Source organism: Xanthomonas sp. DAR33341 (assembly GCF_003992815.1).
Classification (GTDB): Bacteria; Pseudomonadota; Gammaproteobacteria; order Xanthomonadales; family Xanthomonadaceae; genus Xanthomonas; species Xanthomonas cissicola.
Genome location: NZ_QEYV01000048.1, coordinates 1 through 57,671, shown reverse-complemented (window position 1 = coordinate 57,671; position 57,671 = coordinate 1). Strand labels below are relative to the sequence as shown.

Here is a 57,671-nt window from a genome sequence, read left to right as displayed (position 1 = left end):
GCAGAAATACACCGTGCCCAGCAGCCACACCGCCGGGTTACGCAGCACCGCGCCCAGCGAAGTGGACGCACCGGCCGGCTTGCCGGCTTCGTCCTCGGCCAGCACGCGTGCCAAGGCCTGTTTTTCCTGCGGGTTGAGCCAGCTGGCCTGTTGCACGCCGTCGCTGAGCAGGAACCACACCCCGATGCCCAGCACCACGGTCGGCAGGCCCTGCAGCAGGAACATCCATTGCCAGCCGGCCAGGCCGCCCTGCCCGGCCGAGAAGTGACCCAGGATCCAGCCGGACAACGGCCCGCCCAGTACCCCGGAGATCGGGATCGCCGACATGAAGACGGTCATGACCCGGCCATGCCGGGCACGCGGGAACCAGCGCGTCAGGTACAGCACGATGCCGGGGAAGAAGCCCGCCTCGGCCGCACCGGTGAGCAGGCGCAGGGTGTAGAAGCCGGCCGGGGTGCGCACGAACAGCAGGCAGGTGGAGAGCAGGCCCCAGCTGACCATCATGATCGCCACCCAGCGCCGGGCACCGATGCGCTGCAGGATCAGATTGCTCGGCACCCCGCAGGCCAGGTAACCGATGAAGAAGATGCCCGCGCCCAGCCCGTACACGGTCTCGCTCATGCCCAGGTCGCCCAGCATCTGCAGTTTGGCGAAGCCGACGTTGACCCGGTCCAGGTAATTGAACAGGTAGCAGACGAACAGGAACGGGATCAGCCGCCACAGGATCTTGCGGTAGGTCGGGCCCATGCCATCGGAGGGCGGCAGGGGCCGGGTGGCTTGGGTCATCGCACGCTCCAGCAGTCGGTAGGCCCACCGGCACGCAGTGCCCTGGCATCGGCACCACACGGGGGTCGGCGCATTCTAGTTGGAGCTTTTTCCCGGAAGTATCGTCAGCCTGCTACCTGTCTGCGGGCAGGAAGACGCCGGTTTTTGTGCAACTGCCCAAATCAGCCACAATCGCTCCAGGCGTGTGCCGGACTCGTAACGCAACAGCAACCATGCTGTTGGTGCAGGGCCGGCCGCCCCGGTGCAGCGACGGCGACCGGTCGGCCACTTGGCTGACAACTAGCGCCGGCGCGCTCCGCGTGCGCCCTAACCATCCAATCCGGCGAAGAAGCCAGTCGCGGCGACGCGCCTTACCCCAGCCCTGCACCCACAACCAAGCCGGCGCCCCGCCGCCAGGCCCATGCAGAACCAGCCCCGCACGACAGACCGCCTCGGCTTTGCGAATCCCGAGTCCCAAATCCCGCGCTCTACCGATTCCCCACTCCCGATTCCCCATTCCCCGCCGCGTACGCCTGCGCCTGGTCCATCACGCGCAAGAGGTTGCCGCCCCAGATGCCGGCGATCTGCTGCTCGGTGTAGCCCTTGCGCAACAGCCACGCGGTGATGCGCGGCAGGTCGGAGACATCTTCCAGACCCACCACCCCGCCGCCGCCGTCCCAATCCATGCCGATGCCCACGTGCTCGGGCCCGACCACTGCCAGGATGTGCTCAAGATGCGCGAAGAAGTCTTCTTCGGTGGCGCGCTTGATCGGGTAGCGCGCATCCAGGTCCTTCAGCGCGGCGCTGAGCTTGGTGCCGTCGGCGATCTTGACGTGCTCCCAGCCGCCGTACTGGTCGGTGAGCGCCTTCTCGGCGGCCTTGCGCTCGGGGCTAGCGCCGCTGTCCACCAGGTAGCCGCCGTAGGAATTGACCTGGATCACTCCACCATGCGCGGCCAGCACCTTCAGGCGTGCATCGTCGATGTTGCGCGGGTGGTTGTAGACCGCACGCGCACCGCTGTGCGAAAGCACGATCGGCACCGGCGACAGCGCAATCAACTGGTCGAACACCGCATCGGAGGCGTGCGATTGATCGATCACGATGCCCAACGCCTGCGCCTGTTGCACCAGCTGTTTGCCGGCCGGGCTCAGGCCGTTCCACTGCGCGCCCTTGGGGTCGGTGGCCGAGTCGGCGAACTCGTTGTTGAGAAAGTGCACGGTGCTCATCAAGCGCAGCCCCTGCGCGTAATAAAAACGCAGCAACGTAGGATCGGCCACCAGCGGGCTGGCGTTTTCCATGCTGATGTACACCACGCGCTTGCCGGCGGCCTTGATGCGCGCGGCATCGGCCGGCGTGGTGGCCAGTGCAAAACGCTGCGATTGCGCGGCCACCAATGTGTGGATCCTCAGCAAGCGCTGCAGACCGGCATCGCGATCGTCCAGGTGCGCGGCCGCACTGCGATCGCCCTGTCCCGTGTAGACCGCCCAGAACCCGCCATCCAGCGCGCCTTCGACCATGCGCGGGTAATCCACCTGCGACAAGCGGTTACCCCTATGCGCCTGCAATACGTCGAAGTCGGCGCGCTCCAGATTGGCCGGCGTGTCCAGATGCGAATCCAGCGTGACCAGGCGTTTCTGCAGGGCGGTGGCGCGCGCCAGTTCGGCCTTGGAAAACTCCAGCGCTTGTGCAGGCAGCGCAGCGGCCAGCAACAACGCGACAGACAGCGAAAGCGAACGCAGGTGCATGCGATCTCACAGGCAGTGGGGGTGAGCCGATCATAGCGGCTGGCCGCACGCGCACTACGGCCACATCTAGGATGCTGCAGCGCTGCGGTCGATCCGCACGGCGTGGCGGGCGATACGCGCGTTGCAAACGCAGTTCTGCGGCGATTCCGATGGCGTGAGCCCGCGCGATGCTGTCCAGCTACGCCCGCCATGCCGGCAACCACGGCGCGACCAGCCGCTGGTCATCACGCATCGGTTTGGTCCGCCTGGCAGCCCAGCGCGCGGAGACCGCCACGCGCGCATATCGCTCAGTCGTCCAGTTCTGCCAGCCGCGCGCGCACGCTGTCCACATCGATGTGTTCGCGCACATGCGGCCACTGCCGCGCCCACACCGAGCGAAACACGATCCACGCACCGAACACGCCCAGGCAGGTCGAGCCCAGCGCCAGCAGCAACGGGTGCAGCGGCGAACCGTCGCCAGTCTGGAACAGGTACATGAAGGCCCCGGAAAACAGCAGCCAGACGCCGAACACCGGCCAGTTGCTGGCCAGCAGGCTGGCATTGGGCCGCTCGATCTGCCGCAGCAAGCGGCGCAAGGCCTTGCGTTCGTCTTCGTCGCTGGAGGTCATCGGCTGCCGGCTCCTGGTTGCATGTCTGCGTTGACCTACTGCTTGCCGGCGATGGCATCGCGCCGCGAAAGACGCTGCCTGCAATGCCGCAGACCGCGTCCTCCGCCACCGAGCGCGCTTACACCACGCGGCAGAAAACGGCTTTCAAATAACGCGATTCCTGCACGTGCGCCATGAACGGGTGGTCCGGACCGGCACCGGCCACTTTCAAAATCTGGATGGTGCGCCCGGAGAAATACGAGGCGCGCCGCAGCATGTCCAGGAACTCCTGCTCGGCCACCAGGCCGGTACACGAGAACGTGGCGAACAGGCCGCCGGGCTTGACCACGCCCAAGGCCAGCTTGTTCATGTCCAGATACTTCTTCAGCGCCGGAATCACCTGCTCGCGGTCGCGGGTCATCTTGGCCGGGTCTAGGATCACCACATCGAACTGCTCGCCGCGGTTGGCCGCATCGCGCAGCCACGGAAAGATGTCGGCCTGCACGAACTTGGGCCGCACGTTGTTGAGCTTGGCGTTGCCCTTGGCAATGGCGATCACGTCTTCGTCGATGTCCACGCCCAGCACTTCGGCCGCACCGCGCGCGGCGGCATACACCGCAAAGCCGCCGGTGTTGCAGCACAGGTCCAGCACGCTCTTGCCTTCGACCTGCTCGCTCAGCCACTGACGGTTGTCGCGCTGGTCGGCGAAGAAACCGGTCTTGTGCGCACCGGCCGGGTCGGCGCGGAACTTGATGCCGTGCTCGGTGATCACCGCCGCTTCGGTGGTGGTGTTGCTGTGGAAATCGAAGCTTTCTTGCTTCTGCACATGTTCGTCGGCAAAGCTGTGGAAGCGGCAGCCGGGGAACTGTTCGCGCAGCGCCTCGTAGATCCATTCGCGGTGACGGAACATGCCGGCGGCGAAGAACTCCACCACTACCAGGTCGCCGTAGCGGTCCACCACCAGGCCGGACAGGCCGTCGCCTTCGCTATGCACCACGCGCCAGGCGTCGGACACGCCGTCGAGCTTGAGCCAGTTGCGGCGCAGGCTCACCGCTGCGGCGATCTTGCGCGAGAACCAGCCCGCATCCACCGGCACCGACCGGTCGGTTTCCAGGATGCGCACGGCAATGCGCGAATGGCCGTTGTAGAAGCCGCGGCCGATCCATTCCCCGTCCATGCCGACCACGTCGACGATGCTGCCGGGCTTGGGCTTGGCGGCGGGCTTTTCCACCAGCTTCTGGAAGATCCACGGGTGGCTGGAGCGCCAGGCATTCTTGAGACGGACGACGGGGACTGGAATATTCATCGGCCCATTGTATCCGGCTGGATTGACGTGCCAGCGCCGGGCACGCAGAATCGGGCGCAGAAGGGGAGTAGCTCCCAGCGTTGTCGCCGTCATGACGAGCCCGCCATGTGCAGCGCTCCGGTGCAACGGCAACCGGCCCGGCCGGTTGCGAGCGAGACCTTCGCCGCGCAGGCGAAGGTCCGTCACCCGGAATCCACGATTTCCGTGTCACAAGGCCTCAGCCCGCCGGCTGTCCAGGCCGCTTTCACTTTTTTCGGGATTCTTATGCAAACCATTGGCAATGTCTGGTTGTGGGGTGGCTTCGCGGTGGTGGTGATCGCCGCGCTGCTGATCGATCTGGTGCTGATGCGCCACGGCGGCGCCCACAAGGTCACCTTCAAGGAAGCCACCTGGTGGAGCATCGGTTGGGTGCTGCTGGCGCTGGCCTTCAATGCCGGGCTGTGGTGGTACCTGCAAGGCAGCGTCGGGGACGCCCAGGCCGACCAGATCGGGCTGCAGTTCCTCACCGGCTACCTGGTCGAGAAATCCCTGGCGGTCGACAACATCTTCGTCTTCCTGATGGTGATGACGTATTTCGGCGTGCCCGAAGAACAGCGCCAGCGCGTGCTGATCATCGGTGTGCTGGGTGCCATCGTGCTGCGCGCGATCATGATCTTCGCCGGCTCGATGTTGCTGGCCAAGTTCCATTGGCTGCTCTACGTGTTCGGCGCGTTCCTGTTGCTGACCGGCATCAAGATGTGGTTCTCCGCCGGCAAGGAGCCGGATCTGGAAGCCAACCCGGTGCTGCGCTGGATGCGCGGGCACCTGCGCCTGAGCCCGCAGTACCACGGCAACCTGCTCAGCGTGATCAAGGACGGCAAGCGCTGGTTTACGCCGCTGTTCGTGGTGCTGATCTTGATCGCGGTGATCGATGTGATCTTCGCGGTGGACAGCATCCCGGCGATCTTCGCCATCACCACCGACCCGTTCATCGTGCTCACCTCCAATGTGTTCGCGGTGCTGGGCCTGCGCGCGATGTTCTTCCTGCTGGCCGGCATGGCCGACCGCTTCCACCTGTTGCCGTATGGCCTGGCGGTGATCCTGGTGTTCATCGGCATCAAGATGATGATCATCGATCTGTACAAGATCCCGGTGCTGGTGTCGCTGGGCGTGGTGGTGGCGATCCTGGTCGCCACCATCGTGCTGAGCCTGCTGCGCCCGCCCAAGCCTGCCGGGCACTGACGGGCCGGGAATTGGGAATTGGGAATCGTGGCGCAGCCTGCACTGCTGGCGACCATGCGCACCGACCATCTCGACAGGCCCTTGCCCGCCCACCGTCGTGGGACCTTGAGCGGCATGGATGCCGCGCCAGCGCTTACAAGGACGTACTTGCAGCGTGTCCCGCGATGGTGGGCGGGCAAGGACCCTGCAGCCAAGCTGCAGATCGGCCGCAAGTGGACTTTGCAGATGGCGGATGGCGCGGCACGTGCGGTGCCGCGCCTCATCACTTGCGTCATGCGCGGCAGACGACGCCAGGATTCGACGGCGGGATTGGATTATCCCGCCGCCGGGCCTGCTTATCCCGAGTTTGAGAGGCTTGTAAAAAACCCGCGCGACGCCATCCGTGAAGGCATGACACCGCATCCTGTTGCCGCCGCCGACACCACCACCCAAGCTCGCCTGGATCGTTCCCGGGTCTTGCGTGCCTTCAATGTGAGCCTTGCCGCCGTGCTGCTGCTGGTGGCGGTGTTCACCGCCCAGGGCATGTTCGACTGGCGCGCCTGGGCGGTGGCGCCGCTGCAGGCCGACGGCCTGCGCGGCATCCTCACCGCCCCGCTGCTGCATGGTTCGCTGGCCCACCTGGGCGCCAACGCCGCCGCGCTGCTGATCCTGGGCACGCTGGCCGGGAGCGTGTATCCGCGTGCCACCGTCATGGCGCTGCCGCTGCTGTGGCTGGGCTCGGGCCTGGGCGCATGGCTGCTGGGCGAGCCCGGCAGCCGGCATCTGGGCGCCAGCGGCGTGACCCACGGGCTGATGTTCCTGGTGTTCGTGCTGGGCCTGCTGCGCCGCGACCGCCCCGCGATCGCCACCAGCATGATCGCCTTCCTGTTCTACGGCGGCATGCTGTTGACCATCCTGCCGCACGAAGCCGGCGTGTCCTGGCAATCGCATCTGGGCGGTGCGGTGGCCGGGTTGATCGCCGCCCTGCTGCTGCGCCTGCGCGACCCGCAACAGGCAAAGCCGCGCTACAGCTGGGAAGACGAGGACGAAGACGCTGCCTGGGACGTGAGCAACCCCGAGCACGCGATGCTGGAACCGCCACCGCCGCGTCAGGTGCCCGTGCTGTGGCAGCGCCAGGACGATGGCTCGCAGAGCGTGGTGCTGCATTTCCCACCGCGCGAACGCCCGCCCGGTAGCTGAGACGTTCCAGGCGACCGCAGAACCGATCAATGCCCTGCCCTGCCCCGCGTAGGCGCGTGCCTGCGCGCGATGGGCTTTACCGATACAGCCCCGTCGCGCTCGCGCGCGCTCCTACGCGACGCTGCTCAGGGATGCCCGCTCAATGCACGCCGCGCCAGGCCCGGGTCGTCGGCGAAGAACGCATCGATCCCGGCATCCAGATACGCCTGCAACTCGAGCAACGCACCGGCGTCGTTGCGCTCGGTCACCGCGCCGCTGCTGCGATTGTTGGCGGCGAGAAAATAATTCTCCGGACGGAAGGTGTATGGCTGCACCTGCAACCCGGCCGCATGCGCATCGCGCACCAGGCTGGTGGGCGTACCCAGGCGTTGCTGCGCATCCAGTGGGATGATGCTGCGGATGTCGGGGCCGATCGCATCGGCATAGCGTGCGACCTGCTTCAGGCCGTCGGGCGTGATCATCTGCCCGTAGGTCTTCGGCGCACCGTCCGTGCCGGCATCGGGCAGCGCGATCTGCGCGCCCCCGAGCAACTGCAGCAGACCGATGTTGCTGGTGCGGCCAATCCTGCTGCGCAGATAACGCAGGTTGCCGGTCTCGAACGACTGGATGATCACCGGCGCAGTCAGCGTATAGGCATGCGCCTGCAAGGTGGCCAGCACCTTGTCTTCCATCGGCAGGCCTAGCGCCTTGAAATAACTGGGGTGCTTGATCTCCGGAATCAGCCCGATGGGGCGCCCGGTCGCTGCCGATTCTGCGGCGACGAAATCGATGATCTCGTCGAAGGTCACGATCTGGAAGTGCCCGTCCCAGCGCGTGCCGCGCAGCTGCGGCAGCCGCTCGCGCGCGCGTAGCGTCTTCAACTCGGCCAGGCTGAAATCTTCGGTAAACCAGCCTTCCATCGCCTGACCATCGATGGTCTTGCGCGTTTTGCGCGCAGCGAACTCCGGATGACTGGCCACATCGGTGGTGCCGCCGATCTCGTTCTCGTGCCGCGCGATCAGCACGCCATCCTTGGTGGACACCAGATCCGGCTCGACAAAATCGGCACCATCGACAATGGCTTTGGCATAGGAGGCCAGGGTGTGTTCCGGACGCAGCGCACTGGCACCACGGTGCGCAAAGATCTGCACTGTCTTCGCCAGCGGCGCTTCGGCAACCGCCGGGCCGCTCATGCCAACCATCATCGCTCCCACCAACCAGGTACGACCGAACTGCATCATGCATCTCTCCAACGAAAAACAGTTACCGAATCGACGCATGACCGCCAGGCAAGGCTGGTCGATAGGCGGCGGAGGTACGACTGTACATCCCGCTTCCGCTGCATCGTCCGCACCCGCCGGAAAATCACTCGCGAGGTCTTGTTAGCCAGCCTGAAACTGTCTGCGTCGATCGAAACCGGAAATGGGTAAGCAATCGCAAGACCGGCTCTTACGATTCGCCAATCCCGATTCCCGATTCCCGTTCTCAGAACTTCGCATCCAGCGTCAAAAACACCTGCCGCGGCGCACTGGCATGGAAGGCCAGCTGACGCCCGTTCGGGTCGGTGTTGGCGAACGCGGTGAGGTTGGAGGCGTAACGCTTGTCGGTGAGGTTGGTGACGTTGAGCGAGAGCTTGAGCCCCTGCAGCACGCCAACCTGGCCGAAGTCATACCCACCGCCCGCATCGAATGAGGTGTAGCCACCAAAGCCCTGATCGTTGGTGTAGGTGTAGTAGCGCTGGCCTGTGTACTTCCCGCGCAGGTTGAGATTCCACGGCCCGCTATTGAAGGCCAGCTCGCTGGCGAACATGCGCTTGGGCGTGTCGACGGTGTACTTGCCGGCGGTGGGAATCACCACGCCGTTCTGCACGTAGTTGTCGTCGTAGGTCGAACGATTGATCGAAGCCGAGTTGTACCACTGCAGGTAGCTGGTCGGCTTCCAGATCACGGTCAGTTCGCCGCCGCGGCTGCTCACCGAGCCAACATTGAAGAAGCGCGTGGTGCATGCCGGCGTGGTGCCCTGCTGGATGCTGGCGCACGGATTGAGCGAAAGCAGGCGGTTGTCGAAGGTCACGTCATAGCCGACCAGCGAGGCTTCGAAGCGGTCGCGCACGACGCGATAGCCCGCTTCCAGCGTGCGCGATTTCTCCGGCTCCAATGCGCCGACGCTGGCATCGAACGAGGCTTGGGTCACCAGTAACGGACCGCCCGCGCCGCCACCCTGGAACGCTGCAATGTTTTCGGCGTACGAGGCGAACACTTCCTGGCCGTCGGCCAGGCGATAGCCCAAGCCGATCTGCGGCAATACCGATTCGCTGGCCTTGAGCGAGCCGGTGGCCACCGGCGCTTCCACCGCCACGCCCGGCGTCTCGCGCGCGGTCATTTCGGTGCTCGGGCTCTTGATGCCCAGGTCCAGGCTCAGGCGCTGATCCAGGAACTTGAAGTTGCCCTGCACATAGAACTGGCGGGTGGTGATCACGTAGTTCTGCGAGAACAGGCGACGGTTGGGATTCTGCAGGAACTTGTCGTCGCTGACCGGGCCGGTAATCCAGTAGAAGTTGCGCTCCACGTCGTGGTGATTGCGCTCGTACCACAGGCCGGCTTCCAGATGATGCGGGCCCAACTCCCACCCGAGCGAGGCGATGCCGCCGGTGCGGTTGATCCAGTAATTGGTGCTGCGGATGGAGATCGGCAATGCCTCCGGCGTGCCCGGGTTGGACGCCTGGCCCGGCGACCACCAGTGGCCCTGGCCCTTGTTTTCATGGTGATAGACCTGCGTGTGCAGGCTGATCGCATCGTTGGGCTGGAAATCGCCGGCCACATAGAACAGGTCGTCGTCGCGCAAGGCACGGCTCTGGTAATACGCATCGTCGATGTTGTCGACACCGCCGCTGAAACCGCAACGCGCGGCATTGCGCGTGGCCGGTGCGCAATACGCTGCGGCCAATGCGCGGTTCCAGTCCGGCGCGTACAGATTCCAGTCCCAGCCCAGGCCACGCGCCATGCCGCTCTTGGACAGGTACGCATAGTCGGCCTGCGAGGTACGCGAGGTATCGGCGAATGCGGTCAGCTTGCCGCCATCGAACTGGTACACGCCCTTGGCATTGAACTGCCGCGTGGTGGTTGGCGATTCCGGGCGCGTCCACATGTCGGCTTCGGCATTGATGCCGGACACATACGCCGAAAACCCGTTGTAATCGCCGGTATCCACGCGCAGGAAGGTGCGGCGGTTGGCATCGGAGCCCACCGTCTGCGACACCTGCCCGCCGAACACGCTGGACGGATCGGCCGAGTAATACTGGATGGTGCCGCCCAGGTTGCTGGTCGACGCGGTGCCCAACGCACCGATGCCGGAGGCCAGCTCCACGCCGCCGAAGTTTTCCGCGATCAACGCGCGGCTGATGTTGAGACCGTTGTAATTGCCATAGGCGTTGTCGCCCAGCGGCAGGCCGTCGAGCGTATAGCCCAGGCGCGTGCCGTTGAAGCCGCGCAGGCTGATCGTCTGCGATTCTTCGTTGGCCCCGAACGCATCGTTGGATTGCACGTTCACGCCCGGCATGCGGTTGAGCAGCTTCTGGATGCTGGTGCCCGGCGGCAACACCGCAATGTCCTGCTGGGTGATGCGCTGCACCTGGCGCGTTTCGCCCTGGCCGATCACCGACACCGCATCGAGTTGCTGCACGGTCGCACCGGTATCGGCAGACACTTCAAGGTCGGCGGCGTAAGCGGCAGGCGCGAGCACGAGCGCGGCGAGAACGGCAGCACTTAACTGATGGGTCTTGGGCATGAGCGGCGTTGGGGACGAGTCAAGAGATGGCGGCAAGCGTGCGACAGTTGTCTTGCGTCGATGCGACCGAAACATGACAGTGCAACGACAACGTTTCGCATCCCTCGCCGTTGCTGCGTCGCGTTGGCATGCAACTGTCATCGAGCCGTCGTAATCTGCGAGCTCTTCCATTTGTGTTGTCTGAGGTTGCTATGTCGCAGCGCATTGCTTGCCACTCTGATCGGACGCTGGTCAGCGTTGCCATCGCCGCACTGTTGATCGGCAGCGGCATCGCAAGTGCACGAGACAAGGCAGCCTCGAAAGATTCGGTGCTCGCCACCGACGCGCATGGGTATCTAGAGAAACAACAACTGCCCGACAGCGTGCAGCTGGTGCCACCGCCACCGCAGGATGACAGCGCTGCGCTCGCCAACGACGAGGCGGTCGCCAAGGCCATGCTCGCCCTGCGCGGGACACCACGCTGGGAGCTGGCCGCGCAGGACGCGGTCCTGAGCTTTCCGGCTGCGGCCACGCACTTCAGCTGCGCGCTCGGCATACAGATCGACCAGGCCAGCACCCCGCATCTGATCGGTCTGCTCGAACGCAGCATGCGCGATGCCAGCACCGCCACCAGCGCCGCCAAGGCACGCTACCAACGCCCGCGTCCTTTCATGCGCAACGCGCAACCGATGTGCACTCCGGCCGATGACGCGGCCCTGCGCAAGAACGGCTCCTACCCCTCCGGCCACACCGCCATCGGCTGGACCTGGGGCCTGATCCTGTCCGAAATCGCCCCCGCCCACCGCGACGCCCTGCTCGCGCGCGGCCGCGCCTTCGGCGACAGCCGCCTGGTCTGCAACGTGCACTGGCAGAGCGATGTCATCCAGGGCCGCGTGGTGGGCGCCGCCACCGTTGCCGCCCTGCACGCCAATCCTGCGTTCGAAAAGGACCTGGCCGCCGCACGCCGCGAGATCGAACAGGCGCAGTCCAAGCAGCCGGCCGCGTCATCGGTGGCTGCGTGCAACGCGGAAAGCGAAGCACTCAAGACCGCATTGCCTGGGGTGATGTAGTCCACGGCAAGCGCACGGGCGGTGCGCCTGCGGTGCTCGGACGAGGTGCGACAGTTTGCGCCCGCATCGCCGTCCACGCAGCTGATGTGCGGCGGCAGATGCGTTTGGGTGCGGCTGATTCCGACGGTTTCCGCGCGCCTCATCGCGCTGGGCACCACCGCATCACTTGCCGATGCAAAAACTCGAGAAGATCTTGCCGAGCAGGTCGTCGGCGCTGAGCTTTCCGGTGATCTCGCCGAGCGCTTCATGTGCCAGACGCAGTTCTTCGGCAGCCAGTTCCAGTTGTTCGAAACCGAGCTCCAGATCGGCAGCATCGGCGTGCTGTTCGGCGCGACGCAGCGCCTGAACATGCCGCGTGCGAGCAGAGAACTCGCCGTCGACGCTGTCCACGCCATCGCCGAGCGCAAGCGCGCGCAGGCGGATGTGCAATTGCTCCAGTCCTTGTCCGGTCACGGCAGAGACAGCGATCGCATTGGCATCGAGCGATGCGGCATTGCCGAGCAGATCGCATTTGTTGTGGATCCATAGCTGACGCGGCACCGTGTCGATGGTATCGCCGATGGCATCGCGGGCGGCCTGCGGGTCGCGTGCATCCAGCACCACCAGCGCCAGGTCGGCGCGCTCCAGTTCGGCGCGTGCGCGGCGCATGCCTTCGCGTTCGATCGCATCGCCGCCATCGCGCAGGCCGGCGGTATCGACCAAGGTCAACTCGAAACCGTCCAGCTGGATGGCTTCGTGCAAGGTGTCGCGGGTGGTGCCGGCAACATCGGTGACGATTGCGCGGTCGCTTCCGGCCAGCGCATTGAGCAAGGAACTCTTGCCGGCATTGGGCGGACCGATCAACACCGCATGCAGGCCGTCGCGCAACTTACGCCCGCGTTCGGCATCGCGCAGCAGCTGTGCGAGCACGTTGCGCGCCTGACCCAGACCATCGCGTACTTGATTGCCGCCCAAGGTGTCGAGCGGCTCATCGGCAAAGTCGATGGCTGCCTCGACATGGATACGCAGGCGCGTCAGGGTCTCGGCCAGTGCATCGACCCGTTGCGAAAACACGCCGTCCAGTGCGCGCCGCGCGGCGCGTGCCGCCCGCAGGTCGCCGGCCGCGATCAAGTCGGCAATGGCCTCGGCCTGCGCAAGATCGAGCTTGCCGTTGAGAAACGCACGTTCGCTGAATTCGCCGGCGCGTGCCTGACGTGCACCCAGTTCGATGCAGCGGGCAACCAGTTGCCGCAACAGCACCGGGCTGCCATGACCTTGCAGCTCGACGACATCTTCGCCGGTGAAGCTGTGCGGCGCGTTGAACCACAGCGCAATGCCATCGTCGATGACGGCGCCGTGCCCATCGCGAAAACGCGCGTAGTGCGCATGCCGCGGCTGCATCCGCGCAATTCCAAGGTGCGCTGCGATCTGCACCGACTGCGGCCCGGACAAGCGCACGATGCCCACGCCGCCGATTCCGGCAGCACTGGCGATGGCAACGATGGTCGAGGTGGAAGACGACATGGACACTGCTCTATGGTGGATTGAACAAGGACACGTGGATTTTAAACGGCGCGGCCAGCAGTGCCGAGCCACATGTTTGCGGGCACTTTTGAGTCGCCTACCGTTGCGACAATCGCGCTGTCTGGCATCTGCACGCCATGTCGTGTCGCTACTTCAGTCACAACGATTGCAGCTGCGTACGCGCCTGCTCCGCACCACTGCCTTGCGGCTGCAATTCCAGGTACGTGGAATAGGCCTTGCGCGCCTTGTCGCGATCGCCTGCCTTTGCATATGCATCGCCGAGATTGAGATAGGCCACTGCGCGCGAGGGATCGATCTTCAAGGTATTTTCCAGCCAACGCGCCGATTCGGCAAAGCGCCCCTGACGGTAATACACAAAGCCCAGGTTGTTGGCCGCCAGCGCGAAATCCGGGCGTAGCTTAAGCGCTTCGTCAAATTGCTCGGCCGCATCGACATAGCGCTTTTCCTTGTACAACTGCAGGCCGCGTTCGTTGGCCAGTTGTGCGCGTTGGCGATCGCTGCTCTTCACTGCGGCGGGCAACACCAGCGTAGCTTGTCCACCTTGCAGCGTCTTCACCGTCACCGGCGCCGCAGCCACTGTCGCACCGGCTGCGGCCGACGCAGGGCGCGCTGCGTCCACGCGTCCGTTGAGCGCAATCGCATCGGCCGACAGCTGCGCGGTCTCTGCAGTGAGAAACTCATCGCCGCTGGGAACCTGGAACACGAATTCGCCGCCTTGCGAACCGGGCAGGCTGCCGAATGCCGGCGTCTGGGCCGAGACTGCCGACACCGCAGGCGCCACGTACGCGGCCAGTTCGGTCCCGGTGATCAAGCCGTCGCCATTGAGGTCGCCCTTGCCGGCCAATGCCTGCAATAGCACCCAGGTGAACACCGAATGCCCATTGGGCCCGCTATCGGCCACCTGTTGATCGGCGCCGCCGGCAGTGAGCATCTGGCGGGCGATGCGTCGTGCGTTCTCGCGCAGGTAGGCGCCGGACGTCGGCCCGCCGCGCGTCAATCCCAGTCCGCTATAGCAGGCATCCATCACGAACAGCACATGCTTGGCCTGCAGGCTTTCGGCGATGTTCTGCAAATCGCTCATTGCGATCGCATCGCTGGCCAGATGCTGCGGGTCCGAGTCGACCGGAATGATGTAGCCAAGATCGCGACCGGAAGCCAGCCGTCGTGTGGCGCCATGCCCGGCAAAGAACACGAACACGCGGTCGTTGGTTTGTGCACGGCCTTCGCCGAGGCGGTCGTGGAATGCGGCCAGGATGTTGTTGCGCGTGGCCTGCCCGTTCTTGAGCACGATCACTTGCGAGGATGGAAATCCCAACGGCCCGGTCAGGGTACTGGCAATCGCCTGCGCATCGTTGGCGGCATATTCGAGCCTGGGCCAGTGCGCGTAGTCGTCGATACCGATCACGATCGCCCACGATTTCGCATAGCCGGTGGTCACCGTGGCATCGGCTAACGCGCTGGGCGCGTGCGCCACCGAAAACTCGCGGCCATTCCAGCCGGCGAACTGGTAACCGTCGGCGATGAGACGATCCAGAATCTGCGGCAGCGCTTTCACTGCGCGGTCGTGGATGTCATGGAACAGCACGATGCCGCGCTGCTCCTTGTTCACTTGATCGAGCACGCGTTGCACGATGGATTCCGGCACCGGGTCGGCCCAGTCCAACGAGTCGATGTTCCACATGATCGATTTCAGGCCGGCCTCGCCGAGCAGCTGCAAGCCTTCCGCATTACGTGCGCCATACGGAAACCGGAACAGCGGCGCACGTTTGTCGTCCACCGCACGCAGCAAGGCGTCGGCATCCAGTACCTGGCTGCGTAGTGCATCGCCGGTGGTTTTGGACAACTGTGCGTGCGTCAGGCTGTGGTTCCCCACGGCGTAGCCTTCTTCCATCAGCGTGTGACTGATCTTTGACAGCGGCGCAAGTTTCGCTTTGCCCTGGGCATCCAAACTGCCGAGATTGCGCCCCACTTCGAAGAACACGCCTGGCACATCGTAGCGCTTGAGAATGGCCACGATCTCTTCGGTGTAGGCCCTGTGCGGGCCATCGTCGAAGGTAAGCACCACCGTCTTGGGCGGCAGGTCGCGGCCGAACACTTCGCTGTCGCTGTCGCGCGCGGCGAACGGATACGGCTCTACCACGCCATGGTCGCGCAGGATGTTCTCGCGCGTGTACAGCGTGCGCAGATGCGCCACATAGTCGTCCCATTTCTCGCGCTTGGGCACGATGGCGCGGCTGCGGTCGAAACGGCTGAAGATCTGCGTCAGCTCCTTGTTGTAGCTACGCTCGATCTCGTCCAGCGCCTCCAGATCCTCGCCGATGCGCTGATGCAGTTTCACCGCCGGCAGTGCAGAGTCGCGGCCGATGCGCGCATGTAGATCGCGCAGCACCTCGGCAAATGCCAGGCGGTCGGCATCGAACAGATCCGGCGCAGATTCCACCTCGTCCAGCACCGCGGCAATCGTCGCGAACCGGCGCGCGTCCTGGGAGATCAGCACGGTGTCGAAGGATGCGGCAATGCGCTCGCGCTGCTCCAGGTTTTCATGAAACAACTGCTGGCCCACGCTGCTGGAGGTGGCGCGATCGCGTGGCCTTTGTTTGTCCTCATCGGCCAGCAGCACGATGATGCGGCGGTGCCGGTCCAGTTGTTGGCGCAGTTGCGCGATCAAGGCGGGCGTGGCGTCCCCGGCCGTGCCCGCCTGCGTGCCAGCGCTCGTTGCAGCAGCGGGCTTGGCAGCGGCGGCAGCATCGCTCGCGTCATGCCTGCCGCAGCCGGCCAGCGCCAGCACTCCCATGCAACTTGCGCACAGCAACAGGCGATGCAACGGCGATGTGGTCACGACGGCGTCCTTGGCGAAAGAGACAACAGGCAATAAATGCGGGCTGACATGCAGAAAGCCCGCCTTGCGGCGGGCCTTCTTGAAATTACTTGGCGTTGGCCTGGATGATCTTGCTCGGCTTCTCGCCGTGCTGGCGGATCATCCACCATTGGATCAACAGGCCCAGGCCGCCATTGACCACCCAGTACAGCACCAGGCCGGCCGGCATGAAGGCCATCATGACGCCGAACACCAGCGGCATGAACTGCATCATCTTGGCCTGCATCGGGTCCATGCCCGGGGTCGGGGTCAGCTTCTGCGTCGCCCACATGATCGAGATATTGAGCAACGGCAGGATGAAGTACGGGTCGCGCGCAGTCAGATCCTGGATCCAGCCCAGCCACGGCGCCTGGCGCAGTTCCACCGATTCCACCAGCACCCAGTACAGCGCGAAGAAGATCGGCATCTGGATCAGTAGCGGCAGGCAGCCGCCCATCGGGTTGATCTTTTCCTTCTTGAACAGCTCCATCGTCGCCTGCTGGTACTTGACGCGATCGTCGCCGTAGCGCTCCTTGAGCTGCGCCAGGCGCGGCTGGAAGCGTCGCATCTTGGCGCCGGACTTGTACTGCGCGGCCGACAGCGGATACAGCGCCAGACGCAGCAGCACCACCAGGCCGATGATGGCCCAGCCCCAGTTGTGCAGGAAGCTGTGCAGATGGCTCAACACCCAGAACAGACCTTGGCCGATGATGGCCATGATCGAAAAGCGGCTGTAATCGACAACGCGGTCCAGGCCCTTGACGTCCTCCTTGGCGATCAGGCTGACCAGCTTCGGGCCCACCCACAGGCGCGCTTCGGTGCTGGCGGTCTGGCCAGGCGCCACGGTGAAGGCCGGGCCACGCAGCTCGGCCACGTCGCGCGGGCCGTCCTGAGCCAGCACATACAGCGAGGCCTGGTCCTTCTGCGGAATCCACGCGGTGAAGAAGTGGTGCTGCAGCAGCGCCACCCAGCCGCCGGTGATCTGGCGATTCAGGCCACCGTCGTCCATGTAGTCCTTGAACGCACGGCGCTCATAGCCTTCCTGCGGGCTGTACCAGGTCGCGCCATTGAAGCTGAAGGAATCCGGATTGGTCATGCCACGGCTGAGGATGGTCGGCACCCGGCTCAGCTTGCGGAAGACGTAGCCGTTCCACGGCGCGCCACTCTTGTTGATCACCTCGTCCTTGATCGAGATGGCATAGCGGCCGCGCTCCAGGGTAAAGGTGCGACGGATCGAGACGCCGTCGGGGCCATTCCAGACGAATGGCACCACCAGCGTGTTCTGGCCCTTGGCCATGTCGAACGTCGTGCCCGGCTGCTCGGCGCGGAAGCCGCCCACGCCCGGCACCGGCGAATGCTCGCTGGCCCAGCCGCTGGTGGCGTTATACGGGTGCGCCGGATCTTCGGTCAGCAGACTGACCGGCGCGGTGCCGTCCTTGGTCTGCGGGAATTGCAGCAGCTCGGCATCGAGCACGCTGCGGCCATCCAGCTTCAGGCGCAGCACGTCCGAGGTCAGGGTCACCACTGGTGCGGCGCCGGCAGCAGCCGGTGTCGCGGCGGTGGTGCTGGTCGCCGGCACTGCACCTGGCGCGCCGGCCTGCGGAATGGCCTGAGCAGCGGGCACATTGGCCGCACTCGGCGTGGCCGCATCCAGATCACGGGCCGCCGGAACCGACTGCGTTGCAGCGACCACAGGCGCATTGGCAGCGGCCTTGTCCTTGCCCCACTCCATCCACAGCAGCGCCGCGACCATCAGCCAGGCAAAAATCAGGAAAACACGGGTCTGGTTCATCGGGCAGCAACTCGCTCAGTCGGAACTACAGTTCCGGCTCTGTCGGGGAAAGGGAGGATGGGTGCACCGTCCTGGCGGGCGGCATTGTGCCGGCCGCAGCAGGCAGGGGCAATGCGCCAGCACGGCGCAGCAGACGCAGGAAAGCGTCGCGAATCTGTGGATTGGTCGCTTTTGCAGCTGCCGAGCGCGCCACGATGACGTAATCGCCACCGGCCAGCTCAGGGAGTAGATGCCGCATGGCGTCACGCAACACGCGCTTGATGCGGTTGCGCCCGACCGCCCTCGTGTCGACCTTGCGCGACACCGCCATGCCCAGGCGCGGCGGCGTGTCGCCGGTGCGCCAGTGCAGGCTCAGGAGTGGGTCCGAGGTGCGACGTGCAGTATCGAATACGATCGTATATTGCGCACGCGTACGAACCCGCGCAGAGCGAGGAAATCGCCTGCACGGGTTCGATGCGTTCACGGTAGGGACTGCCTCGGCCGCAGGGAGCGGCGCGGCAATCAAGCGCTCAGGCGCTTGCGGCCCTTGGCGCGGCGGCGAGCCAGGATCTTGCGGCCGTCGGCGGTTGCCATACGTGCGCGGAAACCATGGTCGCGTGCTCGCTTGAGATTGCTGGGTTGGAAAGTACGCTTGGTGGCCATGGGGCCCTCTGCATGAATGGAGACGAATAGAACCGGCAATTCTATAGGCTTTGCGCGGCGCCGGTCAACACCCTGCTCGCTTTACCGCCGATAAGGACACCATCGGCCTGTGGATTGCCCTGTGAATAACTCTGGGAAAACCCTGCCCTCGGTGCTAGGCTGGTCCATCCTCTTTTCACTACCGGGCTGCGAGCGCGGCGCTTTTCTGCGCGCCGCAGCCAGCAACAGATGATCATACTTTGATGGATGCTTGGCCCCGCTGTCTGGAACGTCTCGAAGCCGAATTCCCGCCCGAAGATGTCCACACCTGGTTGAAACCCCTGCAAGCCGAAGATCGCGGCGACAGCATCGTGCTGTACGCCCCGAACGCCTTCATCGTCGACCAGGTGCGCGAACGTTACCTGCCGCGCATTCGCGAATTGCTGGCGTATTTCGCCGGCAATGGCGACGTCGCGCTGGCGGTCGGTTCGCGTCCACGTGCGCCCGAGCCGGCCCCTGCGCCCGTGGCCGTGCCGAGCGCGCCGCAGGCTGCACCGATCGTGCCGTTCGCCGGCAACCTGGATTCGCATTACACCTTCGCCAACTTCGTGGAAGGCCGCAGCAACCAGTTGGGCCTGGCGGCCGCGATCCAGGCTGCACAGAAGCCCGGCGACCGTGCGCACAACCCGTTGCTGCTGTACGGCAGCACCGGTCTGGGCAAGACCCACCTGATGTTCGCGGCCGGCAATGCGCTGCGTCAGGCCAATCCGGCCGCCAAGGTGATGTATCTGCGTTCGGAGCAGTTCTTCAGCGCGATGATCCGGGCGCTGCAGGACAAGGCGATGGACCAGTTCAAGCGCCAGTTCCAGCAGATCGATGCGCTGCTGATCGACGACATCCAGTTCTTCGCCGGCAAGGACCGCACCCAGGAAGAGTTCTTCCACACCTTCAACGCGCTGTTCGATGGCCGCCAGCAGATCATCCTGACCTGCGACCGCTACCCGCGCGAGGTCGAAGGCCTGGAGCCGCGGCTGAAGTCGCGCCTGGCCTGGGGCCTGTCGGTGGCGATCGACCCGCCGGACTTCGAGACCCGCGCGGCCATCGTGCTGGCCAAGGCGCGCGAGCGCGGCGCCGAAATTCCCGACGACGTGGCATTCCTGATCGCCAAGAAGATGCGCTCCAACGTGCGCGACCTTGAAGGCGCGCTCAACACGCTGGTGGCGCGTGCCAACTTCACCGGGCGCTCGATCACGGTGGAATTTGCCCAGGAGACGCTGCGCGACCTGCTGCGCGCCCAGCAACAGGCGATCGGCATTCCCAATATCCAGAAGACTGTGGCCGATTACTACGGCCTGCAGATGAAGGATCTGCTGTCCAAGCGGCGCACCCGCTCGCTGGCGCGCCCGCGCCAGGTGGCGATGGCGCTGGCCAAGGAACTCACCGAGCACAGCCTGCCGGAGATCGGCGATGCCTTCGCTGGCCGCGACCACACCACCGTGCTGCATGCGTGCCGTCAGATCCGCACGTTGATGGAGGCCGACGGCAAGCTCCGCGAGGACTGGGAAAAGCTGATTCGCAAGCTCAGCGAGTAAGCCATCGGCTGCCATCGGCGCCAGGCTGGAAAAAAGCGTGGAAACGTTGGGGTCAAATGCGGGAGAATCTGTGGATAACGTTGCGCCGCAGTCGGGCTCGAAAACTATCCACAGGTTTTCCGACCAGCTCAGGCGCACTAGTCCAACGCGTTTCAGGTGCTGAAATGTCTTTGGAAACAAACAGTTATGGTGGTTATCCGCTGAAAACGGCCCTACCATCACCACCAGGCTTTTGATTTATTCCATATCTTTTAAAGCATAGGGGCACGGAACCACATGCGTTTTACACTGCAGCGCGAAGCCTTCCTCAAACCATTGGCACAAGTGGTCAATGTGGTCGAACGCCGTCAAACCCTGCCCGTCCTGGCCAACTTGCTGGTACAGGTCAAGGATGGACAGGTCTCGTTGACCGGCACCGACCTGGAAGTGGAAATGATCTCGCGCACGCTGGTGGAGGACGCGCAGGACGGCGAAACCACGATTCCGGCGCGCAAGCTGTTCGACATCCTGCGCGCCCTGCCCGACGGCAGCCGCGTCACCATTTCGCAGACCGGCGACAAGGTCACTGTGCAAGCCGGGCGGAGCCGCTTCACCCTGGCGACGTTGCCTTCCAACGATTTTCCGTCTGTGGACGAAGTCGAAGCGACCGAACGCGTCGTGGTGCCCGAAGCCGGGCTCAAGGAGCTGATCGAGCGCACGGCGTTCGCCATGGCCCAGCAGGACGTGCGCTATTACCTCAATGGCCTGTTGTTCGACCTACGCGACGGCTTGCTGCGCTGCGTGGCTACCGACGGTCATCGCCTGGCGCTATGCGAGATGGAGCTGGAGAAAGCCGGTGGCGCCAAGCGCCAGATCATCGTGCCGCGCAAGGGCGTGACCGAGCTGCAGCGTTTGCTGGAAGGCGCCGATCGCGAGGTCGAGCTGGAAGTGGGCCGCAGCCATATCCGCGTCAAGCGCGGTGATGTGACCTTTACCTCGAAGCTGATCGACGGGCGGTTCCCGGACTACGAGGCAGTGATTCCGATCGGCGCCGATCGCGAGGTCAAGGTGGATCGTGAAGCGCTGCGCGCGTCACTACAGCGTGCGGCCATCCTGTCCAACGAGAAGTACCGCGGTGTCCGTGTGGAAGTGTCGCCGGGTCAGCTGAAGATCAGCGCGCATAACCCCGAGCAGGAAGAGGCGCAGGAAGAGATCGAGGCCGATACCAAGGTCGACGATCTGGCCATTGGCTTCAACGTCAACTATTTGCTCGACGCGCTGTCGGCATTGCGCGATGAGCACGTGGTGATCCAGCTGCGTGATGCCAATTCGTCTGCATTGGTGCGTGAGGCCAGCAGCGAGAAGTCGCGTCATGTGGTGATGCCGTTGCGTCTCTGATATCCCGTTCCACGTGGAACACGGAAGCCCGGCGGATGCCGGGCTTTTTGTTTGCGCTGTTTCGTAGCTTGCTATGTGCAGGGAGCTGTCGCGGCCAGGTCGCCTGTGGAGACCACACGCGGATAGGCTGAGCGACTGCAATCGCGCACGACTTGCAGCGATAAAGCCCTTAGCGCAGTCATCGCGGCTGTGCGTCCGTTTGATCGACCAAACGCGCCCCGGCCCCTTGCCACTCGGGTTTTGTGTGTTCGCTAGACACCGGCATCAGCGGCGAGACCGGTACACGTCGAGTGCCAAGTTCTCCGGTGACGGCCGGCGACCGAGCTTCACGCTAGCCAACGTCAGGACATGATTCACCGCGGCTCCCGCGCGCGTGGGGCCATCATCGAACTGGTGCCATAGGCGCGCATCGCTGCGTCACGCGTCTGCAGTGTTCCAAAAGCTCGGACGGGGTTGGCAACTTGCGAATCAATTAGGCCCGGCAGTCTCGACCTGGCCGGAGCCGATCGGGTTCATTCGCCCGGTCTTCGATCCTAGATCTTGCTCGATTCCAGACGCAGCAAAAGCGAGCGGAGAAAAATACATCGACTCCAACTAGCAAGTTGAGTTCGTAAAGCGTTACCCAGGTTGAAACTGAATTGGTTCAGGATTCAAACTCGGTCAACCGGGTTGCTGTCCTGCATGTCGGCTAGCCACGGTCCACGTGTTCGGTTCCCTGGTGTTTTTGAGTTATACACATCGCAATTGGCTTTTAAATCTATAAATAACTTAAGAGCTTTGTGGTGATGGTAGGGCCAGATTTTGCGCAAAAACACGCTAAGAGATTGTTTTTAAAGGAAATTTAGGGGGCGCAACCCTGTGTTTACCGCGCTGTTTTCTCACAAACAAGCTGTGGATAAGCGAAAGCACCTCCACAGGCCCCATTTTTATCCACATGTTATCCCCTGCCTGTCCGGTCATTCCTGGCGGCCATGTCTGCACGGTTTCATGCCGATCCCGTATCCTTCGAACCGACCGGCATGCCGGATTACAGCCCAGAGCACACCGATCGATGCATGTAGTGCGGTTGTCCATTCATCGGCTTCGTCGGTTTCAAACCGTCGAGCTTCATCCCTCCAGTGCCTTGAATCTGCTGACCGGCGACAACGGCGCGGGCAAGACCAGCGTGCTCGAAGCGCTACACCTGATGGCTTACGGCCGCAGCTTCCGCGGGCGCGTCCGCGACGGCCTGATCCAACAAGGCGCCAACGACCTCGAAGTGTTCGTGGAGTGGAAAGAAGGCGGCGGCGCTGCGGTCGAGCGGACGCGTCGGGCTGGCTTGCGTCATAGCGGGCAGGAATGGACAGGGCGCCTGGACGGGGAAGACGTGGCGCAGCTTGGCTCTCTTTGCGCTGCGCTGGCAGTGGTGACGTTCGAGCCCGGCAGCCACGTATTGATCAGTGGCGGTGGTGAACCCCGCCGCCGTTTTCTGGATTGGGGCCTGTTCCACGTGGAACCCGATTTTCTAACCTTGTGGCGCCGCTACGCGCGGGCTCTCAAACAACGCAATGCGTTGCTGAAACAGGGCGCGCAGCCAAGCATGCTGGACGCATGGGACAACGAACTCGCCGAATCCGGCGAAACCCTGACGTCCCGGCGCATGCGCTACCTGGAACGCCTGCAGGACCGGCTGGTTCCAGTGGCAGATGCCATCGCGCCGGCGCTGGGACTGTCTGCGCTGACGTTCGCCCCAGGCTGGAAGCGCCACGAGGTCTCGCTGGCAGACGCCCTCCTGCTTGCGCGTGAGCGTGATCGCCAGAACGGCTATACCTCGCAAGGCCCGCACCGCGCAGATTGGATGCCCAGCTTCCACGCACTCCCGGGCAAGGACGCGCTTTCCCGGGGACAGGCCAAGCTCACGGCCCTTGCCTGTCTGCTCGCACAGGCCGAGGACTTCGCCTTCGAACGCGGCGAATGGCCGGTCATCGCGCTGGACGATCTGGGCTCGGAGCTGGACCGGCATCATCAGGGGCGCGTGCTGCAGCGGCTCGCTTCCGCGCCGGCGCAGGTGCTCATCACCGCAACCGAGACCCCACCGGGCCTTGCCAACGCAGCTGCACTATTGCAGCAGTTCCACGTGGAACATGGCCAGATTGCGCGACAGGCAACGGTCAACTGAGCCGCGACGGCCGGTACGGGCCGACTGGTATAATTTGTCCGCTATCCCCCTTTTCCCACGGCGCGGAGCGGTCATCGCTGCCTTCGCCCGTGTTGTGGAGCCAACGGCACGCGCATGACCGACGAACAAAACACCCCGCCAACACCCAACGGCACCTACGACTCCAGCAAGATCACCGTGCTGCGTGGCCTGGAAGCCGTCCGCAAGCGCCCCGGCATGTATATCGGCGACGTCCATGACGGCACCGGCCTGCATCACATGGTGTTCGAGGTGGTCGACAACTCGGTCGACGAAGCCCTTGCCGGGCATGCCGACGACATCGTGGTAAAAATCCTGGCCGATGGCTCGGTGGCGGTCTCCGACAACGGGCGCGGCGTGCCGGTCGACATCCACAAGGAAGAAGGCGTATCGGCGGCCGAGGTGATCCTCACCGTGCTCCACGCCGGCGGCAAGTTCGACGACAACAGCTACAAGGTCTCCGGCGGCCTGCACGGCGTTGGCGTCTCGGTGGTCAACGCGTTGTCAGAGCACCTGTGGCTGGATATCTGGCGCGACGGCTTCCACTACCAGCAGGAATACGCGCTGGGCGAGCCGCAGTACCCGCTCAAGCAGCTGGAAGCCTCGACCAAGCGCGGTACCACGCTGCGCTTCAAGCCGTCCGTGGCCATCTTCAGCGACGTCGAGTTCCATTACGACATCCTGGCGCGGCGCCTGCGCGAGCTGTCCTTCCTCAATTCTGGCGTCAAGATCACCTTGATCGACGAGCGCGGCGAAGGCCGTCGCGACGATTTCCATTACGAAGGCGGCATCCGCAGCTTCGTGGAGCATCTGGCGCAGCTGAAGTCGCCGCTGCACCCGAATGTGATCTCGGTGACCGGCGAGCACAACGGCATCATGGTGGACGTGGCCCTGCAATGGACCGACGCCTACCAGGAAACCATGTACTGCTTCACCAACAACATCCCGCAGAAGGACGGCGGCACCCACCTGGCCGGCTTCCGTGCGGCGCTGACGCGCGTGCTCAGCACCTACATCGAACAGAACGGCATCGCCAAGCAGGCCAAGGTCGCGCTGACCGGCGACGACATGCGCGAAGGCATGATCGCGGTGCTTTCGGTCAAGGTGCCCGACCCCAGCTTCTCTTCGCAGACCAAGGAAAAGCTGGTCAGTTCGGATGTGCGCCCAGCGGTGGAAAACGCCTTCGGTGCGCGCCTGCAGGAGTTCCTGCAGGAGAACCCGAACGAAGCCAAGGCCATCACCGGCAAGATCGTCGATGCCGCGCGTGCGCGCGAAGCGGCGCGCAAGGCGCGCGACCTCACCCGCCGCAAGGGTGCGCTGGACATCGCAGGCCTGCCCGGCAAGCTGGCCGACTGCCAGGAAAAGGATCCGGCACTGTCGGAACTGTTCATCGTCGAGGGTGACTCGGCAGGTGGCTCGGCCAAGCAGGGCCGCAACCGCAAGAACCAGGCGGTGCTGCCGCTGCGCGGCAAGATCCTCAATGTGGAACGCGCACGCTTCGACCGCATGCTGGCCTCCGACCAGGTCGGCACGCTGATCACCGCGCTCGGTACCGGCATCGGCCGCGACGAGTACAACCCGGACAAGCTGCGCTACCACCGCATCATCCTGATGACCGACGCCGACGTCGACGGCTCGCACATCCGCACCCTGCTGCTGACCTTCTTCTACCGGCAGATGCCGGAGTTGATCGAGCGCGGCTACATCTACATCGGCCTGCCGCCGCTGTACAAGCTCAAGCAGGGCAAGAGCGAGCTGTATCTGAAGGACGACGCGGCGCTCAACGCCTACCTGGCCAGCAATGCGGTCGAAGGTGCGGCGCTGATTCCGGCCACCGACGAGCCACCGATCACCGGCGAAGCGCTGGAGAAATTGTTGATGCTGTTCACCAGCGCCAACGAAGCGATCACGCGCAACGCCCACCGCTACGACCCGGCCCTGCTCACCGCGCTGATCGACCTGCCGCCACTGGATGTGGAAAAACTGCAGGCCGAAGGCGACCAGCATCCGACTTTGGATGCGCTGCAGGCCGTGCTTAATCGCGGCACCCTGGGCACCGCGCGCTATCAGTTGCGCTTCGACCCGGGCAGCGACAACGCGCCTGCCACGTTGGTGGCCATCCGCCGCCACATGGGCGAAGAGTTCACCCAGGTGCTGCCGATGGGGGCCTTCGAAAGCGGCGAGCTGCGCCCGCTGCGTGAGGTGTCGCTGGCCCTGCACGACCTGGTGCGCGAAGGCGCCCAGATCGTCCGCGGCAACAAGAGCCACCCGATCACCAGCTTCGCGCAGGCCCATGCCTGGTTGCTGGACGAGGCCAAGAAGGGCCGCCAGGTGCAGCGCTTCAAGGGCTTGGGCGAAATGAATGCCGAGCAGCTGTGGGAAACCACGGTCAACCCCGACACGCGTCGCCTGTTGCAGGTGCGCATCGAGGACGCGGTGGCCGCCGACCAGATCTTCAGCACCTTGATGGGCGATGTGGTCGAACCACGCCGCGACTTCATCGAGGACAACGCGCTGAAGGTGTCCAACCTGGATATCTGAGGCACCAGCACCGGCCGGTACGTCGCAACCGCGGCGTGCCGGCCGGTGCTGGTGCTCGCAGGACGACGATGCGCACCGATCTTCCACCGCCCCTGGCACCACGCACGGTTGCCGGCAAGCCGCCGCTGCTGCCCGTGCTCGTGGGTTTCTGGGTCGACGTGCTTATCGCTGGCGGCCTGCTGTTGACCCTCAGCGTGGCCGGCTTTGCATTGTGGGGCGCGGTGCGTGGCTTCGGCCAGGTACAGGCGGCCAAGGCGCAGGGGCTGACCCCCTCGCCCACCGAGGTCATGGCCGCCATTGGCCAACCCGGTGTCATGGTGCAGCTGCTCACCGCGCTGGTCAGCACGGCCACGCCGGCGCTGCTGTTGTACTACTGGCGTCGCCGCGCCACCCCTGCCGAACAAACCGCTTCACGGGCTGCCGCGCGCCGCGCCTCCACCTGGGGCTGGACCGCGCTGATCGCCGCCGCCGTGTTCCTGCTGAGCAATCTGGTCAGCGTGGCGGCTTCGGCGTTGGGCATCAAGCCGGTGCCCACCAACCTGCCGTTGATGAAAGAAGCGCTCCAGCAATGGCCGCTGGCACTGACGCTGTTTGCGGTGATCATCGCGCCGGCTTACGAGGAACTGCTGTTCCGTCGCGTGCTGTTCGGGCGTCTGCTCGCTGCCGCCCGCCCGTGGCTGGGCATCGTGCTGAGCGGAGCGATTTTCGCGCTGGTGCACGAAGTACCCGGCATCAGTGGTAACGGCCCGGCCGCGATCGCGCAGCTGTGGCTGGTGTACGGCAGCATGGGCGCGGCGTTCGCATGGCTGTACTGGCGTACCGGCACGTTGTGGGCCCCGATTGCCGCGCACGGCATCAACAATGCCACAGCCCTGGCAGCGCTGTACTTTTTCGGGCTTGGCTGAGCCCCAAAAGCGGTCGCTTGCGAGAACCCAGCCGCAGCGGCGCGGCGCTTGGGCATCAAATGGATCCGCACACGTGGAGAGCCGATCGCTCCGGCCCGGCACGCGTTATCGGCCGCGCGGAACCGTTTGACGAAAAGTTAAGACGAGCCTGCCAAAATGCCTCCATGGTTCTAGGGGGATCGAATGAAAGCTAGGCTGTTGATCGTTGTTGCCGTGCTTGCACTGACGGCGTGTGCCACCACAACTTCGCCAACCGGCCGCCGACAGGTGGTGGGCGGCGTATCGCAACAGCAGTTGGACCAGTTGGGCGCGCAATCCTTCGCGCAGACCAAGGCCAAGGAAAAAGTCAGTACCGACGGCAAGCAGAACGCCTACGTGCAGTGCGTGGTCAACGCACTGGTGGCGCAACTGCCGCCGCAATGGCGCGAAACCAAGTGGGAAACCGCGCTGTTCGTGGATAACGAAGCCAATGCCTTCGCCCTTCCTGGCGGCAAGGTCGGTGTCAACACCGGCATCTTTACCGTCGCCAAGACGCAAGATCAGCTCGCCGCCGTGCTCGGGCATGAAATCGGCCATGTCATTTCGCGCCATCACGAAGAGCGCATTACCCGTCAGCTCGGCGCGCAGACGGGCCTGGGCATCATCGGCGCGCTCGCCGGTGCCGCCTATGGCGACGGGGCGGCCAGCGCAGTCAATCAGGTCGGCGGTATGACCGCCCAGACAGTATTCCTGCTGCCGGGCTCGCGTACCCAGGAAAGCGAAGCCGATGTGGTCGGCCAACGTCTGATGGCCCAGGCCGGATTCGATCCGGCGCAGGCGGTGACGCTATGGCAGAACATGATGGCCGCCAGCGGCAATCGCCAACCGCAGTGGCTGTCGACCCACCCCGACCCTGCCAACCGCATCCGCGAACTGCAGGCCGATGTTGCCCAGCTCGAGCCGGTGTACCAGCAGGCCAAGCAGAGCGGACGCGCACCGCGTTGTGGCTAGAGCCGCTGACGACATCCGCGCGGCTGCCGTCAACCCGTACGAACACCGATTCCCTACAACGCATGCCTGCCTACCCTGGGGTCGCAGACGCAACCACACCGGTCACGGCCCGTTAGCGACGCTAAGACAGCTGTTCCCCGCTTCTGATTGCCGCAACACAACATGGAAACCGTTTTCGGGAACTGAGACTTTCTGCTAAGTTTGCCGGCTCAGATTTTTCGTACAGCGCCCATTCCGCTTTTCGTACCGCCCGACGGCGGATCGTCCGAGGTGAAACATGAAACTGCTCAACCGCAAGCAAGCCCTGTTGTCCCTGTTCATCGCCGCGTCGCTGGGTGGGGCTGTCGTCACCGATGCGGTCGCGCAGTCGGACCGTTCCTCCGAACGTGCCAGCCGTAAATCCAAGAGCGGCAAGGCCGAGGAGCTGTACCCGCAGTCGACCCGCCAGGCACCGACGATCAAGCCGTCCTCGAAGTTGAGCAGCAAGCTGCAGAAGCTGATCGAAACCTTCAACAAGGGCGAGGACTACCAAGGCGTGCGCACCCAGGCCGATGAGATCCTGGCCAACAGCGCGGCGAACGACGCCGACAAGGCGCTGGCGGCACAGCTGGCCGCGCAGGCTGCCTACAACCTGGACGACACCGCCGGTGCCAAGAAGTACCTGCAGCAGGCCATCGGCCTGAACGCGCTGGACAACAACGGCCATTTCCAATCGATGCTGATGCTGGCGCAGTTGCAGATGCAGGACGACCAGCAGGCCGAGGGTCTGGCCACGCTGGACAAGTATCTGGAGGAGAGCAAGTCGCAGCGTCCGGAAGATCTGATCCTCAAGGGCCAGGCGCTGTACCAGACCGAGCGCTACAAGGAAGCCATCCCGGTGTTGAAGCAGGCCATCGCTGCCTCGCCCGAGCCCAAGGACAGCTGGAACCAGCTGCTGATGGCGTCCTACGCCGAAGCTGGCCAGACCGGCGAAGCCGTTGCGGCCGCCGAGGCGCTGGCCGCCAAGACGCCCAACGACAAAAAGGCTCAGCTCAACCTGGCCAACATGTACATGCAGGCCGACCAGATGGACAAGGCCGCAGGCGTGATGGACAAGCTGCGTGCCTCCGGTCAGTTGACCGAAGAAAAGGAATACAAGCAGCTGTATTCCATCTACGCCAACACCGAGAACAAAGAAAAGGACGTCATCGCCGTCATCAATGAGGGTATGCAAAAAGGCATCCTCAAGCCTGATTATCAGACATACCTTGCCCTGGCCCAGTCGTATTACTACAGCGACGATGTACCGAAGGCGATCGAAAACTGGCAGAAGGCCGCACCGCTTTCCAAGGATGGCGAGACCTACTTGAATCTGGCCAAGGTGCTGCATTCGGAAGGTCGCATCCCGGAGGCCAAGCAGGCCGCACAGCAGGCGATCGCCAAGGGTGTTAAAAAACCCGAAGACGCCAAGAAGATCATCAACCTGAAGTAAAAAAAGAAAATAAACCCCCGAAATCCCTGTGTTTTTAGTGGTTACAGGACTCGGGATTGGTATAAGCTTGGGAGTTCCTGCGGTGTCAAAGCCGTCCGAAAACCTGGGGATCATCACAGTGATCCGGGCCCCCACTGAAAGAGCCATTGGCGCATGACGGAACAACTCGTTATCCACAGGCATGACTACGATGCCGGGAACCAGGGTCTGAGCTGGGCCCGCATTATCGGCATTGCTTTTGTAATTGCTTTGCACCTCACTGCACTGATGATGTTGCTGATCCCTGCAGTGGCGCCGAAGGCTCCGGCAGAGAAGGAGCGCACCACCATGGTCACCTTGGTGGATGCACCGCCTCCTCCCCCGCCGCCGCCGCCGCCGCCGCCGCCGGAAGACAAGCCGCCGCCGCCGGTCAAGAATCTGTCGCCGCCGAAGCCGTCACCGGTTCCGCCGCCGCCGGAAGCTCCGGTGGTCGACGTTCCCGAACCGCGTCCGAGCGATATCGTCACGCCGCCGAGCCCGCCGAGCCCTCCGGCTCCGCCGAGCGACATTGGCGCCAGCGTCGATATCTCGTCCAAGAACATGAACCCGCCGAAGTACCCGCCGGCTGCATTCCGTGCCGGTGTCCAAGGTGAGGTCATCCTGATCGTGGATGTGGATGCCAGCGGCAACGTGACCAACGTGTCGGTCGAAAAGTCCAGCCGCAACCGCGACCTTGACCGTGCCGCGATGGACGCAGCACGCAAGTGGAAGTTCAACGCCTCCACTGTCAACGGGCAGAAAGCCGCCGGACGTGTCCGCGTCCCGGTCAACTTTGCTCTGAACTGATCCCACGGGCCGGCCACGGTCGGCCCAGGATCCTGTCTTCCTTTCGCTCCACCCTTCATCACCACACACAACAAAGGTAAGCGTCATGCTGCAGGAATTCTTTATCGCCGCCGCTGCAGGGGGCTCCAATCCGTCGGCCGCTCTGTCGCAGATGGGCTTCGAGCACTTGATCACCGAAATGACTTCCAGCCCCGGCGACTTCGCCGTGTCCTGGGTCGTGTTGATCACCCTGATCGCCATGTCCGCTGCCTCCTGGTACTGGACTGTCATCAACATCTTCCGCGCCACCCGCCTGAAGAGCGCGGCTGACCGCGTCACCACCGCGTTCTGGGATGCCCCGAATGCACAGGACGCCATCCGCGCCATGGAAGAACAGCCGGCTTCCGAGCCGTTCTCCAAGATCGCATTGGACGCAGCCCAGGCTGCTGCGCACCACCAGCGCGCCGAAGGCAGCACCGGTGGCCTGGGCGAGAGCCTGAGCCGTTCGGAGTTCGTCGACCGCGCCCTGCGTCAGGCCGTGACCCGCGAAAGCACCAAGCTGCAGTCGGGCATGACCTTGCTGGCCACCGTCGGTGCGACCGCGCCGTTCGTCGGTCTGCTCGGCACCGTGTGGGGCATCTACGGCGCGCTGATCAAGATCGGTGCAACCGGTTCGGCCTCCATCGACGCCGTTGCCGGCCCGGTGGGTGAAGCGCTGATCATGACCGCGATCGGCCTGTTCGTCGCGATCCCGGCCGTGTTCGCGTTCAACTTCTTCTCCAAGGTCAACAGCTCGGTGATCGCCAAGTTCGATACCTTCGCCCACGACCTGCACGACTTCTTCGCCACCGGTTCGCGCGTTCGCTAATCCGGTCGTCAAGAACGCCTTCGCAACGATTTAGACGGAGCCCGTTATGGCCTTCAGTAGTGGAAACAGCGGTGGCCCGATGGCCGACATCAACGTGACGCCCCTCGTGGACGTGATGTTGGTGCTGCTGATCATCTTCATCATTACGGCACCGCTGATGTCCCATAAGGTCAAGGTGGAGCTGCCAGAGGCCAACTTGATCCAGAAGGAAGATGCGGAGAAACGTGCCGCGCCGATCACTCTGGCCGTCAAGGAAGATGGGTCGCTGTACTGGAACGACGAGCCGATTTCCAAGGAAGCCCTGGAGTCGCGCCTGTCCACCGCCGCACAGCAGACCCCGCAGCCGCCGCTCAACCTGCGTGGCGACCGCACGACCAAGATGCGTACGATCAACGAGATCACCAAGATCGCGCAGGGTCAGGGCATGCTGGACGTCGGTTTCGTTGCAACCAAAGTGAAGGGGCAGTAAGCCATGGCATTTAGTACTGGTGGAAGCCGTGGGCCGATGGCCGACATCAACGTCACGCCCCTGGTGGACGTGATGCTGGTGCTGCTGATCATCTTCATCGTCACCGCGCCGATCATGACCTACCCGATCGCCGTGGATCTGCCGCAGCGGGTGCTCAACCCGCCACCGCAGACGACCGAACCGCCGCCGCCGATCGAGTTGCGTATCGACGCCAGCAACCAGGTGTTCTGGAACAACAGCCCGACTCCGGTCGATGTGTTGCAACAGAAGATGGAAGAAGTGGTGCAGGCCGATCCGACCAATCAGCCGGAACTGCGCATCGATGCAAATCCGGATGCGGAGTACGAGGTGATGGCCAAGGTGCTGGCCGCTGCGAAGAACTCGCAGATGAAGAAAATCGGCTTCATGCAGCAGTAAACGTATCTGCAAGACCGCAACACAACAGTCATGACGCGACTGCAACGCCACCGGAAACGGTGGCGTTTTTTTATGTGTTAGGTGGGTGATCGTGCCTGCAGACATGCCTGCGATCCAACGAGCGTGAGTGCGGTACGAAGCAATAAAGCGGCCATTGCTGTGAAAGACTGTCGATCAATGCCACCGCAGCATCCACTTACGCGAACGTAGTTGTCGCCAACCCAGGCATCGATCATCGATGCCGACGTTACCGCATGAACTTAAGCGCTAACGTGGCCGCTACGCAGAATGTCGACGTACGCGCGTACGCTTGCATCCAACCCCTGATACAGGGCTTCGCTGATCAAGGCGTGGCCGATGGAGACTTCCAGCACACCCGGCACAGCGGCGAGAAAATCGCCCAGGTTGGCTTGCGACAAATCGTGCCCGGCATTGATGCCCAGGCCTGCGGCACTGGCACGCTGCGCGGCGTTGGCGAACAGCGCCAAGGCGGTATCGGCTTGGCCGCTGGCATGCGCGTGGGCATACGGGCCGGTGTACAGCTCGATACGGTCCGCACCGAGCGTGGCCGCGCGGGCGATGTCCGGGTTACCTGCATCGACGAACAGGCTGACACGGTTGCCCAGCCGCTTGAACGCTGTGATCAGCTCGGCGAGTTGGACGGTGTCCTGCGCAAAATCGAAACCGTGATCGGACGTCAGTTGTCCATCGCCATCCGGTACCAGGGTGACCTGCTCGGGGCGCGTGGCACGACATAACTCCAGCAGACCCGGATAATCGCCGCGCGGCGGCGCAAACGGGTTGCCTTCGATATTGAATTCGACTCCGTGCTCGCGTGTCAGCGCGCTCAGCGCCAGCACGTCGTCGGCGCGGATATGCCGCTGGTCCGGTCGCGGATGCACGGTGATGCCGTGCGCGCCGGCGGCAATACAGGCGCGTGCGGCCTGCACCACGTCCGGGTCGGCGCCGCCGCGCGAGTTGCGCAGGACTGCGATCTTGTTGACGTTGACGCTGAGCTGGGTGGTCATGCGGCGATCAGGCCTGCGGCTCGCTGTCGCGTGCGGCGGCCAGGGCAGCCGACTTGCGTGCTTCTGCCAGCTCGCGCAGGCGGCGCAGCTCGGCCGGGTCGATCATGCTGCTGGTATCGCGTTGGGTGTCGCCCATGCGCGAGGCGAACCAACCGCGCGTCCACAACAGCAGCAGCAGCAACGCCACCAGCAGCGAGGCCACCAGCAACCACACGTGCGGCGTACTGAAGGCCAGCACCAGCGCACCCAGTGCCATAAGCAGAAACAGCCAGTGCATGACGAGCTCCCCGTTGAGTGGCGGCAGTGTAGCGCCGCGCCCGGCGCGGTTCCACGTGGGCACCGCACCGTTGGTCAGAGCAGCGGCGACAGCAGCCGGGCAAACGCTTCGGGCAGGCGCGAGCGCCATAACGGCCGGTGTCGCGCGAATTGCACTTCCTGCGCCTGTTGCAGATCGGTGCCGATCAGCCCGGCCATCTCTGCCGCCACGGCCTGGTCGCGGAACAGCATCGACAGCTCGAAATTTAGCCGGAAGCTGCGGCTGTCGAAATTGGCGCTGCCGACGATGCAGACATCGTCGTCGGCCAGCAGCGCCTTGGTGTGCAGCATGCGCGGCCCGTACTCGTAGATGCGGACACCGGCTTCCAGCAGCTCGTCGAAATACGAGCGTGCCGCGTAGGTGACCAGGCGCGAATCGCTGACCCGCGGCACCAACAGGCGCACGTCCAGCCCGCCGAGCGCGGCCGAGGTCAGCGCCATACGCGCCGCCTCGCCGGGCACGAAGTATGGAGTCACCAGCCACACGCGGTGCTTGGCTTCATGGATGGCGGCGACCATCAGACGGTGGATCGCTTCCCACGACGAATCCGGACCCGACACCAGCACCTGCGCATCGACCGTGCCTTGCGCGCGGGTGGGCATATCGTCGGGCCATAGCTGCTGGCCGTGGAAAGCTGCGCGGCCCTGGCTGGTGGCATAGAGCCAATCCTCCAGGAACACCAGCTGCAGACTGCGCACTACATGGCCTTGCAGGCGCACGTGCAGATCGCGATACGCCTGCTTGCGCACCTGCTCGTTCTCGTCGTCGGTGACGTTGATGCCACCGGTGAAACCGATGCGGCCATCGATGACGATCACCTTGCGGTGGGTGCGCAGGTTCAACCACGGCCGCTTGAATGGCTTGAGCAACTGCGAGGGGTGGAACCAGGCGGTTTCCACCCCGGCCTCGCGCAGCGTGCGCAAGGCGCGTCGGGTCATTGCCGATGAGCCGATCGCATCCATCAGCAGCCGCACCTTGACCCCGGCACGGGCACGTTCCATCAGCGCAGCGCAGATCGCGGTGCCGCTGTGGTCGGGCTGGAAGATGTAGTACTCCAGATGGATATGGTCGCGTGCGCCCCGGATCGCTTCGATGATGGCGGCGTACGTGGCAGCGCCATCCACCAGCCAGTGCACTTCGGTGGCGCTGCTGGGCGCCAGCCCGGTGGTGGACTGGGCGATCTTGGCCAGCTCGGTGCAATCGGCATCCGGCGGGCAGACGCTGCTGTAGCTCTCCATGCCCGAGCGCGAGCGCCCGCGCCGCAGCCGCTGCCGTTTGACCTTTTGCGGCCCGAGCCAGTAGTAGATCAGCAGCCCCAGGTACGGCAGCGCCGCCAGCGACAACACCCAGCTCAGCGTGGCCACCGGTTCGCGCTTCTGCAGCACGATCCAGCCGGCGATCCATAGCAGGTACAGCACATAGGCGGCGAGGAGGAGCGCTTCGAGGTGGGGAATGGTGGCCAGCCACTCCCACGCGCCCTGTGCAAGTGCGAGCATGCGCGGATTCTAAGAGCCGCTGCAGCGGTCTGACGGGCGCCTGGACTGCCGCAGTGCTGCTCGAGCTCCGATGATCGCGCGTGATTGTTCGCAGGGTGCTCGGACATCACAACAATCTAATGTGATCAAGCTCGACCTTCGCAAATGACGCCTGGATTGAGGTTTGACGGTAGCCATGAAGGCAGTGACACTCGTGCAGCAGGGGATCGAAACGGAGCTTTTGACGATGAAGATGATCGCAATGTTCAGCAGCTTGGTGCTCTTAGGATTTGTCGGAAAAGCCACTGCAAATGACATTCACTTCTGCGATTCGTGCACGCAGACTCAGCGAGGAGTACTAGCAACTCAGCTGACCTCCGGTCTTGGCCAAGTCTACATCGGTGATCGCACTACAGGCGTTCCATACCTCTACACAGTCAATACTGTAAACGGCCCCGTCTCGGTGGCACCACCCGGGATTCAAGAGCAGCCCGTGTCTCAAGCGGATGCCGACCAATTCGCGATCTACTCGTCGGTGTATCGGAGCTATGGAAATATCGGCACGCTCAACGTAAAGATCGACTTGGCGAATGGAACTGTTGCACCGAGCTCGGTCAGCAGAATGGTTGAGGTGGCGTCCGACGAGTCGTCTGCCTTTCGACGTACGCCGGGAAGGTGCGACCCGTCAACAAGTCATCCAGTGGCTTGAAAAAAACGACTGGCAAGTGCCCAATACAGGCGAAAATTTCATCTTCTTCATCCAACAGGTTCTCTCCAACGCCTATAAATGGAGGAGTTCGGAGGACTACAGCATCCGCATTGATACCACTTTCAACGACAAGAGCAGAGCGATTTTCGCCTATGATTCCGCAAAGCGCGCCATTGTTTACGTTGAAGCCTACGATTCGGCGGGCAATCTCATTGGGACATCCAGCAGTGAGCCGATCAATGTCGATTACAGTTCCTACGAAAGCCCGGGCGCAGCATCTCGGCCCGACTACCAGCGCGGCATAGACTGGCTCACGTCAAGTGGTGCAGCCACCATCTCTGGAGGCACAGTGACGGTAGGTAGTGGCACTGTCCTTGTCGGCGATGTGGTCCAAGTCAAGTAATGAGGACCTTCCGCATCAGGGGGCGCAGGTTAGGCCTGCGCTTTCGTGAAACAGTTCTGCTTGCGGGCACGTTGGCTTGCTCGGTGCTCTTTGTGGCGACTCAACGCCAGATCGGACTGCTGTGCTATGCAGTAGCTCCCATTCTGCTTTTAGCGTTTTTTGTGCTGCAAGCAGATTTGGTGTGGCGTGGACATAAGACCGCAGGGGCGGCCTTCATCATGGCTGTTGCTGCTTGGCTGACGTTTTCAGTCCTCGCCACCTATGCCTTCTCTGGCTTGGTGCACACCCACAATTTTTTGGGCACCTGGCTTAAAGCGCTTCTGGGAGCAGGCTTCTTTGCCGTTCTCTTTTCTCTGTCAGTGCTGCTCGCTAGGAAACGATCGGTGAGCCTCTATTGGTATTTGGCTGGAAGCCTGGCGGTCGTGATCGCAGTGGCAGCAGTTCATCCGGAAAACTCCGGCGACATCACAGTTAACTGCGAAAGAGGCAGCTGTGCTGCTGGCATCATCGCCTTTTGGCCCGGTGCTTTCCAGGCTGCGGATGGCAAGCGACCTATCTCCGTTGTCCTTCCTCATTCCGGCGGCGATTGACAGTAAGCAATCCTGGTTGATCGGCCCAACATTGCAAATACACGTAGCCTAACGATTGGATGTGCACTGCTACTTCGGATCCAGGGTTTCAACGTGGCGAGGTGTCATTGAACCCGCGACCTCGGAATACCCGCCTATCTCCGCATAACGACAGGAGACACTGCGATTCTTAGCCGGAGTCGAACTAGCATCGCAAACCGCATAGAAAAATTAGAAAAGATTAAGCTGCGGCGTGTCCGGTCTGGGTGGACGGAAGTGCGTGGTATCGAGTCTGGGCAATCGCCCGAATCCAAGGCGCCGATATGCGATGGAAAAACGCTGCGCGATCAGTTCTGCAAACGGGCCTTCGCCGACCATGCGCTTGCCGAAGCGGCTGTCGTAGTCCTTGCCGCCGCGCATCTGCTGGACCAGGCTCATGACATGCTTGGCACGATCCGGATAGTGCAACTCGAGCCACTCGCGCCATAACTGGGTGAGTTCGTGCGGCAGGCGCAGCAACACGTAGCCGGCCGAACGTGCGCCGTGGGCTGCGGCCGCGTCCAGAATGCGCTCCAGTTCCTTGTCGTTGATCATCGGGATGACCGGAGCGACCAGCACGCCTACCGGTACGGCGGCAGCGTGTAGCGCCTGCATGGCGCGCAGTCGCGCATGCGGCGCGGCGGCGCGCGGCTCCATCTTCGCCGCAAGCCGATTGTCGAGCGTGGTGACCGAGAAATACACCGACACCAGGTTGTGCTGCGCCATCTCGGCCAGCACATCGATGTCGCGTTCGATCAACGCCGCCTTGGTCACGAAGCTGACCGGGTGACGGGCCTCCCCAAGCACTTCCAGGCATTGCCGGGAGATGCGCAGACGCCGCTCGGCGGGCTGGTAGGCGTCGGTATTGATCCCCAACGCGATCGGCGAGCACTGGTAGGACGGGCGTGCGATCTCCGCGCGCAGCAGCGCGGCCGCATTCGGTTTGGCGAAGATCCGCGTTTCGAAATCCAGCCCCGGCGACAGATCCAGATACGCGTGCGAGGGTCTGGCAAAGCAGTACACGCAGCCGTGCTCACATCCCCGGTACGGGTTCACCGACTGCGAGAACCCGATGTCGGGCGAGTTGTTGCGGCTGATGATGCTGCGTGCGATTTCCTCGGCCACCACGGTCTTGGGGCGCATGGCGGTCTCGCCATCGGCATCGAGCGCGCCCCAGCCATCGTCTATCTCGACGGCGGTGGTGACCGAGAAGCGACCGGGCACGTAGGCGGTGGTGCCGCGCCCCTTGATGACCGTGCGCGAGCTGCGGACATCCCGCTCCGCTGCCGCACTCGCGCTGGGGAAAGAGTTCTTCTGCATACCGTTAGTATTATTACTAACGATGCGCGGTGCAAGCGACATGTACTGGTCCGAGGAGCGAGCACAAGCGTTGCGATGCGGTGCGCAGTCGCAACTGGGGGAATGGAGAATCGGGAATCGGTAAAGCAACAGCAGCAGCAGCAGAAAGCGTCGCCGTTGCGATTCCCCATTCCCGATTCCCGATTCCCTATTCCCCGCCGTAAAGCGCCTGCGCCGATTGAAACAGGATCCAGCTGGTGGCGATGAACTTGTCGCCGCCGACCGGGCGGTTGCCGCGGTGAGTATGAGTGAAGGCGGTGGGGGCGATCAGCAGACTGCCGGTGCGTGGGCGCGCCTTGCGTTGCTGGAACAGGAATTCGGTTTCGCCTTGCGCGAAGTCGTCGTTGAGATACAGCGTCCACAGCAGATGCCGATGCAGCGTGTCGGCATTGGCATCGCGCGGATACAGCTCGCAATGCCAGTATGGGTAGCCGCCCTGGTCGGCGGTGTACCACTGCAGATTGATCGCGCCCGGGCGCAGGCAGGTGCGTGCCAGATCGCCCAGCGCCTGGTCGCTCATCTGCACGATGTCCTCGGCCACCAGGCGATGCGGTCTGCCATCGGCAGTGGTGACCTGCAGCATCAGCGGTGAAATCAACGCCTGCGGATACTGCCGCAGATAGGTGAGCACGCCCTCGAACACCGCCTGTTGCAGGCGGTTTTCCACTTCGGCCCATTCGGCCATCCCACTGATGCGCAGGTCGCGGCTGTGTTTGAGGTCGGGAAAGACGCCGCCACCGATGCGGCCGGGATGCAGCTGCTGGCTCTGGCGCATGCGCTGCACGATGGCCACGCAATCTTCGTGCGCGATGGCGTTATCGGTGATCTGGATGAAGTCGGGTTGGCTCATGCGCCTGACCATAGCAATCTGTCGCGCCGGTTGCAGCGTTCGCCATGCATTGCGCAGGCTGGATCGGTACGCGACGTTGTTGGCATCCCAGTACGCGGCTAGGTGGCGACACCGCGCAGGGGGGTGAAGCGCTGCGCTGAGGCGATGCGTCCTGCCTGCTTCGCTTGTTGCGTGTGATGGCTGCCCGTGTCGTGTGTGGAGCGTGCAAGGCAACAAAGAAAAACCCCGCCGAAGCGGGGTTTTTGGCCACTCAACGCGTGCTGCGGCGATCAGAACTTGTAGTTGATCGACGCGGCCAGCACGTCGCCCTTCACGTCGTAGCTGCCGGCAAGACGGTCGCCGGTGGCGCTGCGGGTGTCGCTGGTCGGGTCGCTGGTGAACAGGTGGGTGTAGCCGAAGTTGTACTCGGTCTGCGCCGACGGACGCCAGCTCATACCCAGCGAAACCCACTTGCGGCTCGCGTCCGGCACGCGCACGTCGCGGTGTTCGGCCGTGGTCGGGGTTTGGTCGTACGCCAGGCCGCCGCGCAGGATCACCGTATCGCTCAGGCGGTAGTCGGCACCGATCGAGGCGAAGGTGGTGTCGCGGTAGGAGAAGTCCAGCACGCTGTCGGGCTGGTTGGAAGCGAAGTCCACGGTCACCTGGTCGAACTTGCTCCAGGCGGTGCGGGTGACGTCGGCCATGATCGACCACTGCTCGTTCACGTTATGCGTGAAGCTGGCGGTGGCGCTGGCCGGCAGCTTGACGGTGGCGCGGCCCTTGGTATCGACGAAGGTACCCGGTGCGGCCACGCTCAGCACGGCGGCAGCACTGCCCGGCACGGTGAAGTCGGCGGTGCCGTCGGTGATCTTGTGTTCCACCTGCGAGCGGTAGCTGAAGCCGATGTGGGTGTTCTCATCGATGCTGAACAAGCCGCCCAGGGTGAAGCCCACTTCGGTGCTGTCGCCCTTGATGCGCGAGTAGCCATCGGCGCTGCCCGGCGCGAAGCCCGGCACGCGGCGCGCAGCCAGCACGCTGCCGAAATCCACCGCGTTGGCCAGGTCGATATCCAGACGCTCGGCGAACACCGAGGCACCGAAGGACACGTACGGGTTCACGTCATAGGAGAACGCGACGTTGAAGTCGATCGCCTGCAGCTCGGTCTTGGTGCCGTGGTAGCGGCCGACCCAGTCGCGGTCGTATTCGGTCTTGAAGCCGAACGGCACGGTCAGCGAGGTGCCCAGGTGCATGTTGTCGTTCTCGCCGAACGGCACGTGGAAGTACATCGCCGGGACCGGCGCGATCATGCCGGCGTCGCCGCCGTTGCCGCCGGACACCGGCGCGCCGTTGGCGTAGGCCGCGGTGTCGGGCTGGAACTTGGCCGAAAAGCTGATGGCGCTGACGTCGGCCTGGAACAGGCGGCCGTCCAGCTGGCGCATGCCGGCCGGGTTGGTGGCGATGATGGAGGCATCATCCGGGGCGCTGCCCGAACCTGCGAATGCGCGGCCAAGGCCCTTGGCGCTGTTTTCCTTCAGCTGGAACGCGGCGCCGTGCGCCTGACCAACGGCCAGCACGCCAGCGATACCGACGGCCAAGAGGGTGGCGCGGCTGAGAGTGGAAGCGGTAGACATAAGTTGTAGCTCTCCGGATAAGGACTGCAATGGTCGGTTCAGCGCCCGCGTCCAGCACCAATCCAGTGCCCGGAGCGCGCCGGAGACCCCCCCCCGACATACGACGCCGTACGCAGTATACCCATGACGATTAACCGAACAATAACAAGGCCTGTGCTGAACGCGCCGTCAGGTTAGGGCTGGGTTCAGCAGCGTGGACCGGCTATTGTCCCCGTCCGATGTTCGTCTCTCTTCCTTCCCGCAAGAAACCCACCCCGCGCTGGGCGGTGCCGTTGCTGTTCGCCACGGTGTGGTTGGCGTATTTGTGGTCGATCAGCCGGCCGGGCGAGGCGCGCAATACGTTGTGGCTGGACTGGGGCGCCCTGTCCAGCGGCGTCTCCAATCTGGGCGACTGGTGGGCCACCTTGCGCGACGGCAGCGTGCTGCGCCTGTTCACGGCCCTGTTCCTGCACGCCGACTGGTCGCATCTGCTCGGCAACCTGGTGTTCCTGCTGATCTTCGGGCTGCCGGCCGAACGTATCCTGGGCCCGTGGCGGTTGTTGCTGCTGTTTCTGGTTGGCGGCGCGGCCTCCAACCTGGCGGCGATCTTTGCCATCGGCACGCCGGACCGGGTGATCATCGGCGCCTCGGGTGCGGTGTCGGCGTTGATCGGCACGTACCTGGCGCTGTTTCCGGGCGCCAAGCTGGGCGTTGTCCTGCCGCTGGGCGTGTTTCTGGAATTCATCCGGGTGCCGGCGCCGCTGTTGATCGGCGCCTGGGCACTGCTGCAGGTGGTGTTCGCCTACATCGGCCCGGCGTTCGGCATGGTGGCGTGGTCGGCGCATATCGCCGGCTTCGTGTTCGGCATCGTGTACGGCCTGTATGTGCGCGCGGCGATCGCGCGGCGGCTGCGCAAGCGCCACGGCTTCTGAGGCGCGCAGCGCACCGGCTGTACCCGCAGGCCGCAACCCGGGCGTGGCCCAGGTACCGGCACGATGCCGCGCATGTCGCTGTCCAGGCGCGCGCCTATAATCGTGGGCATGTCCAAGTCTCTGTACAAAGTCACCTTCCTCAATCATGGCAAGGTGTACGAGCTCTACGCGCGTGAGGTCACCGGCAGCCATCTGTGGGGCTTCAACCAGATCGGCGAGCTGGTGTTCGACGTGCACGACGGGCTGGTGGTGGACCCCACCGAAGAACGCCTGCGCGAGGAATTCGGCAATACCAGGACCTTGCACCTGCCGATGCAGAGCATCGTGCGGATCGAAGAAGTCGAGAAAAAGGGCCAGTCGGTGATTCGCGATGCCACCACCGGCGACAAGGTGGTCACCCCGTTCCCCTCGCCGATCAAGCCACGCTGATGCGCATTGTGGTGCCCGACGACTACCAGGGCGCCGTTGCGCAGCTGCCCTGCCTGCAGCAACTGCAGGGCCACCAGGTGCAGGTGCTGGGCGCGTTGGATGCGGAGCTCGATGCGCGCGCCGCATGCCTGGCCGACGCCGACGCGTTGGTGTTGATCCGCGAACGCACGCGGGTGGATGCGGCGCTGCTGCAACGGCTGCCACGGCTGAAACTGATCAGCCAGACCGGGCGCGTGGGTGCGCATGTGGATGTTGCGGCGTGCACTGCGTTGGGTGTGGCGGTGGCCGAAGGCGTCGGCTCGCCGGTGGCGCCGGCCGAGCTGACCTGGGCGCTGATCCTGTCGGCCAGCCGTCGGCTGACCGACTACCAGCATGCATTGCAACAGGGACGCTGGCAGGCGCTTGGCGATCCCGGCTTGGGCCGCGTGCTGCATGGGCGCACGTTGGGGATCTGGAGTTACGGGCGAATCGGCCAACGCGTGGCCGGCTTTGGGCGCGCCTTCGGCATGCAGGTGGTGGTGTGGGGCGGCGAGGCGTCCTGTGCGCAGGCAGCGCGCGATGGGTTCGCGGTTGCGGGCAGTCGCGAGGACCTGTTCGAACGCAGCGACGTGCTGTCGCTGCATCGGCGTCTGACTGCGCAGACACGGCATGACGTCACCGCCCAGGATCTGGCGCGCATGCGCGCCGACGCGTTGCTGGTCAACACCAGCCGCGCCGAGTTGATTGCGCCTGGCGCCTTGCTCGCTGCGTTGGACGCGGGCCGGCCGGCGCAGGCCGCGCTGGATGTGTTCGAGCACGAGCCGGTGCTGGACCCGCGCGATCCGCTGCTGCGGCATGCGCGCGTGCTGGCGACACCGCATCTGGGATACGTGGAGCGCGACAGCTACGCGCTGTATTTCGATGCGGCGTTCGACAATGTGCTGGCGTTCGCGGCGGGCACACCGCGCAACCTGGTCAATCCCGAGGTGTTGGCAACAACGCAGCGGGTGTGATTCCCCGCTGGGTCAGCGCGGTCTTGAAGCAGCCAGCAAGCCGCGCGCGCTGCTGCCAGGTCAGCGGGGCCCGAGGTTCGGTGTGGCATGTACCACTCCTCCACCGATTCCTGTGTGCCGACCGGACCTACGTCACGACGCCGCGCGCAGGTCTGTTGCCCACGCTTAGTTGACCGGCTCGGCAGGCTTGTCCGTCGGCGTCGTCGGCTGCACCGGTTCGGCTGGCGCTGGGGGTGTAGTGGCCGGCTTGGCTTTGCCTGCCGGTTCGGCCGACCTGGGCTTGTCCGTGGTCGCCGGGCGCGCTGCGGCGGGCTTGGGCTCGGCACCGGTCTTATTGGCGGCCTTCGCCTTCTGCGCGGCCTGCGCCTTGGCTTTGCGTGCAGCCTGCGCCTTGGCGGCGGCGCCGGGTTGCTTGAGTTCGGCCAAGGCTTCGGTGATCGGGCCGTCGCCCGGCAGCACGTCGCCGGCGCTGTAGCCCTCCTCGCCTTCGTCGTCGCCGCGCAGGTGGCCCGGCAAGGTGGCTTCGCTGTAGTCGGTCAGGCTGGCCGGCACATCGGCATCGCCCGGCTGCGGTTCGGGGGTGAGCAGCACGTCCGGCACGATGCCGCTGGCCTGGATCGACTTGCCGCTGGGCGTGTAATAGCGCGCGGTGGTGAGCTTGACCGAGTCGCCGTTGTCCAGCGGCAGCACGGTCTGCACCGAGCCCTTGCCGAAGGTGCGGCTGCCGATGATGCGTGCGCGCTTGTTGTCGCGCAGCGCGCCGGCCAGCACCTCCGAGGCACTGGCCGAGCCGGCGTCCACCAGCACCACCACCGGTGCGCCATTGAGCAGATCGCCCGGAGTGGCGTCGAACTTGGCATCGCTGATGGAGATGCGCCCGCGCGTGCTGACGATATTGCCCTTGTCCAGCAGATCGTCGGCCACCTGCACCGCCGAGGTCAGCAGACCGCCGGGGTTGCTGCGCAGATCCAGCACCAGGCCGCGCAACTTGCCGCCGGCCTGCAGCTGCTTGAGGTTCTTCTGGAAGTCGGCGCCGGTGTCGGCCTGGAAGGTGCTGATGCGGATGTAGCCAAAGCCCGGCTCCAGCAGCTTGCTGCGCACGCTGGCCACGCGGATGGTTTCGCGCTGCAGGGTCACATCGAACGGCTTGGGCGTCTTGTCGCGCATGATGGTCAACACGACCTTGCTGCCGGATTCGCCGCGCAGCGGCTCCATGGCCTTGCTGGCATCGATCGGCTTGCCGTCGATGGCCACGATCACATCGCCGGCGCGGATGCCGGCGCGCGCGGCCGGGGTGTCGTCGATCGGCGCGATCACCTTGAGGGTGTTGTCCTGCTGCTGCAGCAATTCCACGCCGATGCCGTCGTAGGCGCCGGTGGCCTGTTCGTCGAAGGCTTCGGCATCTTCCTTGTCGAAATAGGTGCTGTGCGGGTCCAGGTCCGAGAGCAGGCCACGCACGGCGGCGTGCATCAGCTTCTTGTCTTCGACCGGGTCGACGTAGGCCTGCTTGACCGCGTTGTACACCGCCACGAAACGGCGGATCTCATCCAGCGGCACCTTGGAAACAGCGGCTTCATTGGCTTCCGGATCGTCCGCGCTGGCCTGGGCGGCGGCGGGGCCGGCCTTCTGCGCCCAACCAGGCGACGCGAACAGGGCCAGCGACAGGGCAACGGACAGGACGGCTACGCGCATGAAGCACTCCGACAAAGAGATAAGGCGCCCCGCAGCGCGGAGCTGACCGGATTATGCGCGAAGCAGCGGTAAATCCGCGTTGAATCGCGGGCGGTGCGCGGCGCTCAGCGGCGTTGCAGCCAGCTCGATGGATCCACCGGCTGCCCGTTGCGACGCAATTCGAAGTACAGCGCCGGCACGCCCTGCCCGCCCGAACTGCCGACCTTGGCCACCGCGTCGCCACGTTTGATCGTTGCGCCGGCATCGCGCAGCAAGGTGTCGTTATGCGCGTACAGGCTCATGTAGCCGTTGCCGTGGTCCACGATCAGGATCATGCCGTAGCCGGTCATCCAGTCGGAAAACACCACCGTGCCATCGGCCACTGCAGTCACGGTGGTGCCCTTGGGCGCGCCGATCAGCACGCCCTTGCTGGTGTGGCCATCGGGCAAGGTGGCATTGAAGCGCGCCAGCAGATTGCCCGCCACCGGCCAGCTGAGCCCACCGACCTTGGGGGCCGGTGCGTTGGCGACTACCTTGGGTGGCGTCTTGCCGGGGCGATCGGAACGCTCGGTTTTGCTGCGCTTGGCCTGTGCGGCGGCTTCGGCAGCGGCGCGTCTGGCGGCAGCGCGCCGTTCGGCTTCGGCCTTGGCGGCGGCCGCGCGCAGATTGGCGAGCAGTTGTTCCAGCGCCTTGGCGTCCTGGCCGATTGCCTTTTCGCGCTCGGCGCGCTGTTTGTAGCGATCGTCCAGCTGCGCGACGGTGGCCGCCTGTTGCGAGCGATCCTTCTGCAACGTGGCCGCCTGCGCCTTTTGCTGCGCACGCGCGGCATCCAGCGCCTGGCGCCGGGTGGCGATGTCCTGTTCCACTGTCGCCAGGGCATCCAGTTGCGTGGTCAAGGCGTGGATGCGCTGCGCGCGTGCGTTTTGCACGTAGCGGTGATCGGCCAGCATGCGCGCGGCATCGCCCACCGTGTCCTGCGACAGCAGCACCTTCAACGGTGCATTGCGGCCCACCTGATCGGCGGCGCGCAATAACGCCGCCAGCTGCGCGCGCTGGTTCTGCAGGCCGCGCTGCAATTGCGCGCGTTCCTGTTGCAGGGTGGACAGATGCTGTTCCTGCGCGCGCATCGCCGCTTCGGTCTCGCTCAATGCACGTGCGGTCTTGGCCACTTTCTCGTCGGCCTGGCGCAACTGTTGCGCGGCGGTGCCGCGCTTGCCTTCCAGTTCGCGTCGATCGGCGCTGATGGTCTTGAGCTCATCGCGCAGCTGCTGCAGTTTGCGCTCGGTCTCGCGCTGGCTCTGCGCGCTTGCGCCCATGCTGCCCAGCAAGGTGCAGGCCAGCACGCCCACCGCCAGCCACATCCGTCCACGGCCGGTGGCAGGAGCGAGCGGCAGGCGCGGCAGCGGTGCGGGCGAAGGGGGCAACGAAAGATCCAGTGACTTCAGGCAGGTGCGCGATTGTAGCCAAGCATGATGTGATCGCCGCCACGCCCCAGACAACCGCCGCCGCGCGAGGTTCAGCATGAAGCCCCAAATTCTTCTCCTGGCACTGTCCTTGGTCTGCACGAGCGCCTGGGCCGACGAGGACGTCAGCAAGGTCAACGGCAAGATCAGCGCAGATGCCGGCAAGACCTATGGCGCCCTGGAAACGGTCAACGGCTCCATCGAGATCGGTGCCGGTGCCCAAACCAAGAACGTGGAAACCGTCAACGGCGGCATCCGCATCGGCGACAACGCGCGTACCGGTGGCGTGGAAACGGTCAACGGCTCGATCACGCTGGGCCAGAAAGTAACGGTGTCCGGCGGGCTGGAAACGGTCAATGGCAGCATCCTCGCCGAGCGCGGCAGCCAGATCAGTGGCGGCGTGGAAACGGTCAACGGCAGCATCGGGCTGGTGGGAACCGAGCTCGGCAAGGGCATCGAGACGGTCAATGGCGACATCACTGTCGGGGTGGGCTCGCATGTGCGCGGCGGCATCGAAGTGAGCAAGCCGAGCTTCGGTTTTTCGTTCCAGCCCTCGCGCAAGCCGCGTGTGGTGATCGGCCCGGATGCGGTGGTCGATGGGCCGTTGCACTTCGAGCGCGAGGTCAACCTGTACGTGCACCGCAGCGCCAAGATCGGCGCGGTGAGCGGCGCCACCGCGCGCAGCTTCGACAGCGACGTCGCGCCGAAGGACTGACCGACGCAACACGCACCTGCCGGTGCGTGCGCCGGATCCAGGGCACCTGCTCCAGGCGCCCTGCCCGGCCCGCCATGCGACTGCAGCGCACGCAGCGACGCGCTCACCTCGCCATGCGGCGCAGGCTCTAAGATCGGGATTCCGCCGCACGAGGAGTTCCGATGCCCCGCAAGATCCTGTTGTGCCTGGCCGCGACGCTGGCCCTGGCCGGCTGCAAACGCGAACCCGCCGATGCGCCCAGCGCGCCTGCCGCGCAGACGCCGACCGATAGCGCGCCCAGCGCACCGGTCAGCCGCCACACCTTCTCCCCGGACATGACCACTGGCGACTTCGCCGAACTGGTCAAGACACTGGCGTCGGACGACTTCGAAGGCCGCGGCCCGGGGACGCCCGGCGAAGAAAAGACCGTGACCTACATTCGCGACCAGATGCAGCGCATCGGGCTGCAGCCCGGCAATGGCGACAGCTGGTTCCAGGAGGTGCCGATGGTGGAAACCACCGCCGATGCATCCACCGCCCCCAGCCTGCGCAGCGGCGAGCAGACCCGCACCCTCGCCTTCGGCACCGACATCGTGGTCGGCACCCGCACCGGGCAAGCCGAGGTCAAGCTGGACAACAGCGAGCTGGTGTTCGTCGGTTACGGCGTGGATGCGCCCGAGCAGCAGTGGAACGACTACGCCGGCCAGGAATGGAAGGGCAAGACGGTGGTGATGTTCGTCAACGACCCGGGCTTCCACACCGACGATGCCAAGTTGTTCGACGGCAAGCGCATGACCTACTACGGGCGCTGGACCTACAAGTTCGAAGAAGCCGCACGCAAGGGCGCGGCTGCGGCGTTGATCGTGCACGACACGCCCGGTGCCAGCTATGGCTGGGACGTGGTGAAAAATTCTTGGTCCGGCCCGCAATACGACTTGCCGGCCAAGGACGACCCCGACCCGCGCCTGCCGGTGCAGGGCTGGATCAGCGCCGAGACCGCCAGGCAATTGTTCGCCAATGCCGGACTGGACCTGACGCAGGCCTACAAGGACGCCAGCAAGCGCGGCTTCAAGCCGGTGCCCTTGAAGGCCAGCTGGTCGGTCGACCTCAAGAGCACGATCGCGGCGAAGACCTCGCGCAATGTGGTCGGCGTGCTGCCGGGCACCAGCCACGCCGACGAGGCGGTGCTGTACATGGCGCATTGGGACCACCTGGGCAAGCATCCGGGTGAACGCGGCGACAACATCTACAACGGCGCGGTGGACAACGCCACCGGCGTGGCCGGCATCCTGGAAATCGCCGACGCATTCGCCCATCAAGACCCCAAGCCGACGCGCTCGGTGGTGTTCCTGGCGGTGACGCTGGAAGAATCCGGCCTGCTGGGTTCCAAATACTACGTGGCCAACCCGAGCTTCCCGCTGGACAAGATCGCGGCGGTGATCAATCTGGATGCGATGTCGGTGGCCGGGCGCGCCCGCGATGTCACCGTGGTGGGGATGGGCAGCTCGGAGCTGGAGGACATCCTCAAGCCGATCGCCGCGATGCAGGGGCGCACCCTGCACGCGGAAGCCACCCCGCAAAGCGGCTCGTATTTCCGTTCGGATCACTTCAACTTCGCCAAGGCCGGCGTGCCGGCGTTGTATGCCGATGGCGGCGAAGACCTGCGCGAGGGCGGCACTGCCGCCGGACGTGCCGCGGCCGAGGACTACGGACGCCATCGTTATCACGCGCCTGGCGACGAATACGACGCCGCCACCTGGAAGCTCGATGGCACCATCGAAGATCTGCAGGTGGTCTATGGCGTGGGCAAGGAGGTCGCTGCTGGCGAACGTTGGCCCAACTGGTACCCCGGCAACCCGTTCAAGGCCGCGCGCGATCGCATGATGGCCGGCAGGCCTGGCACAAGTGCGGCGAGCGCGCAGCCGGCCGACGCCACCAGTAGGGCTACGCAGACGAACATGGCCAAGCCCCCACGCTGAGAATCTTCCGTTACGCAAAAGGCCTCCCATCGGAGGCCTTTTGCGTTGCTGTGTCATGTCAGGCATCTGGCCCATCGCCAGGCAACATCGCTGAGCTGCGATCTTGCGCGATCAGTGGCTTGCTGCACTGACGCTACATGTCGGCCCAAGGCGCGGCAGCGTGGCCATGCTGCGTGCGTCCTCTGCGATGCTTGATCTACCCTACCCGCCTGGCAGGCGAACGTGACGTGCGCCAACTCAATCGTTCTCCACGCTCACCACGTGGCCGTCTTCCGGATCTACGTGCAGTTCGACCTTCTGCCCGTTGCGCTTGGCATCGGCCTTCCACAGGCCATCGTTGAACTTGAGGTCGTGCACATCGGCATAGCCGCCGGTGGACAGCGATGCGCGCACGTCGGCTTCGCTGAGCTTGGAGGTGGTCTGGTCGCCATAGACGCGGCCGGTCACCGGGTCGATGCGCACGTCCACATCCTTGCCGTCGCCGCTACGCGCATCCGCGGTCCAGACGCCGTGCTCGAACTTGAGGTCGTGCACCTTGGTGTAGCCCTTTGCGGTGAGCATGCTGGTGACCTCACCAGAGGTGAGCGCCTTGGCCGGCTTGTCGGCCGCTTGTGCCAACGCGCCCTGCGACACCAAGGCTAGGACGCCGATCAGTGCGGTCTTCATCAATCGCTGTGTCATGGGAATGCTCCTGCAGTGAAGTGCGCTCATGCTGGAGGGCGGCTTATCGCCATCAGGTGAAAGGCCGCAAGCGGCCGCGACGAAAGTTCAGTAAGCTGAAATGCGCAGGTGCCAGTTCACCTGCGCTACACGCGTTGTTTACATCGCAACGGCTGTTGCGGCCGAGCACGCAGCAACATGGCTATCCACGATGGAATCGCAGTAATCGGCGTGTGCATCCCATCGTGCCAACGCCATTTGCCCGCGCGCTGCGTGCGTAAAACAAAGCCGCCTTACGGCGGCTTGTCTGGCATCAGCGTGCCGTGCGTGCAACGGATGTGCTTGTTGCGGAGGTCGATGCAGCGGAAGTGCGCGCCGCGGCAGCAGCGACCGGTGCACGCGTGGCGAGTGCGGCCTGCGGCGACAGGATCGCCATCTGCGGCTTGTCGGTGCCGTCCTTGTTGGGGTGCACGCTGTATGCGTAGCTGAGGTTCCACCACGAACCGGCCGCCCACCAGGTCCAACCCAGCCACACATCTGCATTGGTTTCCATGTACGCCAACATGCCTTGCAGCGCCTGGTTGCACACCGCATTGTTGGCGGTGCCGAATTCGGCCAGAAAGCCGCGCTTGCGGTTGGTGCGCAGCCACTGCGTGAAGTTGCGCAGGCGCTCGGCGCCAATGGTGCTGCTGACACAGGTGCTGCTGGTGCCGCTGGAATCGGCATCCAGATACTGATGCACTTCGAAGGCGTAGCGATCGAGCGGGTCGTAGATGGACGTCAGCGCGGTGGCGTTGGAGTAGCCATCGTTCGTGGTGGAATACCAACTGTGCGCGCCGGTCCACAATGCGCCGGGCACCAGAATCAGGTTATTGGCACCGGTCCTGCGGATGGCATCGATGGCGGCCTGCGCTGCGCCGGCCCATTCGCTGGCCGAAATATTGTTGGGCTCATTCATCAGCCCGAACATCACCACGTTGTCGCTGTTGAACGCCAGTGCGAGACGACGCCATAGATCGGTAAACGTGGCCACCGGTACTTCCGGGCTGCCGATCTTGTAGCCGTAATACTTGGCGTAGTTATGGATATCGATGACCAGATACATGCCGGCTGCCTTGGCGCGTGCCACGGCCTGTTGCAGCAACGCGAGTTGGGCCGGATCCAGTTCGCCGCTCGCGGTGGGCTGCAGCCGTTCCCACAGGATCGGCAGGCGGATGGTATTCATGCCGACACCGGCGAAATAGGTGTAATCGCTGGCCGCCGCGTACATATAGTCCTTGTTGAGGACTCCGGGCTTTTTGGAAGATGCGAATTCGGCACCGGACAGATTGACGCCGGCATAGGTGAGCGCGCGCGTCTGCGCGTGGGCCAACGGCAGGCTGCCAAACACGATGAAAAGCAGCGTGGAGCGCAGTAGCGCGCGCAACGAAAAACAGACAGCAGACATGACACAACTCCTCAGACGGGGGGAGATGCAGCTAAGTGCATGCGCGTTGCGCGCGATGCGCTGCATCGGTCTGAATCAATGCATCAGCCGTGCCCAATTGCCGGGTGTGGCCAATGGAACGCCAATATGCGAATTGCATCGCAGTCACACTCTGCAAGGCGCATTTTCGAGATTGATAGGCCGCACAAAAGCGCGCGATATCGCGAAGTGTTCGCGCAATTGCGGCGTGCGTGTGTCCGCGCTGTCGATTTTGCGTCGTATGGAAGCGTCTGCCGTCAGTGGCATGACGTCATGTCTATGACGCTATGCCGCATTTAAAGCGCCACCCAGGGAGCGTGCATAGGCTGCATCGATCTTTCCCCTGAAAGTACGAGGAAAAAGCGGCCCAATAGCGGAATGCTCAGCCCAGTAGAACGCGCGTGCTCACTACCGGATAGAGAAAGTGATGTGCGGTGACGATTGCTTGGCCGCAGCCGCACTCGCCTTGACCAGCGCCGTCGTTGCGGAACAACAGCTGAAACACCGGCGTGCAGCCATCAGGCTGGCGCGGCAGGCGCGTGGCATGGACCACGCGGACGTTGTGGTTTCCGCGCCATCCACGTCCACCTGACGACTGCTCGCTAGGTGTGTTGGTCGCGCTTAATCGGTAATCCGGCGCGCACGTGGGCTCAATATCGACATCTGCGGCTTGTCGCGCCCTTGCGCATCCGGTTGCACGTTGAACGGATACGCCCCACTCCACCATGCGCCTGCCGCCCACCAGGACCAGCCCATCCACACATCGCTGTTGGATTCCATGTAGCCCAACATGCCGTTGAGCGCGAGATTGCAGGTGACCGTATTGCCGGTGCCGAATTCGGCGAGAAACCCGCGTTTTTTGTTCAGACGCAGCCACTCGGTGAAGCTGCGCAGCCGTTCGACCCCGACCGTGGCGCTGACGCAACCGCCGCTGGTGCCGCTGGAATCGGCATCCAAATATTGATGCGCTTCGATGGCATAACGATTGAGCGGGTCGCGAATGGATGCCATCGCCACTGCATTGGATTGCCCGGCCACCGTGGAGTACCAGCTATGCGCGCCTGTCCACAACGCACCCGGTACCAGAATCAGATTGGTGGCGCCGGTTTTACGAATGGTGTCGATGGACGCCTGCGCGGCCGTCGCCCACGCTTGCGGATCGATGTCGTAAGGCTCATTCATCAGCCCGAAGATCACGGCGTTGTCGCTCTTGAAGGCGATCGCCAGCCGTCGCCATAGATCGTTGAAGGTGCTGATCGGCACTTTCGTGCTGCCGATGGTGTAGCCGTAATACTTGGCGTAGTTATGCACATCCACGATCACGTACATTTTGGCCGCCTTGGCGTTGGCGACCGCCTGCCGGATCAACGCCAGCTGGGCCGGATCCAGCTCGCCACCTGTCTTTGGCTGCAGCCGTTCCCACAGGATCGGCAGGCGCACGGTGTTTATGTGCTTGCCGGCGAAGTAGGCGTATTCATCGGCCGCCGGATAACGGTAGTCGATGTCGAGCACGCCGGGCTTTTGCGAGGATTTGATCTCGGCGCCGGAAAGATTGACGCCTGCATACTTCAGGCCGGTGGCGCTTTGCGCCTGCGCGAGGGGCATGGCGGCCAGCAATAGGAAAGACAGCGCGCGGCAACGCAGCCGGCGCGTATGCGTGGTGAGGGATTTCATGGGGGAACTCCTGAGACTTCTGCGTGCGAAAGACCTGTGCAAGGACGACGTGCCGAGACGGGCATGAGCTCGTTCGATGTACGACAGCAACGCGTCCATCACCAGACTAGGCGTATACGCCCGCACAAACTACGGCTGAGAGGGATCAATCGGCCAAGCTGTGCAGTGACGCGCAGTTCTTGTGTTAGAGCGCGCACGCATGGCCCGAACGCACCGCACCGTTAGCGCACGCTTCAAACCAGTGGCACACCATGACCTGCGCGATGGCGTGCTGCGCATCGCAGGCGAATGCAGCTGCGTTGCGTGCAAAGCCTCTGCGCTGCAGCGCTTCTCTGTTCATCGCGATGGGCTGCCTGATTGGCAATGCTGTCGTCGGGCAATGCCAGCCACCGCGGCAGACAGAGCGCAGGTGGCGTGCGCAATCGCGGTGGCGCGATACGGGATGAGATCGCTTGCGCGTCGTCCACGCACTTGGTGCGAGCGCGTTACGTCAGCGCGTCGTCGCGACGGCCGCTGTGCACCGCAGCTTGCACAAGCGCAGGCAAGACATGGCACGCGCTCGATGCCGGGCTGTCGCACGCCATCGAAGAGCGCACATCGGCAATCGGAAGCGTTTGAGCTGGCGCGGGATTGCTTCTGCCTTCTGCGCTGCCCACGGCGAGCTAGCGGCGGCCTGCTCTTCTCCGAAGCAGCCTGTCCTCCAACGCGGTGCACCGCAATGGACATAAAAAAGGTGGCCGCAACACTGGTTGCGACCACCTTCTGCCTGCGCCGCTGCTTACTTGCCGGCGCGGCGTGCGTACTTGCTCAGGATCGCCATCTGCGGCTTGTCGCTGCCGTCCTTGCCCGGTTGCACGGTGAAGGGATAGTCCGGCTTCCACCACGCGCCCGCCGCCCACCAGGTCCAGCCCAGCCACACGTCGCTGTTCTTTTCCATGTAGGTCAGCATGCCTTCCAGCGCCTTGTCGCAGACCGGATTGTTGGCCGTGGCGAATTCGCCCAGAAAGCCCTTCTGCTTGTTCTCGCGCAGCCACGAGGTGAAGCCCTGCAGCTTTTCTTGGCCTACCGAATCGCTGGTGCATACCGGCTTGGTGCCGCTGTAGTCCTTATCCAGATATTGATGCGCTTCGAAGGCCAGGTTGTTGCCCGGGTCCTTGAGGATTTCCAGCGCCTTTGCGTTGGAGACGCCGTAGCTGGTGCTGCGCCAGCTGTGTGCGCCAGTGTAGGCGGTGCCCGGCACCAGGATCAGATTCTTCGCGCCGGTCTTGCGGATCGCAGTGATCGTCCCCTGCGCGGCATTGGCCCAGTCGGGCGCGGAAATGCCATTGGGCTCGTTCATCAGCCCGAAGATCACCGCCTTGTCGTCCTTGAACTCCAGCGCCAGCCGGCGCCACAGATCGGCCAACGCGCCGGCCGGCACGTCGCTGGTGCCGATGCGCTTGCCGCTGTACGTGGCGTAGTTGTGCAGATCCAGGATCAGGTATTGCTTGTTGGCCTTGGCTGCCTCGAGCGACTTCTTGATCAGCCCCAATTGGGCCTGGTCCAGCGGGCCATTGAGCTCGGGCTGCACGCGTTCCCACAGGAACGGCAATCGGATCGTATTCATGCCCTTGCCGGCGAAATAGCTGAAGTCCGAGGCGGCAGGATAGGTGTAGTCCTTGAACAAGGTGCCGGGTTTCTTGCGCGAGTTGAACTCGGCACCGGACAGATTGACGCCAACATACTTCAGGCCGGCGGTTTCCCTCCTGGGGCCGGGCGGCTCCTTGGCCTGGGCCAACGGACCGGCGGCGAGCAAGGTCAACGCGAGCGCGGCGATGCGCAGGCGGGGAAAGTGCGGTGGAGTGCGGAACATGGAAGTCTCCTTCGGCATCGACGTGGGCAGCCGCGGGGGAGGGCACGGCCAGCGCAGATGGTGCAGCGCCATCTGCTGCTGCGTGAGCCTATGAGCTCGCACGTTAGCGCGCCATTCACGCGCAAGGTCCGGATTTGACCGCCTGCGAACACGCGCAAGGCGCATCATGCGGGTGCGCTCGCGTTCGCAAGAGACCAGGTAAGACGCACTGTCGCAGGAGTGCGACATCTGCGCGTTTTAAGCTAGCGATCCTTCTTTTCCGTTGTTGGCGCAGCTTGCCGACGACGCAACACCCCGGAGTTTTCCCATGAGCACAGCCCACGCCTACGCTGCCCAGGCCGCCGATCAACCACTTGCCCCATTCGTGTTCGAACGCCGTGCGCCCGGCCTCAACGACGTGCAGATCGACATCGCCTACTGTGGCGTGTGTCACTCGGACCTGCATACCGCACGCAACGAATGGCACAACACGCTGTACCCCTCGGTGCCCGGCCACGAGATCGTCGGCCGCGTCACGGCGGTGGGCAATGCGGTCACCGGCTTCAAGGTCGGCGACCTGGCCGGTGTTGGCTGCATGGTCGACAGCTGCCGCAGCTGCGCCTCCTGCCAGGAAGGCGAAGAACAGTATTGCGAAGCCGGCTTCACCGGCACCTACAACGGGCCGATGTTCGGCGGCGGCGAGAACACCTACGGCGGCTATTCCGACCATATCGTGGTCGACCAGAAGTACGTGCTGCGCATCACCCACAGCGACAACCTGGCCGCGGTGGCGCCGCTGCTGTGCGCCGGCATCACCACCTATTCGCCGCTGGCGCACTGGAAGGTAGGCCCGGGCCAGAAGGTGGGCGTGGTCGGTCTCGGCGGCCTGGGCCACATGGCGGTGAAGATCGCCAAGGCGATGGGCGCTACCGTGGTGCTGTTCACCACCTCCGAAAGCAAGCGCGCCGATGCGCTGCGCCTGGGCGCCAGCGAAGTGGTGATTTCCAAGGACGAAGCGCAGATGGCCGCGCAGTACAACACCCTGGACTTCATCCTCAACACCGTGGCCGCACCGCACAACCTGGACCCGTTCCTCAACGCGCTCAAGCGCGATGGCGCCATGGTGCTGGTCGGCGTGCCCGAGCAGTCGCACCCGTCGCCGGCGGTGTTCAACCTGGTGATGAAGCGCCGCACGCTGGCAGGCTCGCTGATCGGCGGCATCCGCCAGACCCAGGAAATGCTGGATTTCTGCGCCAAGCACAACATCGTCTCGGACATCGAAACGATCCGCGCCGACCAGATCAACGAGGCCTACGAGCGCATGCTCAAGAGCGACGTGAAGTACCGCTTCGTGATCGATATGGCGACCTTGGATAAGGCGGCTTGATCAAGATTGCATCAAATGTATGAAATGCCACCGCTTGCGTTGTTGTTAGACGCAGGCGGTGGCGCGCGGCAGTTTGTTACCAGCGCAGCTTGATGCGCTTACGGCCAAAGCCTAATGGCGAGTTCTTCACGATCAACGAGGTCTCCCATAAGAGCACCAAACTCTCGCGAGGACTCGCCGTCCGGCATCCACTTGGTGCCGATGTACCGTGCCGAGTCGGCATCAATCTGTCGCCACTCGAGTTTGCTAAGTGATCCGCTTTTTTCTTGCCAGGGGCCTCGATAGTCATCGCCGTTGAATACGCCCAAACAATCCACATCCTGCGGCTGTGCTATTTGCGCTATTGCAGCGCGAATAAATGCTTCTGAGCCGAATACAATCAGATCCGTATCCGATTGGTGAGTTGCACGATCGTTAGCGCGAGATCCGATTAGCCAGATCGAGTCTGGCGACGGTTGCAAGGAAGTCAGAGGGAAATGAGCGCTACGGCCTGATCTGGTACCTGCAATCTCATATCTTGTGCACCCACGACGGCTACGCCGCAGCCGGCTCCTTGACCTGCGCTTTGACCCCGAGCAGCTGCACGATGCTTCCCGCCGCATCGCGGCCTTCGGCTACTGCGGTCACCACCAGATCGGCGCCGCGCACGCAGTCGCCGCCGGCGAACAGGCGCGGGTTGCTGGTCTGGTAGGGCAGGCGGCCGTTGCCGTCGGACGGGGCGACGATGCGGCCATTGCCGCCGGCGTCCACGCCTTGCGAGGCCAACCAGTCGGGCAGGGTAGGCGAGAAGCCGAAGGCGATGATCACCACGTCCGCTTCCAGCAGCGATTCGCTGCCTTCCACCGGCACCGCATTGCGGCGGCCGCTGGCGTCGGGTTCGCCCAGCTTGGTTTCCACTACGGTCACGCCGATGGCTTCGTCGTCGGCGCCGGATTCGATCGACAGCGGTTGGCGGTTGAACAGGAAGCGCACGCCTTCTTCGCGTGCGTTGGCAACCTCGCGTGCCGAGCCGGGCATGCTGGCTTCGTCGCGGCGATACGCGCAGGTGACCTTGGCTGCGCCCAGACGAATGGCGCTGCGCACGCAGTCCATGCCGGTGTCGCCACCGCCCAGCACCACCACGCGCTTGCCGGTGAGGTCGGGCAGGGCGAGCTGGTCTTCCCAGCCGGCGATCGGCCGGCCGTGCGGGTCGTTGCCGCTGACGATGCGGCTGTTCTGCACCAGGAACGGCAGCGCCGGCAGCACGTTCTTCAAATCCTGCCCGGGCAGGCCGCCGTCGGTGTAGCGATAGGCGCCGGTGCCGAGGAAGACGGCGTCGTACTCGCCCAGCAACTGCTCGATGCTGATGTCGCGGCCGACCTCCACGCCCAGGCGGAACTGCACGCCCATGCCTTCGAGGATCTCGCGGCGCTTGCCGATCACCGATTTGTCCAGCTTGAAGCTGGGGATGCCGAACTGCAGCAGGCCGCCGATCTGCTCATAGCGGTCGTACACCACCGCTTCGATACCGGCGCGCGCCAGGCGGTCCGCACACGCCAGGCCGGCCGGGCCGGCGCCGATCACCGCCACACGGTGGCCGCTGGCCTGCACGTTGCCCAGGTCCGGGCGCCAGCCCATCTTGAAGGCGGTGTCGACGATGTATTTCTCCACCGCGCCGATGGTGACCGCGCCGAATTCTTCCAGCGTGCAGCTGCCTTCGCACAGGCGGTCCTGCGGACACACCCGCCCGCACACTTCCGGCAGCGGGTTGGTCGAATGGCACAACGCGGCGGCCTCGATGATGCGGTCTTCCTGCACCAGCTGCAGCCATTGCGGGATGGCGTTGTGCACCGGGCATTTCCAGCTGCAATACGGATTACCGCAGTCCAGGCAACGGCCGGCCTGGTATTGCGCGTCGGCCTTGTCGAACCTGCCGTACAACTCGCCCCAGTCGCCGGACGTGCGCAGTTCCACCGGAATGCGCGTGGGCATGGTCCGGGGCAGGTCGAGGAATTGGAAAGCTTGTTTGCGGCTCATAAAGAAATCCGTAGCTGATTCCCTTCTCCCGCGTGCGGGAGAAGGTGCCCCGAAGGGGCGGATGAGGGGGGCAGGCCGCTGCCCTCACCCCCAGCCCCTCTCCCGCGCGCGGGAGAGGGG

Annotated in this window: 45 protein-coding genes, 1 other RNA gene and 2 pseudogenes (1 of these 48 running past the window's edge); 23 read left to right on the top strand and 25 right to left on the bottom strand. The window is 64.2% G+C overall.

Going from position 1 to position 57,671, the window contains the following annotated elements; translation table 11 throughout:
• The 4 genes from EO156_RS23065 to EO156_RS23050 form a co-directional block, all read right to left on the bottom strand.
• On the bottom strand, positions 1 to 786 hold the 5' portion of the coding sequence (locus tag EO156_RS23065; RefSeq protein WP_015463810.1) for an MFS transporter. The gene continues 525 nt to the left of window position 1, outside the view; 786 of the gene's 1,311 nt are visible here — the first part of the coding sequence; the start codon lies at positions 784 to 786; its stop codon lies beyond the left edge, outside the window.
• 467 nt (positions 787 to 1,253) lie between these two features.
• Positions 1,254 to 2,510, bottom strand: a complete 1,257-nt coding sequence (locus EO156_RS23060) for a dipeptidase (RefSeq protein WP_016851397.1) — start codon at positions 2,508 to 2,510, stop codon at positions 1,254 to 1,256.
• A 287-nt stretch (positions 2,511 to 2,797) separates the two neighbouring features.
• Positions 2,798 to 3,118: a hypothetical protein gene (locus EO156_RS23055; protein ID WP_003482258.1), complete on the bottom strand. Its 321-nt coding sequence runs from the start codon at positions 3,116 to 3,118 to the stop codon at positions 2,798 to 2,800.
• 118 nt (positions 3,119 to 3,236) lie between these two features.
• Positions 3,237 to 4,403 (bottom strand): class I SAM-dependent rRNA methyltransferase, encoded by a 1,167-nt coding sequence (locus EO156_RS23050; RefSeq protein ID WP_016851396.1) that lies wholly within the window; start codon positions 4,401 to 4,403, stop codon positions 3,237 to 3,239.
• A gap of 264 nt (positions 4,404 to 4,667) precedes the next feature.
• Here EO156_RS23050 and EO156_RS23040 point away from each other — a divergent pair, with 264 nt between their 5' ends.
• Both EO156_RS23040 and EO156_RS23030 read left to right on the top strand, forming a co-directional pair.
• A complete protein-coding gene (locus tag EO156_RS23040) occupies positions 4,668 to 5,624 on the top strand; it encodes a TerC family protein (protein ID WP_016851395.1) in 957 nt (318 codons plus the stop codon).
• A 390-nt stretch (positions 5,625 to 6,014) separates the two neighbouring features.
• Positions 6,015 to 6,803, top strand: coding sequence for a rhomboid family intramembrane serine protease (locus EO156_RS23030; RefSeq protein WP_029829727.1), 789 nt, complete (start codon positions 6,015 to 6,017; stop codon positions 6,801 to 6,803).
• 125 nt (positions 6,804 to 6,928) lie between these two features.
• Here the strand turns inward: EO156_RS23030 and EO156_RS23025 are convergent, their stop codons facing one another.
• Together EO156_RS23025 and EO156_RS23020 are read right to left on the bottom strand one after the other, a co-directional pair.
• Positions 6,929 to 8,023 (bottom strand): glycerophosphodiester phosphodiesterase, encoded by a 1,095-nt coding sequence (locus EO156_RS23025; protein WP_016849418.1) that lies wholly within the window; start codon positions 8,021 to 8,023, stop codon positions 6,929 to 6,931.
• A 244-nt stretch (positions 8,024 to 8,267) separates the two neighbouring features.
• Complete coding sequence (locus tag EO156_RS23020; RefSeq protein WP_011052924.1) at positions 8,268 to 10,568, bottom strand: TonB-dependent receptor; 2,301 nt, start codon at positions 10,566 to 10,568, stop codon at positions 8,268 to 8,270.
• A gap of 191 nt (positions 10,569 to 10,759) precedes the next feature.
• On the opposite strand from EO156_RS23020, the gene EO156_RS23015 reads away from it, so the two are divergent.
• Positions 10,760 to 11,617, top strand: a complete 858-nt coding sequence (locus EO156_RS23015; RefSeq protein ID WP_016849419.1) for a phosphatase PAP2 family protein — start codon at positions 10,760 to 10,762, stop codon at positions 11,615 to 11,617.
• A gap of 162 nt (positions 11,618 to 11,779) precedes the next feature.
• On the opposite strand, the gene mnmE is transcribed toward EO156_RS23015, so the two are convergent.
• The 5 genes from mnmE to rpmH all read right to left on the bottom strand — a co-directional run bounded on the left by mnmE (position 11,780) and on the right by rpmH (position 18,432).
• Positions 11,780 to 13,120, bottom strand: coding sequence for a tRNA uridine-5-carboxymethylaminomethyl(34) synthesis GTPase MnmE (gene mnmE, locus EO156_RS23010; protein WP_016849420.1), 1,341 nt, complete (start codon positions 13,118 to 13,120; stop codon positions 11,780 to 11,782).
• Positions 13,121 to 13,277: 157 nt separating this feature from the next.
• The gene (locus EO156_RS23005; RefSeq protein ID WP_033483023.1) at positions 13,278 to 15,980 is read right to left on the bottom strand and encodes a polysaccharide deacetylase family protein; all 2,703 of its coding nucleotides are present in this window, start codon (positions 15,978 to 15,980) and stop codon (positions 13,278 to 13,280) included.
• Positions 15,981 to 16,065: 85 nt separating this feature from the next.
• Complete coding sequence (yidC, locus tag EO156_RS23000) at positions 16,066 to 17,790, bottom strand: membrane protein insertase YidC (protein WP_005921867.1); 1,725 nt, start codon at positions 17,788 to 17,790, stop codon at positions 16,066 to 16,068.
• A gap of 25 nt (positions 17,791 to 17,815) precedes the next feature.
• The gene (gene rnpA, locus EO156_RS22995; RefSeq protein ID WP_005912413.1) at positions 17,816 to 18,253 is read right to left on the bottom strand and encodes a ribonuclease P protein component; all 438 of its coding nucleotides are present in this window, start codon (positions 18,251 to 18,253) and stop codon (positions 17,816 to 17,818) included.
• Positions 18,254 to 18,291: 38 nt separating this feature from the next.
• Complete coding sequence (gene rpmH, locus EO156_RS22990; protein ID WP_002805908.1) at positions 18,292 to 18,432, bottom strand: 50S ribosomal protein L34; 141 nt, start codon at positions 18,430 to 18,432, stop codon at positions 18,292 to 18,294.
• A gap of 242 nt (positions 18,433 to 18,674) precedes the next feature.
• Here rpmH and dnaA point away from each other — a divergent pair, with 242 nt between their 5' ends.
• From dnaA to EO156_RS22930, 11 genes are all read left to right on the top strand, one after another.
• Positions 18,675 to 20,003, top strand: coding sequence for a chromosomal replication initiator protein DnaA (gene dnaA / locus EO156_RS22980; protein ID WP_005912430.1), 1,329 nt, complete (start codon positions 18,675 to 18,677; stop codon positions 20,001 to 20,003).
• Positions 20,004 to 20,279: 276 nt separating this feature from the next.
• Entirely contained in the window at positions 20,280 to 21,380 is a 1,101-nt protein-coding gene (gene dnaN / locus EO156_RS22975) for a DNA polymerase III subunit beta (RefSeq protein ID WP_005912436.1), read from the top strand.
• A 1,051-nt stretch (positions 21,381 to 22,431) separates the two neighbouring features.
• Positions 22,432 to 23,538 (top strand): DNA replication/repair protein RecF, encoded by a 1,107-nt coding sequence (gene recF / locus EO156_RS22970; RefSeq protein WP_016849422.1) that lies wholly within the window; start codon positions 22,432 to 22,434, stop codon positions 23,536 to 23,538.
• A 114-nt stretch (positions 23,539 to 23,652) separates the two neighbouring features.
• On the top strand, positions 23,653 to 26,097 hold the full coding sequence (gene gyrB, locus EO156_RS22965) for a DNA topoisomerase (ATP-hydrolyzing) subunit B (protein ID WP_016849423.1): 2,445 nt from the start codon (positions 23,653 to 23,655) through the stop codon (positions 26,095 to 26,097).
• Positions 26,098 to 26,165: 68 nt separating this feature from the next.
• Positions 26,166 to 27,002, top strand: coding sequence for a CPBP family intramembrane glutamic endopeptidase (locus EO156_RS22960; protein ID WP_003482209.1), 837 nt, complete (start codon positions 26,166 to 26,168; stop codon positions 27,000 to 27,002).
• A 183-nt stretch (positions 27,003 to 27,185) separates the two neighbouring features.
• The gene (locus EO156_RS22955) at positions 27,186 to 27,992 is read left to right on the top strand and encodes a M48 family metallopeptidase (protein WP_005912440.1); all 807 of its coding nucleotides are present in this window, start codon (positions 27,186 to 27,188) and stop codon (positions 27,990 to 27,992) included.
• A gap of 277 nt (positions 27,993 to 28,269) precedes the next feature.
• Positions 28,270 to 29,463 (top strand): tetratricopeptide repeat protein, encoded by a 1,194-nt coding sequence (locus EO156_RS22950; RefSeq protein ID WP_005912441.1) that lies wholly within the window; start codon positions 28,270 to 28,272, stop codon positions 29,461 to 29,463.
• 267 nt (positions 29,464 to 29,730) lie between these two features.
• On the top strand, positions 29,731 to 30,288 hold the full coding sequence (locus EO156_RS22945) for an energy transducer TonB (protein ID WP_003482203.1): 558 nt from the start codon (positions 29,731 to 29,733) through the stop codon (positions 30,286 to 30,288).
• Between the two features lie 85 nt (positions 30,289 to 30,373).
• Positions 30,374 to 31,135 carry a TonB-system energizer ExbB gene (gene exbB / locus EO156_RS22940; protein ID WP_005912445.1) on the top strand — a complete coding sequence of 254 codons (762 nt, stop codon included), beginning with the start codon at positions 30,374 to 30,376 and terminating at the stop codon, positions 31,133 to 31,135.
• Positions 31,136 to 31,181: 46 nt separating this feature from the next.
• A complete protein-coding gene (locus tag EO156_RS22935; protein ID WP_005912447.1) occupies positions 31,182 to 31,604 on the top strand; it encodes a biopolymer transporter ExbD in 423 nt (140 codons plus the stop codon).
• A 3-nt stretch (positions 31,605 to 31,607) separates the two neighbouring features.
• Complete coding sequence (locus tag EO156_RS22930; RefSeq protein WP_005912449.1) at positions 31,608 to 32,021, top strand: biopolymer transporter ExbD; 414 nt, start codon at positions 31,608 to 31,610, stop codon at positions 32,019 to 32,021.
• Positions 32,022 to 32,281: 260 nt separating this feature from the next.
• Here the strand turns inward: EO156_RS22930 and EO156_RS22925 are convergent, their stop codons facing one another.
• From EO156_RS22925 to cls, 3 genes are all read right to left on the bottom strand, one after another.
• Entirely contained in the window at positions 32,282 to 33,049 is a 768-nt protein-coding gene (locus EO156_RS22925) for a pyridoxine 5'-phosphate synthase (protein ID WP_016849424.1), read from the bottom strand.
• 7 nt (positions 33,050 to 33,056) lie between these two features.
• Positions 33,057 to 33,326 (bottom strand): hypothetical protein, encoded by a 270-nt coding sequence (locus tag EO156_RS22920; RefSeq protein WP_005912451.1) that lies wholly within the window; start codon positions 33,324 to 33,326, stop codon positions 33,057 to 33,059.
• A 74-nt stretch (positions 33,327 to 33,400) separates the two neighbouring features.
• Positions 33,401 to 34,861 carry a cardiolipin synthase gene (gene cls, locus EO156_RS22915; protein WP_005912453.1) on the bottom strand — a complete coding sequence of 487 codons (1,461 nt, stop codon included), beginning with the start codon at positions 34,859 to 34,861 and terminating at the stop codon, positions 33,401 to 33,403.
• A 472-nt stretch (positions 34,862 to 35,333) separates the two neighbouring features.
• Between cls and EO156_RS24525 the strand changes: the two are divergent.
• Both EO156_RS24525 and EO156_RS22905 read left to right on the top strand, forming a co-directional pair.
• A pseudogene (locus EO156_RS24525) lies at positions 35,334 to 35,952 on the top strand (hypothetical protein).
• Positions 35,952 to 36,542 carry a hypothetical protein gene (locus EO156_RS22905; RefSeq protein ID WP_005912457.1) on the top strand — a complete coding sequence of 197 codons (591 nt, stop codon included), beginning with the start codon at positions 35,952 to 35,954 and terminating at the stop codon, positions 36,540 to 36,542. The pseudogene EO156_RS24525 and the gene EO156_RS22905 overlap by 1 nt, the downstream one beginning before the upstream one ends.
• Before the next feature lie 210 nt (positions 36,543 to 36,752).
• On the opposite strand, the gene EO156_RS22900 is transcribed toward EO156_RS22905, so the two are convergent.
• The 3 genes from EO156_RS22900 to EO156_RS22890 all read right to left on the bottom strand — a co-directional run bounded on the left by EO156_RS22900 (position 36,753) and on the right by EO156_RS22890 (position 40,379).
• Complete coding sequence (locus EO156_RS22900) at positions 36,753 to 37,880, bottom strand: PA0069 family radical SAM protein (RefSeq protein ID WP_016849427.1); 1,128 nt, start codon at positions 37,878 to 37,880, stop codon at positions 36,753 to 36,755.
• 187 nt (positions 37,881 to 38,067) lie between these two features.
• On the bottom strand, positions 38,068 to 38,769 hold the full coding sequence (locus tag EO156_RS22895; protein ID WP_005927217.1) for a 2OG-Fe(II) oxygenase: 702 nt from the start codon (positions 38,767 to 38,769) through the stop codon (positions 38,068 to 38,070).
• 269 nt (positions 38,770 to 39,038) lie between these two features.
• A complete protein-coding gene (locus EO156_RS22890; protein WP_016849428.1) occupies positions 39,039 to 40,379 on the bottom strand; it encodes an outer membrane protein transport protein in 1,341 nt (446 codons plus the stop codon).
• Positions 40,380 to 40,597: 218 nt separating this feature from the next.
• Here EO156_RS22890 and EO156_RS22885 point away from each other — a divergent pair, with 218 nt between their 5' ends.
• The 3 genes from EO156_RS22885 (at position 40,598) to EO156_RS22875 (ending at position 42,711) form a co-directional block, all read left to right on the top strand.
• Positions 40,598 to 41,290, top strand: coding sequence for a rhomboid family intramembrane serine protease (locus EO156_RS22885; protein WP_003482177.1), 693 nt, complete (start codon positions 40,598 to 40,600; stop codon positions 41,288 to 41,290).
• Between the two features lie 108 nt (positions 41,291 to 41,398).
• A complete protein-coding gene (locus EO156_RS22880) occupies positions 41,399 to 41,719 on the top strand; it encodes a DUF1820 family protein (protein ID WP_003482171.1) in 321 nt (106 codons plus the stop codon).
• A complete protein-coding gene (locus EO156_RS22875; RefSeq protein ID WP_029827782.1) occupies positions 41,719 to 42,711 on the top strand; it encodes a D-2-hydroxyacid dehydrogenase family protein in 993 nt (330 codons plus the stop codon). Before EO156_RS22880 ends, EO156_RS22875 begins: the two co-directional genes overlap by 1 nt.
• Positions 42,712 to 42,876: 165 nt before the next feature.
• On the opposite strand, the gene EO156_RS22870 is transcribed toward EO156_RS22875, so the two are convergent.
• Positions 42,877 to 44,403 (bottom strand): S41 family peptidase, encoded by a 1,527-nt coding sequence (locus tag EO156_RS22870; protein ID WP_016850463.1) that lies wholly within the window; start codon positions 44,401 to 44,403, stop codon positions 42,877 to 42,879.
• A gap of 104 nt (positions 44,404 to 44,507) precedes the next feature.
• Entirely contained in the window at positions 44,508 to 45,806 is a 1,299-nt protein-coding gene (locus EO156_RS22865) for a peptidoglycan DD-metalloendopeptidase family protein (protein ID WP_016850464.1), read from the bottom strand.
• 97 nt (positions 45,807 to 45,903) lie between these two features.
• Here EO156_RS22865 and EO156_RS22860 point away from each other — a divergent pair, with 97 nt between their 5' ends.
• Positions 45,904 to 46,560, top strand: a complete 657-nt coding sequence (locus tag EO156_RS22860; RefSeq protein WP_003482163.1) for a hypothetical protein — start codon at positions 45,904 to 45,906, stop codon at positions 46,558 to 46,560.
• Positions 46,561 to 46,721: 161 nt separating this feature from the next.
• Positions 46,722 to 48,518 (top strand): M28 family metallopeptidase, encoded by a 1,797-nt coding sequence (locus EO156_RS22855; protein ID WP_005912472.1) that lies wholly within the window; start codon positions 46,722 to 46,724, stop codon positions 48,516 to 48,518.
• A 237-nt stretch (positions 48,519 to 48,755) separates the two neighbouring features.
• Here EO156_RS22855 and EO156_RS22850 read toward each other — a convergent pair whose 3' ends face one another.
• Positions 48,756 to 49,199, bottom strand: a complete 444-nt coding sequence (locus EO156_RS22850) for a PepSY domain-containing protein (RefSeq protein ID WP_016851493.1) — start codon at positions 49,197 to 49,199, stop codon at positions 48,756 to 48,758.
• Between the two features lie 292 nt (positions 49,200 to 49,491).
• Positions 49,492 to 50,625 (bottom strand): glycoside hydrolase family 5 protein, encoded by a 1,134-nt coding sequence (locus EO156_RS22845; protein ID WP_016851494.1) that lies wholly within the window; start codon positions 50,623 to 50,625, stop codon positions 49,492 to 49,494.
• Positions 50,626 to 51,187: 562 nt separating this feature from the next.
• On the opposite strand from EO156_RS22845, the gene EO156_RS22840 reads away from it, so the two are divergent.
• Positions 51,188 to 51,260: non-coding RNA, sX9 sRNA (locus tag EO156_RS22840), on the top strand.
• 4 nt (positions 51,261 to 51,264) lie between these two features.
• Here the strand turns inward: EO156_RS22840 and EO156_RS22835 are convergent.
• The 3 genes and pseudogenes from EO156_RS22835 to EO156_RS22830 all read right to left on the bottom strand — a co-directional run bounded on the left by EO156_RS22835 (position 51,265) and on the right by EO156_RS22830 (position 54,169).
• Entirely contained in the window at positions 51,265 to 52,317 is a 1,053-nt protein-coding gene (locus EO156_RS22835; RefSeq protein WP_016851497.1) for a glycoside hydrolase family 5 protein, read from the bottom strand.
• A gap of 129 nt (positions 52,318 to 52,446) precedes the next feature.
• Positions 52,447 to 52,650: pseudogene (locus EO156_RS24520) on the bottom strand (hypothetical protein); the annotation flags it as partial.
• A gap of 445 nt (positions 52,651 to 53,095) precedes the next feature.
• Entirely contained in the window at positions 53,096 to 54,169 is a 1,074-nt protein-coding gene (locus tag EO156_RS22830) for a glycoside hydrolase family 5 protein (RefSeq protein ID WP_003482140.1), read from the bottom strand.
• A 307-nt stretch (positions 54,170 to 54,476) separates the two neighbouring features.
• Here EO156_RS22830 and EO156_RS22820 point away from each other — a divergent pair, with 307 nt between their 5' ends.
• A complete protein-coding gene (locus EO156_RS22820; protein ID WP_016851500.1) occupies positions 54,477 to 55,535 on the top strand; it encodes an NAD(P)-dependent alcohol dehydrogenase in 1,059 nt (352 codons plus the stop codon).
• A gap of 534 nt (positions 55,536 to 56,069) precedes the next feature.
• Here the strand turns inward: EO156_RS22820 and EO156_RS22810 are convergent.
• Positions 56,070 to 57,551, bottom strand: coding sequence for an FAD-dependent oxidoreductase (locus EO156_RS22810; protein WP_016851501.1), 1,482 nt, complete (start codon positions 57,549 to 57,551; stop codon positions 56,070 to 56,072).
• Positions 57,552 to 57,671: the final 120 nt, after the last annotated feature.

Excerpts from the sequence above, each read along its gene's own strand:
- EO156_RS22960 (WP_003482209.1), top strand. The coding sequence starts at position 26,166 with ATGCGCACCGATCTTCCACCGCCCCTGGCACCACGCACGGTTGCCGGC.
- EO156_RS22905 (WP_005912457.1), top strand. The coding sequence starts at position 35,952 with ATGAGGACCTTCCGCATCAGGGGGCGCAGGTTAGGCCTGCGCTTTCGT.
- EO156_RS22875 (WP_029827782.1), top strand. The coding sequence starts at position 41,719 with ATGCGCATTGTGGTGCCCGACGACTACCAGGGCGCCGTTGCGCAGCTG.
- dnaN (WP_005912436.1), top strand. The coding sequence starts at position 20,280 with ATGCGTTTTACACTGCAGCGCGAAGCCTTCCTCAAACCATTGGCACAA.
- EO156_RS22830 (WP_003482140.1), bottom strand. The coding sequence starts at position 54,169 with ATGTTCCGCACTCCACCGCACTTTCCCCGCCTGCGCATCGCCGCGCTC.
- gyrB (WP_016849423.1), top strand. The coding sequence starts at position 23,653 with ATGACCGACGAACAAAACACCCCGCCAACACCCAACGGCACCTACGAC.
- EO156_RS22895 (WP_005927217.1), bottom strand. The coding sequence starts at position 38,769 with ATGAGCCAACCCGACTTCATCCAGATCACCGATAACGCCATCGCGCAC.
- EO156_RS22880 (WP_003482171.1), top strand. The coding sequence starts at position 41,399 with ATGTCCAAGTCTCTGTACAAAGTCACCTTCCTCAATCATGGCAAGGTG.
- EO156_RS22850 (WP_016851493.1), bottom strand. The coding sequence starts at position 49,199 with ATGACACAGCGATTGATGAAGACCGCACTGATCGGCGTCCTAGCCTTG.
- EO156_RS22870 (WP_016850463.1), bottom strand. The coding sequence starts at position 44,403 with ATGCGCGTAGCCGTCCTGTCCGTTGCCCTGTCGCTGGCCCTGTTCGCG.
- EO156_RS22950 (WP_005912441.1), top strand. The coding sequence starts at position 28,270 with ATGAAACTGCTCAACCGCAAGCAAGCCCTGTTGTCCCTGTTCATCGCC.
- exbB (WP_005912445.1), top strand. The coding sequence starts at position 30,374 with ATGCTGCAGGAATTCTTTATCGCCGCCGCTGCAGGGGGCTCCAATCCG.
- EO156_RS23030 (WP_029829727.1), top strand. The coding sequence starts at position 6,015 with ATGACACCGCATCCTGTTGCCGCCGCCGACACCACCACCCAAGCTCGC.
- EO156_RS22955 (WP_005912440.1), top strand. The coding sequence starts at position 27,186 with ATGAAAGCTAGGCTGTTGATCGTTGTTGCCGTGCTTGCACTGACGGCG.
- EO156_RS22890 (WP_016849428.1), bottom strand. The coding sequence starts at position 40,379 with ATGTCTACCGCTTCCACTCTCAGCCGCGCCACCCTCTTGGCCGTCGGT.
- EO156_RS23060 (WP_016851397.1), bottom strand. The coding sequence starts at position 2,510 with ATGCACCTGCGTTCGCTTTCGCTGTCTGTCGCGTTGTTGCTGGCCGCT.
- EO156_RS23015 (WP_016849419.1), top strand. The coding sequence starts at position 10,760 with ATGTCGCAGCGCATTGCTTGCCACTCTGATCGGACGCTGGTCAGCGTT.
- EO156_RS23050 (WP_016851396.1), bottom strand. The coding sequence starts at position 4,403 with ATGAATATTCCAGTCCCCGTCGTCCGTCTCAAGAATGCCTGGCGCTCC.
- cls (WP_005912453.1), bottom strand. The coding sequence starts at position 34,861 with ATGCTCGCACTTGCACAGGGCGCGTGGGAGTGGCTGGCCACCATTCCC.
- EO156_RS22925 (WP_016849424.1), bottom strand. The coding sequence starts at position 33,049 with ATGACCACCCAGCTCAGCGTCAACGTCAACAAGATCGCAGTCCTGCGC.
- EO156_RS23025 (WP_016849418.1), bottom strand. The coding sequence starts at position 8,023 with ATGATGCAGTTCGGTCGTACCTGGTTGGTGGGAGCGATGATGGTTGGC.
- mnmE (WP_016849420.1), bottom strand. The coding sequence starts at position 13,120 with ATGTCGTCTTCCACCTCGACCATCGTTGCCATCGCCAGTGCTGCCGGA.
- EO156_RS22820 (WP_016851500.1), top strand. The coding sequence starts at position 54,477 with ATGAGCACAGCCCACGCCTACGCTGCCCAGGCCGCCGATCAACCACTT.
- EO156_RS22845 (WP_016851494.1), bottom strand. The coding sequence starts at position 50,625 with ATGTCTGCTGTCTGTTTTTCGTTGCGCGCGCTACTGCGCTCCACGCTG.
- recF (WP_016849422.1), top strand. The coding sequence starts at position 22,432 with ATGCATGTAGTGCGGTTGTCCATTCATCGGCTTCGTCGGTTTCAAACC.
- EO156_RS22920 (WP_005912451.1), bottom strand. The coding sequence starts at position 33,326 with ATGCACTGGCTGTTTCTGCTTATGGCACTGGGTGCGCTGGTGCTGGCC.
- EO156_RS23020 (WP_011052924.1), bottom strand. The coding sequence starts at position 10,568 with ATGCCCAAGACCCATCAGTTAAGTGCTGCCGTTCTCGCCGCGCTCGTG.
- EO156_RS22885 (WP_003482177.1), top strand. The coding sequence starts at position 40,598 with ATGTTCGTCTCTCTTCCTTCCCGCAAGAAACCCACCCCGCGCTGGGCG.
- EO156_RS22810 (WP_016851501.1), bottom strand. The coding sequence starts at position 57,551 with ATGAGCCGCAAACAAGCTTTCCAATTCCTCGACCTGCCCCGGACCATG.
- EO156_RS23040 (WP_016851395.1), top strand. The coding sequence starts at position 4,668 with ATGCAAACCATTGGCAATGTCTGGTTGTGGGGTGGCTTCGCGGTGGTG.
- EO156_RS22935 (WP_005912447.1), top strand. The coding sequence starts at position 31,182 with ATGGCCTTCAGTAGTGGAAACAGCGGTGGCCCGATGGCCGACATCAAC.
- EO156_RS22945 (WP_003482203.1), top strand. The coding sequence starts at position 29,731 with ATGATGTTGCTGATCCCTGCAGTGGCGCCGAAGGCTCCGGCAGAGAAG.
- EO156_RS23055 (WP_003482258.1), bottom strand. The coding sequence starts at position 3,118 with ATGACCTCCAGCGACGAAGACGAACGCAAGGCCTTGCGCCGCTTGCTG.
- rpmH (WP_002805908.1), bottom strand. The coding sequence starts at position 18,432 with ATGGCCACCAAGCGTACTTTCCAACCCAGCAATCTCAAGCGAGCACGC.
- EO156_RS22930 (WP_005912449.1), top strand. The coding sequence starts at position 31,608 with ATGGCATTTAGTACTGGTGGAAGCCGTGGGCCGATGGCCGACATCAAC.
- EO156_RS22900 (WP_016849427.1), bottom strand. The coding sequence starts at position 37,880 with ATGCAGAAGAACTCTTTCCCCAGCGCGAGTGCGGCAGCGGAGCGGGAT.
- dnaA (WP_005912430.1), top strand. The coding sequence starts at position 18,675 with ATGGATGCTTGGCCCCGCTGTCTGGAACGTCTCGAAGCCGAATTCCCG.
- EO156_RS22860 (WP_003482163.1), top strand. The coding sequence starts at position 45,904 with ATGAAGCCCCAAATTCTTCTCCTGGCACTGTCCTTGGTCTGCACGAGC.
- yidC (WP_005921867.1), bottom strand. The coding sequence starts at position 17,790 with ATGAACCAGACCCGTGTTTTCCTGATTTTTGCCTGGCTGATGGTCGCG.
- EO156_RS22835 (WP_016851497.1), bottom strand. The coding sequence starts at position 52,317 with ATGAAATCCCTCACCACGCATACGCGCCGGCTGCGTTGCCGCGCGCTG.
- EO156_RS22855 (WP_005912472.1), top strand. The coding sequence starts at position 46,722 with ATGCCCCGCAAGATCCTGTTGTGCCTGGCCGCGACGCTGGCCCTGGCC.